This window comes from Nocardioides sp. NPDC006273, assembly GCF_040613495.1.
GTDB lineage: Bacteria > Actinomycetota > Actinomycetes > Propionibacteriales > Nocardioidaceae > Nocardioides.
The window spans coordinates 1-57,671 of record NZ_JBEXSD010000004.1 but is presented as its reverse complement, the minus strand read 5'-3'; the positions used below and the strand labels follow the sequence as shown (position 1 = coordinate 57,671).

The window sequence follows — 57,671 nt, the reverse complement described above, 5'->3', positions numbered from 1 at the left end:
AGGTCGCCGTGAAGGAGGAGAAGAAGCCGCTCTCGGCCTCCGCCAAGCTCGCGCTGGTCGGCACCGGTGCGCTCGCGCTCTTCCTCCTCAACGCGGTCGCCCCGGCCGAGATCACCCGGCACTTCACGGTCCTGACGCTCTCGATCGTGATCGGGTTCTACGTGATCGGCCACGTGCACCACGCGCTGCACACGCCGCTCATGTCGGTGACCAACGCGATCTCCGGCATCGTCGTCGTGGGTGCTCTGCTCCAGCTCACCGTCGCTGACAACGTCGTACTCGTGCTCGCGGGCGTCGCCACGCTGCTGGCGAGCATCAACATCTTCGGCGGCTTCGCCGTGACCCGTCGCATGCTCTCGATGTTCCGGAAGGCCTGAGGCAAACACGTCATGGATATCTTCTCGATCGCAGGCGCGGCCTACCTCGTCGCCGCCCTTCTCTTCATCCTGTCCCTGGCAGGTCTGTCCAAGCACGAGACCGCCTCACAGGGCTGGCTCTACGGCGTCGCCGGCATGACGCTCGCGCTGGTCGCGACCGTGATCCAGGTCGTCGACGGCGGCACCACCACCGCGGTGATCGTCCTCATCGCCGCTGTCGCCGTCGGCGCGGTCATCGGCCTGTGGCGCGCCAAGGTCGTCGAGATGACCGGCATGCCCGAGCTGATCGCGCTGCTGCACTCCTTCGTGGGTCTGGCCGCCGTCCTGATCGGCTGGAACGGCCACCTCGAGGCGGCTGCCGGTCACATCCACGGTGGCGCCATCCACTCGGCCGAGGTCTTCATCGGCGTCTTCATCGGTGCGGTCACCTTCACCGGCTCGATCGTCGCCTTCCTCAAGCTCTCCGCGCGGATGAAGTCGGCCCCGCTGATGCTCCCGGGCAAGAACCTGATCAACATCGGCGCCCTGGTCGTCTTCGTGATCCTGACGGTCGTCTACGTCATCGATCCGACGCTCCCGCTGCTGATCGCCGTCACGGTCGTGGCCCTGGCCCTCGGCTGGCACCTGGTCGCCTCCATCGGCGGCGGCGACATGCCGGTCGTGGTCTCGATGCTCAACAGCTACTCCGGCTGGGCCGCGGCCGCCTCCGGCTTCCTCCTGAGCAACGACCTGCTGATCGTCACCGGCGCCCTGGTCGGGTCCTCGGGTGCGTACCTCTCCTACATCATGTGCAAGGCGATGAACCGCTCGTTCATCTCGGTCATCGCCGGTGGCTTCGGCATCGAGGCCGGCCCGGGCGGCGACGTCGACTACGGCGAGCACCGCGAGATCAACGCCGAGGACACCGCCGAGCTCCTCGCCGGCGCCTCGAGCGTCGTGATCACCCCCGGCTACGGCATGGCCGTCGCCCAGGCGCAGTACCCCGTCGCCGAGCTCACCCGCATCCTGCGGGAGAAGGGCGTGGACGTACGTTTCGGCATCCACCCGGTCGCCGGCCGTCTCCCCGGCCACATGAACGTGCTCCTGGCCGAGGCCAAGCTGCCCTACGACATCGTCCTGGAGATGGACGAGGTCAACGACGACCTGGCCGAGACCGACGTCGTCCTGGTCATCGGCGCCAACGACACCGTGAACCCGGCCGCCGCGGAGGACCCCAGCAGCCCGATCGCCGGGATGCCCGTCCTGCGGGTCTGGGAGGCGAAGAACGTGGTCGTCTTCAAGCGGTCGATGGCCGCGGGCTATGCCGGCGTGCAGAACCCGCTCTTCTTCCGGGAGAACACGCAGATGCTCTTCGGTGACGCCAAGACCAAGGTCGACGAGATCGTGGGTGCGCTCGCGCGCGTCAACGCCTGACCTGCTCGAGGGGCTGGTGGCGTACGGGATCCTGTACGCCACCAGCCCCTCTCCGGCTCACTGGTAGAGCCGGACGGTGTGCTTGTCGTTGACGACCAGGCGCTCGTCGTCGACCTGCATGTAGATGTCGCGTTGGTTCTCCTTGTCGCCGACCGACTCGACGTCGGGCACGGTCAGCGACCATGAGTCCTCGGTGCTGCGCCACTCCCGGAACGAGATGGTGGCGCGGTCGAGCCGGTAGACGCCGTCGTCGAGCGCCTGGAAGGCGTCCTCGTAGCGATCCTCGCCCATCGGCTTCCCGGCAGCGTCGAAGAGCGCGCCGTCGTCGGTCCCGAAGTTGACCTGCTCGCCCTTGCCGTCGACCTTGACCATCTGCACCGCGGCGTAGGGCCTGCCGGTCGAGAACGGGAGCGAGCCGACCTTGCCCGTGGTGTCGTAGATCGGGTACGGCCCGGTCGACGGCATCGTGACGCCCTGGTCCTCGTCGTACGTGCCTGGCTCGATCACCGCCAGCCGGTTGCCGGCGGTCGCGACGACATCACCGCTCCCGGACACATCCCACAACGGCTTCCCGCTCTTGGCGGAGTAGCCGAAGGTGCGGTCGGCAGCCAGGATGACCAGGTCGTCGTTGGCCTGGTGCTCGATCTCGTAGGACTGCTTGATGCCCTTCCAGCCGGGCTGGAGATCGGTCTTCCAGACGAGCTCGCCATTCGTGCGCGCGTAGCGAGCGAGGGTGTCACCGTCGAGGGCGTAGACCGCGTCGTCGAAGACCGTGAACTCCTCGCCCTCGATCTTCCACTCGCCCGGATCGGTGGGCTCGCGGACCTTCGCGAGCGTCTCGGCCTTGGCGTCCCAGAGCAGGAAGCGACCGTCGCTCTCGACGCCGTACAGGTAGTGGTTCTCGCCGGTGTCCTTCCACAGGACGTTGCCGTCGTAGTCCCAGACGATGTTGCCGCTGTCGCTGCTGCTGCCCTTCGCAGTGGTCGCGACCGGGCCGTACCAGCTCGCCTCGATCGTCTTGGTCTCCTCATCCACCCAGGCGCCGCTGTAGTCGTGCTTCTCCGGGCGCCACTTCTCCTTTCCCTGATCGTCGAGCACGACGAAACCGGCCTTGCCCTCGAGGAGAACGATCGTGAAGTCGGGACCGGGCACCGCCCAGCGGACCGTGTCCGTGGTCTTCCAGGCCCAGCTCTGTCCGGGCTCTGAGGTCAGGGCGCCGAGATCGCTGTTGGTCCCCGCCGTCTCGGCCACGTCGTCCCCGGAGCTGCCCTTGTCGTCGGGACCGAGGACCAGGAAGGCCCCGACCCCGGCGACGACGAGCAGGACGAGCGCGGTGAGTCCGCCGCCGACGAGGAGCCAGAGGCCGGTCTTGGACCGCTTCTTCTGAGGAGTGGCGGCGTAGGCGGCACCTGGCGGCGGCGGTGGGATCCACACGTTTCCGGTCGGAGGTGGCGGCGGAACCCACGCCCCAGGCGGTGGCGGTGGCGGTGGCGGCGGGTCGTCCCGAGGCGACTGAGTCATGGGGACATCATGCTTTGAGGAACGCATCCCTGACCAGCGGAAACGTGATGGAGGTCTCGCCCTGGTGAATTCTGCGCGGCTCGGCCATGACACCCAGAATGAGTGTCGTGTCCGAGCCATACGCAGACTCCCTCGAGTCGATCCGCGTCCCCCACACCTTGGTGGAGGACGCGCTCGGCTACGTGACCAGCATCGTGGTGTCCTCGCTGGGTCTCTACCTGATCCAGACGGTCGGCGCCGTGACCGGCGGGACCGCGGGACTGAGCCTGCTGGTCAGCTACTGGACGGGGTTGCCGTTCGAGGTGCTGTTCGTGCTGGTGAACCTGCCGTTCTTCGGGCTCGCGCTCTCCAAGAAGGGTGTCTGGTTCACGGTCCGGTCGCTGGGCTGCGTCATCGCGGTCTCGGCGATGACGCGGGTCCACGCCGACCTGCTCCCGCTCGAAGGCCTCGACACCATCTACGGCGTCGTGGCCGGCAACCTGCTCGTCGGCCTCGGACTCCTGGTGATCTTCCGCCACGGTGCCTCGCTGGGCGGATTCAACGTGCTCGCTCTGGTTCTGCAGGAGCGGCTCGACCTGCGGGCCGGGTACGTCCAGATGGGCCTCGACCTCAGCGTCATCCTGCTCGCGCTCGCCGTCGTCTCGCCCGCGACCGTCCTGCTCTCCGCGCTCGGCGCGGTGATCCTCAACATCATCCTGGCCTTCAACCACCGCCCGGGCCGCTACCTCGCCTGACGCGTCCTGAGACTGGCGGTCTGCCCAGTTGGTAGACATCGCAGAATGGGCGCATGACTGCCGCGAAGCGAGCCCCACAGCCCGGCGCCGAGGATCTCACCGAGCACCTGCGTGACCGTTGGTCGGTGAGCGTCTTCGATCCGACCCACGAGCTCGCCGACGCCGAGATCAGGCTGCTCATCGAGGCAGCCCGATGGGCGCCGAGCGCGGGCAACAGCCAGCCGTGGTCGTTCCTGGTGCTGCCTCGGGGGTCGGCCAGGCACGACACGTTCGTGGGCCACCTCTCCCGCGGCAACTCCGGCTGGGTGCCGCGGGCCTCGGCTGTCTTCGTCGCGATCGCGCAGGACGGCGTCGGACCGGACGGAGACGGCCCGAAGTGGTCGGACTATGCCCACTACGACCTCGGCCAGGCGGCCGCGCACCTGACGGTCCAGGCCGCATCCCTGGGTCTCTCCTCGCACCAGTTCGCCGGGTTCGACCATGATGCCGTGGCAGCGGCCTTCGGCGTACCGGCCTGGTGGAAGGTCATGATCGGGATCGCGGTCGGCCGCCACGGTGACCCGGCACAGGCTGACCCGGGCGATGCCGAGCGCGAGCAGCGCGAGCGCGTCCGGCGGCCGCTCGAGGAGATCGCGTTCGGCGACAAGTGGGGAACGCCCTGGGCGTGATGCCGGTGGCGGATGTCTCGGAAGTACCGAAAACGGTGTACCCGAAGGGGCATCGGTCTAAGGTGCCTGGGTGAAAGGCGGTCGAGGAACAGGTCTACTCCGGCGGGTGGCGGCAGCTCTGATCGTGCTGGGCGCACTGGGCGCCGGGCTGATGACGACCGCGCCTGCCGCGGTGGCGGCGCCTGATGACGGTGTCGGTGAGTCCTCGCGCACCCGCTACGTGCTCGACGAGAAGGCCAAGACCGTCAAGGTGAAGGCCGAGATCACCGTCACCAACCGGCAGCCGAGCACCGCGACGTCCTACTACTTCCTGACCGGCCATGCCATCCCGATCCCGGCCGGCGCTAAGAAAGTCACGGCGACCAGCAACGGCTCCAGGCTCTCGGTGAGCACCGAGAAGATCAAGGGCACCGGGCTGGAGGTGGTCTCGGCGTCGTTCCCGAACCTCTACTACGGCAAGTCACGCACCATCACCTGGACCTACGAGCTGCGGGGCGCTCCGATCCGCGCCAAGGGGAACCACATCCGGATCGGTGAGGGGTACGCCGTCTTCCCCGTGCTCGGCGTCGGCGACGACGACTCGGTCACCGTCGAGGTCGTGCTGCCGAAGTCGATGGAGTTCTCCAGCTCGGCACCGGGTTTCAAGAAGAAGACCAAGGGCGGCACCACGACGTGGAAGGCGACGGGGGGCTTCATCGAGGGAGGCGTCTCCGCGCGCGATCCGAAGGCCTTCGACGAGGCGAAGGTCGCGGTCGGCGACACCGACGTCTCGCTGCAGAGCTTCCCGGGTGACGAGGAGTGGCTCGAGTTCGCCGACAAGAAGGTGACGTCGGGACTGCCTGTGCTCGAGAAGCTGATCGGATCAGAGTGGCCGGGTGGTCTGGACACGATCCGTGAGGACGTCTCCTCCGAGGCGCTCGGTTATGCATGGTTCGACGAGAACGCCAAGGAGATCGTCGTCTCCGAGGACCTCGACGCAGTCGTCCTCTACCACGAGATGACCCACGCCTGGATCAACCCGAACACCGTCCGAGGCCGCTGGCTGAGCGAGGGACTGACCGAGGTCCTCGCCCAGCGGGCGGCGAAGCAGGTCGGCGCCAAGGGACAGAAATACCCGAAGGTGAAGCGCCGGAGCAAGGACTCTTTCCCACTGCTGACCTGGGACGACGCCAGTCGCGACGTCACTGCCGAGGTCGACTCCTACGGCTATCCCGCCGCCTACACCGCGGTCTCCGCCTTGGTCGCGGACCTGTCCGACGAGGAGTTCACGGCGGTGGTGAACGACGCCTACGAGGGTCGCAACGCCTACGACCGTCCGGGCGACAACCTGATCCAGGGCTCGACCAACTGGCGTACGTTCCTCGACCTCGTGCAGAAGTACGACACCGATGCCTCGGCCGAGAAGGCGCTGCGCACCTGGGTCCTTCCGCGCGCGGAGGCGAAGGAGCTCGGGCAGCGGGCCGAGGCCCGCAAGACGTACGCCGCCCTCGACCGCGCCAACGGTGACTGGGTGCCTCCCGAGGGACTGCGCAACTCCATGGCGTCGTGGGCCTTCGACGATGCGGCGACCGTGACCGGGTTGCTCGAGGGTGCCAACGCCGGCGCCGTGAAGATCCAGGAGGCAGCCGAGGCGGCGGATCTGCCGGTGTCGTCGGCCGCGAAGGAAGCCTACGAGAGCGCCAACCTCGCCGCCGAGTACGAGTCACTGGCCACCACCCTGCCCAAGGCCGCGAAGGTGACCACCGAGGTCGGTGCGGCCACGGCAGCCGTCGAGGGCATCCAGAACCCGGCCACCGAGCTCGGCGAGCTGGTGCTGCTCCTCGACGCCGGGGCGGCCAGCGCCCGTGCCGACCTGGACGACGGCCAGCTGGACGACGCATCGGCCACTGCTGCCGGGGTGAGCGCCCGGGCCGACTGGGCACTGATGGTCGGACTGGTCGCGCTGCTGGTGCTCGCCGCCGCGGCGTACGCAACGTTCCGGGTGCTTCGCAGCCCGTGGGCCCGACGCCGGCGGGAGGGTCGCCGGCTGCGACGGGCGAATCGCAAGGCCTTCCTCGCGCAGGTCAAGAAGACGAAGAGGGCCGGTGCTCCGTGGGATCGACCGGCTCCGCCCCGCCCATCAGACGGTCCGCCGCCTTCAGTCGGTGGCGAGCTCTTCGGCGTACAGCGCCGCCCCGACGGCCCCCGCGGTGTTGAGGAGCTTCGCCGGGATGATCTCGGTGTCGAGGTCGAGCAGCGGGAGGAATTCCGCCGCTTCCTTCGAGACCCCTCCGCCGACCAGGAATAGGTCGGGCGAGAAGAGCATCTCCAGGTGCTGGTAGTACTGCCGCAGGCGCTTGGCCCAGTGCTTCCAGGAGAGGTCCTCGCGCTTGCGGGCGATGTTGGAGGCGCGGGTCTCGGCGTCGTGGCCGTCGAGCTCGAGGTGGCCGAGCTCGGAGTTGGGCACGAGCACGCCGTCGTAGAGGAGCGCCGAGCCGATGCCGGTGCCGAGCGTGGTCATGATGACCAGGCCGCGACGGCCCTTCGCCGCGCCGTAGCGGACCTCGGCCAGGCCGGCGGCGTCGGCGTCGTTGACCACGTGGACGTCCCGGCCGGTGGCTGCGGTGAAGATCGCGTCCGCGTCGGTGCCGATCCACGACTTGTCGATGTTGGCTGCGGAGTGGACCACCCCGTGGCGTACGACGCCGGGGACGGTCACGCCGACCTTCCCGTCGCACTCCGGGAAGTGTGAGAGCAGCTCGACGAAGATCTCGGCGATGGCTTCCGGGGTGGAGTGTTCGGGGGTCGGTATGCGCACGCGCTCGGCGGCGAACTCGCCGGTCGAGAGGTCGATCGGGGCACCCTTGATGCCGGTGCCGCCGAAGTCGATGCCGAAGGGCAGGCTCGTCGTCATGGACCCATCCTATTTATGAGGCAACTGGTGGCGCGGCCGCGTTGGGGTAACACGCTGTTCGTAGGTCTATCCGGTCGTTATAACGGGCGAGTAGTCCTACGAACGACGTGTTACCCCCGCCTGCGACGGCGAAACAGCCCCCGATCTCGTACGAGGTCGGGGGCTGTTTCGCTGTGGCGCGACGGTCAGCTCTTGACGAGCTCCGCGTCACGGGGGTCATCGGCGTAGTGGTCGGCGAGATAGTGCCGCTCCAGGCCCTCGCCCTCGACGTCGACGTTCGGGAGGATCCGGTCGAGCCACTTCGGCAGCCACCAGGCCTTCTCCTTCATCAGGTACATCAGGGTCGGGATCAGCAGCATCCGCACGATGAAGGCATCGAAGATGACCGCCGCGGCGAGCGCGAAGCCCATCGACTTGATGATCGGGTCGTCCATCATGATGAAGCCCGCGAAGACCGCGGTCATGATCAGCGCGGCGGCGGTGACCACCCGGGCCGAGTTGCGGAACCCGTCGACCACGGCCTCCTTGTAGGAGGCACCGTGGACGTGGGCCTCGCGGATCCGGGTCACCAGGAAGACCTGGTAGTCCATCGCCAGACCGAAGACCAGACCGATCAGGAAGATCGGCATGAAGCTGACGATCGGCTGGCCGTCGAAGATCCCGAAGGCACCCTCCTGGAACACCGCCACGGTGACGCCGAGGGTGGCCAGGACGGAGAGCAGGAAGCCGAGCGTCGCCGTCAGCGGCACCAGGATCGAGCGGAAGACCAGCATCAGCAGGATGAACGCCAGCCCGATCACGATGGCGAGGTAGGGCAGCAGCGCGTCGTTGAGCTTCTCGGAGATGTCGGACATGATCGCCGACGTACCGGTGACGGCGAGGTCGGCGCCGGTCTCCTCCTCGAGTGTGCCTTCGCCCTCACGCAGCTCCGCGAGCAGCTCGTCGGTCGCCTCGTCCTCCGGGGCCGTCTCGGGCTCGATCAGGATCACCGCACCGTTCTCGTTGCCCGAGGGCGGCACCACCTTGGCGACCCCGTCAATGGAGTCGGCCCACTCGGCGACCTGTGCGTACGCGGCCTGCTTCTCGGCCGGGTCGCCCGGCATCTCTCGGGCGTCGACGACCAGCATCATCGGGTCGAGACGTCCCGGGCCGAAGCCCTCGACGACCAGCTCGACCGCCTGGCGGCGCGAGCTGTCCTCCGGTGCGGTGCTGTCGCCCGGCATGCCCAGGTGCAGGTCCTTGAAGGGGATCGCCAGCGCGCCGAGGCCGATGATCACGATGAGCGCCCAGGCGATGGGGGCCTTGCCGATGAACCGAGCCCAACGGACACCGTTGTTGAGCAAGCGGCCGTTGGCCTCGCGCTTGGGCCGGTAGTGGCGTACGGACAGGCCGAAGGCCTTCGACTTGAACAGGCCGAGCAGGGCGGGGACCAGGGTCAGCGCCACCAGGACGGCGACCACGACGGTCGCTGCGGCCCCGATGCCCATCGCGGTCAGGAACGGGATGCCGACGACGCTGAGCGCGGTGAGCGCGATGACAACGGTCAGGCCGGCGAAGACGACTGCCGAGCCCGCGGTGCCGACGGCGATGCCGATGGCCTCCGTCCGGTCGTCGGTGTGGTCGAGCTCGCTGCGGTAGCGAGCGAGGATGAACAGCGCATAGTCGATCCCGACGGCGAGGCCGATCATCGTGGCCAGCATCGGGGTGGTCGAAGAGACCTCGGTGAAGGCAGTCAGCGCGGTGATGCCGAGGGTGCCGATGGCGACGCCGATGCCGGCGGTGAGGATCGGGAGCCCGGCTGCCACGAAGGAGCCGAAGGTCAGCAGCAGGATGAGCAGGGCGAGCGCGATGCCGATCAGCTCGGCGCTGGCGCTGCCCATCTCCATCACCTGCATGCCCTGGCCGCGCACCTCGACCTGAAGGCCGGAGTCATCGGCGGCCTGCTCGACGACGTCGGTGACCTCCTGCTGCATCGCGGGCGTCACCTCGCTGACCTCGACATCCTCGAACTCGGTCGAGATCAAGCCGATCCGGCCGTCCTCCGAAAGGGTCGGCTGAGCCTCGAGCTGGCCGAGCAGCATCTGCAGGGCCTGCTCGGTCGGCACCTTCTGCCCGCTCTCGGCGGACATCGCCTCGGCGTACGCAGGAGCGGCCGCCTCGGCCTGCTCCGGGGTCCAGATGTAGGAGATCTGGTCGGGGACGTCGTCGAGCGCGGCGAGGTCCGCGACGACATCGGCCACGGCCTTCTGGTTCTCTGAGGTCGTGAGCGCCTCACCCTCAGGAGCTGCGACGACGACCTCGATCGAGGCGGCGTCGAGCACCGAGCCGCCTTCGGTGCCCATGATCTCGGGCAGCTCCTCGGCCGCCTCGACCGACTCGAGGCCGGGCATGCTGAACGTGGTGGACATCGGCTTGGACATCGTGGTCGCCACCGCGCCGACGCCGATGATGACGATCAACCAGACGGCGACGAAGATCGGCCACCGCCGGTAGGCGGTCTTTCCGAGCCGATAGAGCAGCTTGGCCATGACAGGGTTCCCCTTGGTCAGTTGTCAGAACAGATCGACGAGGTCGTCGAAGATCCGGGTGAACTGGTCGGCGACAGTGCCGTCCGATGGGCTCTCGATGGCCCGGTTGAGCGCGGCGTCGAAGACGACGATCACGAGTTTGAGGAGGACTCCGGCGAGTTCCGGAGACATGCGGTTGCTCTCGCGTTGCGAGATCACGTCGGAGAAGTGGTTGGTCGCCTTCTCGAAGCGACCATGCGCGGCCTGGAGCACCTGGTGATTGCTGACGAAGACGTGCCGGATCAGTCGGAGCTGCTCGTTGTCGATGTCATCGACCTCGAGCTGCGTACGGATCAGGGTGCAGAGGTCGGCACACAGCTCGCCTGAGGGTCCGCCGTTGACGAAGGTCTCGACCAGCGCCGGGTCCGGCTCGTGGTCGGGGCCGAGGACGGCGTCCATCTTGCTCGGGACGTGGTTGAACAACGTACGCCGCGAGACACCGACGCGGTCGGCGAGATGATCCATCGTCCAGCCGTCGAAGCCGAACTCGTCGGTCATCTCGAGGGCTGCCCGGTGGATAGCCGCCGCGGCGACATTGGCCTGCCGCATCAGAAGGTTGCACTTTCTCTCACAGAGTGCATTTTTGCACTCCGGGGGTATCGAGTGCAAAAAATGTGGCCAGGTTCACCTGGTCGACCGATGCTCGGCAGAGATAGGTCCTAGACTTTGCCCCCATGGGGCCCGGCGTACCTGAAACCACCCGACAGCGGATCCTCGATGCCGCTGTCGAGATGACCACCGAGGCAGGGTGGGCGAGCGTGACGATGTCGCGCATCGCCGAGCGATGCGGGGTCAGCCGGCAGACGGTCTACAACGACATCGGCGCCAAGCCGGCGCTGGCGAAGTCGCTGATCCTGCGTGAGCTGGAGCAGTTCCTGGCCGTGGTGAGCTCGGCCTTCGACGAGGAGGACGACTTCCTCCGAGCGATCCGCCAGGCGACGTACGCCGTCCTCGACCGTGCCCAGGACAACAAGCTCCTGCACGCGGTGGTCTCGGCGACCCACGGCGCCGACACCGAGCTGCTGCCCTATCTGACCAGCCACAGCGAGGGGCTGCTCGGCTACGCGACCGAGATCATCCACGAGCACATCAGGAAGTTCGAGCACAGCCTGAGCGACGAACAGGCCGACGCCACCATCGAGATGACGGTGCGCGTGGTGCTCAGCCATGTCATGCAGCCCACCAAGTCGCCCGACGAGACCGCCGACGACATCGCCTGGCTGGTTTCGCGGGTGCTGCGTGCCTGACCCGGGCGCCTGAGTTACCGGCGAGTTGGGCGGTCACCAGGCCTCGCCTAATCTTCCTGCGGGGAGGTGGACGGATGCGATTGGTCTCGTTGAGAGCGACCGCCGCGATCGGGGCGGTCCTCGTGGTGACCCTGGCCGCCTGTGCGGGCGAGCCGTCGAAGCCGGGTTCCCCGAGCAGCAGCCCGAGCGCGGAGGTCAGCGAGTCCGCCGCGGATGAGAGCCCTGTCGCCGACCCGTCGCACGCAGTCGACATGCCCGGCAAGCGCGAGGGGACGCTCCACTCCACCGACCTGCTGATCCTCTCCGAGGAGACCCTCTCGGCCGGTGACGTCAAGAAGGTCCGCGGCCTCGACGGAGTCTCCGGCGTCGAGCAGATCTCGCTGGCCCAGGTCAGCGTGCAGGGGCGGCTGGTCAAGGTGGTCGCGGTCGACCCGTCGAGCTACCGCAACTTCGCCCCCTTCCAGAGCGCCGACTCCGACGAGGTCTGGCAGCGCGTCGCCGGCGGCGAGGTCGCGATCGACCCCGAGCGCCAGGACGATCTCCCGGTAGACAAGGACGGCTTCGTGACCCTCGGGTCCAGCAAGGACGCGACCTCGGTCCACGTCGGTGCGTACGCGCCGCAGCCGCCGGGCCTCGCGTCGGCCGTCGTCAACCACAAGTGGGGCGAGGAGATGGGCATGGAGAAGGGCAACGCGCTCATCGTCTCCACCGCCGCCATCGCCCCCAACCGGGTCGTCAAGCCGATCCAGGAGATCGTCGGCGAGGACACCTCCGTCCAGCGCCTCGACGTCGTCGCGCGCGCCGGCCTGGACCCGAACGCTCCTCAGCAGGCTCACGTCGTCGGCACCGTCGCCGAGGCCGTCGGCAACTACACCTACCGGGCCAACGGCGACGGCACCATCACCCCCGCCGCGAGCTGGGTGAGCTCCCACATCGTGACCGCACAGGTCCCGATCCTCGGCTCGGTCACCTGCAACAAGGTGATGGTCCCGCAGCTGCGCGCGGCGCTGCAGGAGATCGTCGACCGGGGCCTGGCCAAGACGATCGACCCGAAGCAGTACGCCGGCTGCTACTACCCCCGCTTCATCGCCAACAGCACCCAGCTCTCCAACCACGCCTTCGGCACCGCCGTCGACCTCAACACCGCCGGCAACCAGCGCGGGACCGTCGGTGAGATGGACCGCACCGTGGTGTCGATCTTCGAGCGTTGGGGCTTCACCTGGGGCGGCAACTGGAGGTGGACCGACCCCATGCACTTCGAGATGAACCGGATCGTCAAACCCGGCTAACCCCGGGTTACTGCCCAGCCGCTTGGGTGGTCGGCTCTACGCTGGGGCACGTGACGATCCTCGATGACGCCCGCCCGGGCATGGACGACAGCATCCGACCCCAGGACGACCTGTTCGGGTTCGTGAACGGCACCTGGCTCCGGGAGGTCGAGATTCCTTCCGACCGGTCCAGCTGGGGGCCCTTCGTGATGCTCGCCGACCAGGCTGAGAAGCACGTGCGCGAGATCATCGAGGAGCTCGCGGCATCGGGCGGTGAGCCCGGCAGCGACGCCCAGAAGATAGGTGACCTCTTCGCGAGCTTCATGGACGAGGCGGCGGTCGCCGAGCGCGGCGTACGACCTCTTGATGGGCTGAGGGCTGCCGTCGACGGGCTCCGCGACGCCGACGACCTGGCGGCGTTCCTGGGCGAGGTCGAGCGGATCGGCGGGCACGGGCTGTTCGGGTCCTACGTCGACAACGACGACAAGCAGTCCGACCGCTACATCTTCAACCTGCTCCAGGGCGGCCTCGGCCTGCCCGACAAGGACTACTACTTCGACGAGAAGTTCGCCGAGGTGCTGGGGAAGTACGCCGACTACCTGACCCGCCTCTACGAGCTCGCCGAGCACCCCGACCCGCGCGCGGCCGCCGAGACGATCATCCGGATCGACACCCGCCTGGCCGAGGGCCACTGGGCGCGCGAGGAGACCCGGGACAAGCAGAAGACCTACAACCTGCTGACCTTCGCCGAGCTGCGCGAGCTGGCCCCCAACTTCAACTGGGATGCGTACGTCCGCAACCTCTCCGGCTCGAAGCTGGACACCGCTGCCGTGCTCGGCGAGGTCGTCGTCCGGCAGCCGTCCTACTTCGCCCACCTCTCCGCCGTGCTCGGCGACGTCGACATCGACGACTGGAAGCTGTGGCTCTACTTCCACGTGCTCCGCTGGGCGGCGCCCTACCTGACCGACGACTTCGTCGAGACCAACTTCGACTTCTACGGCCGCACCCTCAACGGCACCCCTGAGCTGCGCGAACGCTGGAAGCGCGGGGTCGCGATCGTCGAGGGTGCGATCGGGGAGGCGGTCGGCAAGGAGTACGCCGCGCGCCACTTCCCGCCCGAGGCGAAGGCGGAGATGGACGAGCTCGTGGCGAACCTGCTGGCCGCCTACCGCAAGTCGATCTCCGAGCTCGACTGGATGGGCGAGGAGACGAAGCAGAAGGCTTACGAGAAGCTCGACAAGTTCACGCCGAAGATCGGCTACCCCTCGAAGTGGCGCGACTACTCGGGGCTGACCATCTCCAAGGACGACCTGATCGGCAACGTCTCGGCGGCATCGGTCTTCGAGACCGACCGGCAGCTCGGCAAGCTCGGCCAGCCGGTGGACCGCGACGAGTGGTTCATGCTCCCGCAGACGGTCAACGCCTACTACAACCCCGGCACCAACGAGATCTGCTTCCCGGCCGGCATCCTGCAGCGTCCGTTCTTCGCGCTGGACGCCCATCCGGCGGAGAACTACGGCGGCATCGGCGCGGTGATCGGCCACGAGATCGGGCACGGGTTCGACGACCAGGGTGCGCAGTTCGACGGCGACGGCAACATGCAGGACTGGTGGTCGCCGGAGGACAAGGCGGCGTTCGAGGTGAAGACCAAGGCGCTCATCGCGCAGTACTCGGCGCTGTCACCCCGGGACCTGCCCGGCGAGTTCGTCAACGGTGCGCTGACCGTCGGCGAGAACATCGGCGACCTGGGCGGCCTGACGATCGCGCACACCGCCTACATGCTCGCGACCGACGGCGCCGCCAGCGCCGGCGACCGGCAGCGGCTCTTCCTCAACTGGGCCTACGTGTGGCGCACGGTGCGACGCAAGGAGCAGGCTCGGCAGTACCTCACGATCGACCCGCACAGCCCGCCGGAGCACCGTGCCAACATCGCGCGGAACCTGGACGAGTTCCACGAGGTCTTCGGCACCGTCCCGGGTGACGGCCTCTGGCTCGATCCCGAGGAGCGCGTGCGGATCTGGTGACATGCCCCCGGGCGTGTTTGGTTAATTCTTGATAACAAGGTAAACGAGTTACGCGGGACAGCCGGTTCATGGACCTGCATTGCAGGAACTTGTTCGGCCGCAGGCCCGATTTGGATGGAAGGATCCCGTCCAATCCTGGTCCTGATCTCGAGGAGAACCCCCATGCGTAGAATCGTTCGAGCGGCCGGTGCAACCACCGCTGCCGCTGTTGCAGGAACTGCCCTCATCGCCTCCTTCGGAAGCCCGGCCGGCGCCGCTCCGGCCGAATCCGCCTCCACCATCACGCCGGTCACTCTGGCGGCCCAGAAGGTGATCGACGACGAGTCGGTCGCGGACCGGGCCGTCAAGGCTCTGGCGAGCAAGCCGTCGACCTGGAAGGTCGGCGCCGGCCAGGAGCTCGAGCCCGTGGTGACCCTGAAGGACACCAACGGCGCCACCCACGTGCGGATGAACCGGACGTACGAGGGGCTCGAGGTCGTCGGCGGCGACCTGGTCGCCCACCAGACCAGGTCCGGCGCCGTCACCTCCGTCTCCCAGGGGCTGACCGAGGTGCTCGACCTCGAGGTGTTGCCCGCCGTCACCGGTGCCGCGGCGACCAAGGCCGCCCTGACCCTGGACAAGATCACCAGGGCGATCGCGGGTCTCAAGGCCGACAAGAAGCACGCGCCCGAGCTCGTCGTCGACGCGGTCGAGGGCTCGCCGACCCTGGCGTGGCGGGTGACCACCACCGGGAAGCACGACGACGGCACTCCTTCTCGCCTCGCGACCTACGTCGACGCGGCCAGCGGCAAGGTGCTGCGCCGGGTCGAGGGCATCCACACGATCGACGGCGAGGGCAACACCCTCTACTCCGGGACCGTCCCGCTGCAGGTGAAGCAGAACGGCTCGACGTACGAGCTGCGCGACGAGACCCGTGGCGGCACCTACACGACCGACATGAAGAACGCCGAGGACAGCATCTTCTGCACCATCTTCGGGTTCGGGTGCTCGGCGGGGACCGTGGTCACCAGCCCGACCACGACCTTCGGCAACGGCTCCAACGCCGACCGGGCGACCGCCGCGGCCGACGCGCAGTACGGCACCAACGTCACCTGGGACTACTTCAAGAACGTCCACGCCCGCGACGGCATCTTCGGTGACGGCTCCGGCTCGTTCAACCGGGTCCACTACGGCAAGAACTACGTCAACGCCTTCTGGGACGGCGAGAAGATGACGTACGGCGACGGCGACGGCGTCGGCTACGGGCCGCTGGTCTCGCTCGACGTCGCGGGCCACGAGATGACGCACGGGGTCACCGAGAACACCTCGGGCCTGGAGTACTCCGGTGAGTCCGGTGGACTCAACGAGTCGACCTCGGACATCTTCGGGACGATGGTCGAGTTCTACGCCGACAACGCCGAGGACCAGGGCGACTACCTGATCGGTGAGTCCTTCATCCTCGACGGTGGCGACCCGCTGCGCCGGATGGACAACCCGTCCTCCGACGGCAACTCGGTGAACTGCTGGTCGTCCTCGACCGGTGACCTCGACGTCCACTACTCCAGCGGTGTCGGCAACCACTTCTTCTACCTGCTCTCCGAGGGCTCGGGCACGAAGACGATCGGTGGGGTCGAGCACTCGAGCACGACCTGTGACGGCTCGACGATCGCCGGGATCGGGCGGGAGAAGGCGGAGCAGATCTGGTTCCGCGCCAACTCGACCTACTTCACCTCGACCACCGACTACGCCGGTGCGCGCGCCGCGACGGTGCAGGCGGCGTCCGACCTCTATGGGGCTTCCAGCGCCGAGGTCGCAGCGGTCGAGGCGGCGTGGAACGCGGTCTCGGTGAGCTGACCACATACAGGCCACGACAGGTCGGACCGAAAGTGACGTCCCCACGACAGACGTCGCTTTCGTCCGCAGTGGGTAACTAAAGTACGAATTCGGGCGTGTGGTTATGCCGGTGTGGCGATAGGACGCATACTGGAGATGCCGGGCCGGTTCTGCGGGTCCCCGTGGGGGAGGACCAACAGCGCCGGCTCGGCGTTGCTTTTGGAGTCGTCGTCGGACTACCCCGACGCTCTCGACAATCGGTTCGCTTCGGGGCACGGCCGTCGCCTATCCTGGAGGCATGCACACGGCTTTCGCATACATGCGCCCGCGCCTCGTCGCCTGACGGCGGCGCTGCGAGGCACACTCACGTCGCTGTCCGGCCATCTGCCGGGTAGCTGATCTCGCTTTCCCGGCTCCCGTATGCGAGCTGGAAGTTCTTCTTCGTGTCTGTTCAGACCCATCACACCTCTGCCCATCTTCGCGCTGAGGACATCTCGGTCACCCTCGGTGGTCGCCCCGTCCTACGCGGCGTCTCGCTGAGCGTCTCCGCGGCCAACCGGTCGCGGCTCGCCATCGTCGGCGAGAACGGCCGGGGCAAGACCACGCTGCTCCATGTCCTCGCCGGGCTGATCGAACCCGACTCCGGCCGTGTCCAACGGCACGGCAGCCTCGGTATCGCACAGCAAGCCCTGGACGTACGCCCCGGTGACACCGTCGGCACCCTGACCTCTGCCGTGCTCGCCGAGTCGCACGACGCACTCCTGGCCCTCGACGAGGCCGCTGCCGAGCTGTCGGGCGACCCGACGGACGCCGACGGGACGTACCCCGCTGCGCTCGAGCGTGCGACCGCACTGGACGCCTGGGACGCCGACCGCCGGGTGCAGATCGCGCTGGAGGCGCTCGGTGCGTGCACCGATCACGACCGAGCGCTGGCGACGCTGTCGGTCGGCCAGCGTTATCGGGTGCGGCTGGCCTGTCTGCTCGGCGCGCACCACGATCTGCTCGTGCTCGACGAGCCGACCAACCACCTGGACGCGTCGGGGCTGGCGTTCTTGACCGACCGGGTGCGGGCGCATGCCGGCGGGGTCGTGGTGGTCTCCCACGACCGGATGCTGCTGCGCGAGATCGCCGCGGACTTCCTCGACCTGGACCCGAGCGAGGACGGCCGGCCCAGGACGTACGCCGGCGGGTACGCAGGCTGGCAGGAGGGCCGTCGCCGCGACCGGGAGCGCTGGGAGCAGGACCATGCGGCCCAGCAGGAGGAACATCGGCGCCTGCAGGACTCGGTGTCGGCGGCACGCGACCGGCTGAGCACCGGTTGGGGCCCGCCGAAGGGCTCCGGGAAGCACCAGCGGCAGACGCGAGCGCCCGGTCTGGTGCGCTCCTTCAACCGCGACCTCGCCGCCCTCGAGGCTCATCGCATCTCCGTGCCGGAGCCGCCGATGTCGTTGCGGTTCCCGTCGCTGCCCGCGGACGTCGGCGGCACGCTGCTGCGGTGCGACTCTGTGCGCGTGCCGGGTCGGTTGTCAGGACCGGTCTCATTCAGCATCGACGGTGGCGAGCGCCTCCTCGTCACCGGTCCGAACGGGGCGGGCAAGTCGACGTTGCTGCAGGTGCTGGGCGGCGTACTTCCACCTTCGGAAGGGGCGGTGTGGGCCTCGTCCGGGGTGCGGATCGCGCTGGTCGGTCAGGAGGAGCAGGTGTGGGACCCGGGCCTGACGGCGGCGGAGGTCTACGAACGGCACTGTGGGCAACTGGTGGCCGCCGGGGTGGTGCCGGAACGGGCGATCCCGTCGCTGCGGTCGAGCGGTCTGGTGGACGCCGAGGCGCGGCGTACGCCTGCCACGCTGCTCTCCCAGGGGCAGCAGCGACGGCTCGAGCTAGCGCTGCGGCTGGCATCGCTTCCGCACCTGGTGATCCTGGACGAGCCGACCAACCACCTCTCCGCAGTGTTGGTGGACGAGCTGACGGCCGCGCTGCGGGCGACGCCCGCGGCGGTCGTGGTGGCCACGCATGATCGGCAGATGCTGGATGATCTGGCCGACTGGCCGAGGTTGGCACTGGGAAGGTAGTCGGTGGTCCCTGATAGACCTGTGGTCATGACTGATCCGGCCACTGACGTACGTGCCCGCGCTGAGGCGCATCTGCAGGCCCTGGTGGGTCGCGATGACGCCTCGCTGCGTGAGGACCAGTGGTCGGCGATCTCGGCGCTCGCCGTCGAGCGTCGCCGGGCACTGGTCGTGCAGAAGACCGGCTGGGGGAAGTCGGCGGTCTATTTCGTGGCGACCCTGCTGCTGCGTGAGGCCGGCCTCGGTCCGACCGTGATCGTCTCGCCGCTGCTCGCGCTGATGCGCAACCAGATCGCCGCGGCGCAGCGGGCCGGGATCAGGGCGGTGACGATCAACTCGACCAACCCTGAGGACTGGGTCTCGATCGAGGCGGCCATCCACGCGGGTGAGGTGGACGTCCTGCTGGTCTCCCCCGAGCGGCTCAACAACCCGAAGTTCCGCGACGCCGTGCTGCCTCGGCTGGCGGCCGAGTGTGGTCTGCTGGTGGTCGACGAGGCCCACTGCATCTCCGACTGGGGCCACGACTTCCGGCCCGACTACCGCCGGATCCGTACGCTGCTCTCCGATCTGCCCACCGGGATCCCGGTGCTCGCGACGACGGCGACCGCCAACGAGCGGGTGACCTCGGACGTCGCGGAGCAGATGGGTTCGGATGTTCTCGTCCTACGTGGCTCGCTGGATCGGGAGTCGCTGCGGCTCGGGGTGGTCTCGTTGAAGACCCCCGAGCAGCGGTTGGCCTGGCTCTCCGACCACCTCGCCGAGCAGCCCGGGTCGGGCATCGTCTACTGCCTGACCGTGGCCGCGACCGAGGAGATCGCCGACTACCTGCGCTCACGTGGGCACGATGTGGCGGCGTACTCGGGGCGTACGGAGGCCGCGGAGCGGGCCGAGTTGGAGGAGTCGCTGGCGGCCGGCAAGGTGAAGGCGCTGGTGGCGACCTCTGCGCTCGGGATGGGCTTCGACGCGACCCTCGGGTTCGTGGTCAACATGGGAGCCCCGTCCTCCCCGGTCTCCTACTATCAGCAGGTCGGCCGCGCCGGCCGTGGCACCTCGGACGCCTCCGTCGTGCTCCTTCCGGGCGTCGAGGACCGCGACATCTGGGCCTACTTCGCGTCGCTGGCCTTTCCTCGCGAGGAGCAGGTGCGCCAGACCCTGGGGGTCCTGTCCGAGGCCGGACGGGCCCTGTCGACCCAGGCGCTGGAGACCTACGTCGACCTGTCGCGCTCCCGTCTGGAGCAGATGCTCAAGGTGCTCGATGTCGACGGCGCCGCGCGCCGGGTCGGCGGTGGCTGGGAGGCGACCGGTGTCCCGTGGGAGTACGACGCGGAGCGGTACGAGCGGGTCGCCGAGGCCCGGCGCCGGGAGCAGGCCGCGATGCTCGCTTACATCTCGACCGACCAGTGCCGGATGCGGTTCCTGCGCGAGCAGCTCGACGACCCCGGCGCCGTCGACTGCGGCCGGTGTGACAACTGCGGCGGCTTCGCGGTGACGTCGGCGGTGTCGGAGGGAGCGGTCGAGGAGGCCTCGGCGCGGCTGGCGCGGCCCGGGGTCGTCGTGGATCCCAAGAAGATGTGGCCCACCGGACTCGACCGGCTCGGCATCGCGCTCAAGGGCAAGATCAAGCAGGGCCCGCTCGAGGGGCGCGCCGTCGCGCGGCTGACCGATCTCGGCTACGGCCAAGCGCTGCGTGACCTCTTCCGGGAGCCCGCCCAGGACGGCGCGGTTCCGGCGCCGCTGGTGAAGGCGGTCGTCGAGGTCCTCGGCGACTGGCGTCCCGTGGTGAGCGGCATCGTCTACGTCGAGTCCGCGACCCGCCCGACCCTGACCCGAGACTTCGCCGAAGGCCTCGCGCGCTACCTCCGCGTCCCCGTCCTCGGGTCGTGGGCCATCGTCGACCCCGACGTCGGCCCCGGCCAAGGCGCCGCCAACTCCGCTCAGCGCGTCGCCGCCGTCGGCCGCCGCTTCTCCCTTCACGCCGAGGTCCCACCCGGTGCCGACGTACTCCTCGTCGACGACCGCGTCGCCACCGGCTGGACCGTCACCCTCGCCGCCCGCGCCCTCCTCGACGCCGGCGCTGCCACCGTCCACCCCCTCGTGCTCGCCACGACGACGTAGCGTGCGCCGGCTTGTTCCTTCGTCAAGGTATGCAGGCCAACGGCCACATCCCTAGCGGACCTCCGCGTGGGATGTGTTCCCCCGTCTGCATACCTTGACGAAGGAGCACCCCTCAGGTCGCCGGCCGGACGATGCCGTGGTCATACGCGAAGACGATGGCGGCGGCGCGGTCGCGGAGGTCGAGCTTGGCGAAGATGCGGCCGATGTGGGACTTCACGGTCAGCTCGGAGATGACCAGGCGTTCGGCGATCTCGGAGTTGGTCCAGCCGGAGGCGAGGCCACGGAGGACCTCGAGCTCGCGGTCGGTGAGCTCGGAGACCTCGACCGTGCTCGTCGGCGACGGCGCGACCGCTGATCGATAGGTGGCCAGGACGCGACCGGTGATGGCCGGGTCGAGCCAGGCGTCACCGAGCGCGACGGAGCGTACGGCCATGACCAGCTCCTCGGCGGGTGAGTCCTTGAGGATGAAGCCGGCGGCCCCGGCGCGAAGGGCGCCGGAGACGAGCTCGTCCTCATCGAACGTGGTCAGCACCAGTACGGGCGGCGCCGACGGCAGCGTGCGCACCAGACCCGTGGCAGTGATCCCGTCGACCTGCCGCATCCGCAGGTCCATGACCACGACGTCGGCGGGGTTGGCCTCGAGAGCCGCGACGACCTCGGAGCCGTCCGCGCACTCGGCGACGATCTCGAGCCCGTCGCGCCGGCGCAGGATGCGGCGCAGGCCGCTGCGTACGAGCTCTTGGTCGTCGACCACGAGCACCCGGATCGGCGCGGCTGCGTTGCTGGCGGAGGGGTTGACCGGCGTCATCCGAGGACCTTGCGTACGAGACAGTGCGGCGGGATCACCAGGTCAACCTTCCACATCGTTTCCTCGGCTCCGGCCGACAACCGGCCGCGAAGCTGTTCGGCGCGGGCGGCCATGCCGGCCAGCCCGGACCCCTCGCCGACACTCACACCGGCCCCGCGCCGGGCGCCGACGAGCGGGTTCTGCACGGAGAGGCGTACGCCGTCCGCCACCGCCAACGAGACCGAGACCGGTGCACCGGGAGCATGCCGGATGGCGTTGGCGAGAGATTCCTGCAGGATCCGGTAGATGCCCAGCCCGACGCCGGCATCGATGCGGGAGAGGTCGCCGGCCGACGAGAACGTGATCGTCTGGCCGGCGCTGCGACCCTCCTCCACGAGCCGGACGACGTCCGCGGCTCCAGGAAGAGGGGCCGTCCCGGCGCCGTCGGCCGACAGCACCCCGATCGTCCGGCGGATCTCGGTCATCGCTCGGCGCCCGATCGTCTCCGCCTCGGTGAGCGCGGAGACCGCCTCGTCCGGGTCGTCTCCTTCGGCGACAGCGCGCCGAGCGGCGGTCAGGTGGAGCAGGGTGATCGAGAGCGAATGCCCCACCAGGTCATGGATCTCGCGGGCGATCCGGGTGCGCTCGGCCTCGGTGGCACGTGCATGCTCTTGGGACCGGGCGAGCCGTTCGGCTCGCAGCGCCCGCATCTGGGCGAGGATCAGCAGACCGAGGATCCAGCCGACGAACAGCAGCAGGAAGTGGACGCCGACGCCGCTGGGGGTGTCCGTGGCGAAGACCCCCATCACCACGGCCGAGGCGACCGCGTAGAGGGTGCCGGTCCGGAAGCCCTCACGGACGACCATCTCGAGGGTGAGCGGAACGAGCACGGCCGGCGCGAAGTCGTGTTGCGGCCAGAACCCCGTCGCGGGTTGCGACATCAGCCAGGCCGAACCGGCCAGCGTCGGCACCACGTCGACGACCCACACGTGGTGCTTGAGCCATTCGCCGGTGTTGGGGATGAAGAAGAGGCTCAGCGACGGCACGGTGATGACCAGCCCCGCGAGGACCATCTCGCCGGAAGCCTCGCGCTGGAGCACCGCGACGGTGACCATCGCGACGAGCCCGGCGGCCGACAACAGCGGCGCCCACCAGGGGATGTCGAGATCCTTGCTGCGTACGCGTCCTTCCAGGAATTCGCGCACGTCGCGAGCAAGGCTCTGGACACTCATACCGTCCAGTCTAGGAACGCGTGACCTGGGTCGCATCCGACCGTGGCAGGCGGACGTCCTGCTACCAGGGTAGGAGCTCAGGTGCCTGCCAGCGTCCGATGCGTGGAGCCGATCCCGGCAATAGCGTCGGGATCACCCCGGCGCCCGGAGGTCGAGCTTGTCGAGACCCCTGGCCCAGGACAGACCCAGCAAGAGGACGGTGAACACAATGACGTGGACGCAGACCCATGAGCGGTTTCGCTTGCTCAACGAGGCGGAGGCCGAGCTGCGGGCCGGCTTCTCGCGCCGGCTGCCCTGGTCGGCGGAGTATGCCGATGCCTTCGGCACCCCCGAACGCCTGACCCAAGCCCTCCGCCATCGTTGGCGGATCCGCTTCCAGGCGCAGCTGGACCCGGTGCTGTCGCAGGAGGAGTACGAGGAGACCTTCGCCGATCTCCTCGCCGACCTGGCTCCGTTGATGGGCCGGATCGGCACCCACGAGTTCAGGGAGGAGCTGGCCGATGCCTCGGCCTGAGACCCCCTCGCCCGAGAGATCGTCGAACTGTGAGCATCCAGGTCGCGCACCCGACTGATCTGCGGTGTACTACTCCTACTGAGGCACCCGCCGGGGGTGCGTACGGAAGCCTCGGGAGGGCGGACCATGGGTGACAACGGTCAGGTCAGCGTCGACGCCATGCGGCTCGACGCAGCACGGCAGAACCTGAACGACCAACGCGAACGCGTGTTGGAGGCGCGGAAACAGCTCGCTGATCCCGTTGGCGGCATGTTCGGTGGTTCCTCGCGAGGCGAGTGGCTAGGAGCTGTGGTCCGGAAGGGGCACCAGAACATCGACAGTTCCCTCGGGGACACCGCTAAGGGTCTCCATGAGACCAGCGAAGCGATCCACGACGCCATGGTCGCGATCGAAGGGGCTGACGTCGACGCTGCGGTCAATGCGCAGAAGTTCGCCAATGCTGTTGCGCTGATGAGCAACCCATTGGTCATCTTCAACAAGAACCAAGGCCCCGGTAAGTACTTCGCGATCTGACTCTGACCACGGAGTCAGAGCAGTTGGAACGTCGGCAGGACCTTGGCGATCAGGGTGTCCGCTTCCTTCCGGTCGAGGCTGATCTTGGAAAAGTCCCAGTTGATCTCGATGAGCGTTTCGCCGTCCTTGGTGCCGTAGCTGTCGTTCCAGGTGCGACCGGTTTCGTACTGGAAGTGATAGAACACTGACCCGTCGACGGTGACATCGGGGAGGCGCTTGAGGTTCTCGGCGCCGTCCTCGACGAGGATGTCTTTCTCGTACTCGGCGGCCTTCTCGAGGTCTCCCGGTCCGAGGGCGCCCGATAGGAAGGTCCCGAATCCAGCGGACGACCCGAGGTCATCTTTCGGGGCGACCAGGGAGACGGTCCACTTCCCCGCCTGCTCGGTCGTCCAATCGGGCGGGATCTGGACCTGGGCTTCCTCGATCGTTGCGACCTTCCAATCCGCAGGAACAGACGACTCGCTGGGTGAAGCCGACGGTGTGGTCTTCGGGTCCGTGGTTTCGGGGGAGTTGTCGCTGTCGCCTGATGATGCGCAGCTTGCACCGGCGAGTGCAACGGACAGGATCAATGCGGCCATGGCGCTCGCCCGGGACATCGTCATGGGGCAGACTCTAGAACAAACCATCGCGGAGGCCGGGTGTGATGCCCAGCCAGTCGTACACATGCATTCGGGATCGAGCGGTCCCTCAACCAAGCCCTCGGGAGGGACAATGGCAGTCAAGGGTCAGTGGATGCTTCGGCTAAGCGACTACGTGCGGGGTGGCGACATCGCTGCTATCGAAGCGATGCTCAGAAGCTGGGAGGGGGCCCGGGACAACTTCAACGGCGCTGGCAAGACGATGCTTGACAACGCTGGACGTGTCGAAGACGGCTTCTCGGAGACCTCGCTGTCCGGCCAAGCAGCTCGGCGCGACATGGAGACCTCGGGCAAAGAGACCAACAAGAAGCGCGATGTGCTCAAGGACGCGATCGACGCGCTGTGGATCGTCCACGCCAAGTTGTACGAGGCGATGGAGGCGCACAAGCGCCTCGAGGCGACGCTGCCCGACTCCCACAACCCGGTGCCGCCAGAGTCGTCCTTCAACACGAAACCTGGTGGTGGCACGTCGACCGCCGAAGCGACGGCGAACCAGCAGAAGTACGCCGACGCCAAGCAGGACTACGCCAAGGACGAGGCGGCGATCGCCGATGCCGAGCGTGAAGCTGCGCAGAGGGTTCAGGCCGTCGATGTCTCCGTCGAGGAGGCCGAGCCAAAGGTACGCGCGTTGTACGACGACGGCAGCGACTCCAACGCGCTGCCTCCTGGCACCTCGACGCAGCCGGGTTCCGCCAGCCAGGTCGCGGCGGCGCAGGCGCGCATCGGGAAGTACAACTCCGGCACCCTTTACCCCGGTGGCGTGGGCCACGAGCTGATCGCTCAGGAGAAGGCCAACATCGAGGCGCACAAGGCCGAGAACAAGCCGGAGTGGAATGGCACCGATTGGGTCAACGCCGACGGGACTCGTGCCCCCGCCACCTCGTACGCGATGGTCGAGACAGCTGATGGCCTCGCTCCGCTGGGCGGCGGTGCCGGCGGTGCGGGGGGAATGGCCGCCCTTGCGATCGCTGGCGGCGGTGCACTCCTCACTGCCGGCGTGGCCAAGGCGATGGCCAGCAGGTTCGGCGGGGGCGCCGCAAAGGCCGCCACTGCCGGCACCGCCTCGCGTTCAGCCGCCGCCAGGTCCACAGCTGCCAAAGCGGGCACCGCCGGCGCCCGCGCGGGATCAGGCGCTGGTGCTGGTGCCCGTGCTGCGGGCGCTCGTGGCGCCGGAGCGGCGGGCGGTCGTGGCGCGGGAGCAGGCGCACGCGGCGGTGCTGCTGGAGGTCGCGGCGGTGCCCGCGGCGGTGCTGCCGGCCGTGGAGCGGCCGGCGCAGGTGGTGGCCGCGGTGGCAAGAAGCGGGACCAGAACGGCAGCCAGAGCCAAGAGTGGGAAGCCGACTACACCGACGACTGGACCGAGACCGCAAGCGACGTCCTGGACCCCAACGCATCCCGCGGCTGGGTCCCGAACGCATCACAGGACGAGAACCTCGAGAATGACAAGAGGGGCCGCAACTAGTACGCCTAGATCAGGTCAACGGAGTGCCGGTGGGACCTTATCCGGCTCTTCACAATCCAGGGTGTAGTTGTGGTCTGAACCCGCCGGACTCGAGCAGGGATCGGGCGATGTAGTTGGTCAGGTTGCGGAACCCGAGGGCTGAGCCGCGTAGGTGTTCGAGCCTTCCGATGATGGCCTCGGTCGGGCCGTTGGACGTGCCTGGCCGGTCGAAGTGGGCCAGCACGTCGGTGGCTCGTTTCTTCAGGGTGCGGCCCAGGGTGATGATCTCGTCAAGCCCGGCTGGGACGCCGGTGCTGATCGAGTCGATCAGGCAGGTCATGAGTTCACGGCCGCGGCGGCGGTCGGGCTCACGGTAGGCCGCGACCATGCGCTGGTAGATGCCCCAGGTGGCCTCGACCGCGACGTGATTGTCGCTGACGAACAGCTCCCACAGCCTGGCGGCCTGCTTGTCGGTGAGCAAGTCAGCACCGGTGTGAAGGGTCCGCCGTGCCGCATGCAGCGGGTCAACCTTGCGGCCGCGATGACCATGGATGGTCTGCTGGATCCGGCGCCGGCACAGGTCCAGGGCTTCACCGGCCAAGTGCACGACGTGGAAGGGATCCATGACCGCGATCGCGTCGGGAAGTTCCTCAGCAGCGGTCTTGAAGCCAGTGAACCCGTCCATCGCGACCACTTCAACCCGGTCACGCCAGGTCTTCGACCGGCCGGCGAGCCAGGTCTTGAAGACCTGCTTCGAGCGTCCTTCGACCATGTCCAGCAGCCTGGCCGGCCCGGTGCCATCACGGACCGGGGTGAGGTCAATGACCACGGTGACGAACTTGTCGCCACGGCGGGTGTGGCGCCAGCAATGCTCATCAACCCCGACGACTCTGACGCCGTCGAACCGGCCCGGGTCATCGATCAGAACCCGTCTGCCTTCGGCGAGGACGGCGTCGTTGGCGGTGTTCCACGCGACGCCGAGCCCAGCCGCGACACGAGCCACGGTGAGGTGGGCCAAGACGAGTCCTTCCAATCCCCATCGCAGCCCGCGGCGGGAGATCTTCGCCCGCGGTTCCGCGGCCCTGGTGGTGTCTTGGCGCCACACATGGCGGCACTCGCGGCACTGGTAGCGACGGACTCGGATCAACAGCGTGGTGGGACGCCACCCGAATGGCTCGTGCGCCAAGCGACGGACCACACTGTCACGCACGACGCCCTCGGCACCGCAGCGCCGGCACCACTGGTCAGGCTCGGCCACTTAGCACAGCAGCACCGCCCGATCCGGGTCGAGTTGCTGACCGATCACGACGAGTCCGAGCTCGTCCAGGCGCGTGAAGGTCGTCAGGTCAGGGGTCGCGAAGGTAGCGTCAAGCACGTCGAGGTCTTCCCGATGCGGTGTGTAGGAAACCTCATCTTCGGAAGACCTCGACACCTACCCCAGGACCGACGCGCCGGCCAGCGACCCCGGAACTACACCGTCAACTGTGAAGAGCCCCTTATCCATCGCGCCGGCACGGATGTCGCCTGGTTATCGCGTGGCTACGACGACCAGTTCCTGCCGCGATCTGAGGCCCGCCTACTGCTCATCGACCTGAATGTCGAACTTCACGTCGGTTCCGTCGACCTCTGTCACCTGCACGTCCACACCGAGGTCGTCCGACCCTGCGGTGAGAGTGCACTTCATGGTCTCGCCAACCTTGGCTGAAAGATCGCCTGGGCACTCGATCTTGTCAGGCTTCTGTCCGACCTGAGCCTCGAGTCGCTCGGAAACCGTCTTCTCCACCGTCTCCTGCGACACCGTGACGCCACCGCAACCGGAGAGGCCAAGCGCGAGGATCGCAGCGAAGGTACTGGTAGCGGCCGTGCGTCGGAGCATAGATGGGGCCTTTCGATCCGAGATGGTGGGCATGCATCACCCTACAATCGTCTTCGTGAGTGTGTCTCGGTTGGCTCACCGAGGGTGGCGTCATCCCCGAGATTCTCGTGCTTTGACTGTTTGAAGTTCAGAAATCCGGGTAGGAGACAGGTATCAACCTGATCGGAGGGCGCCGTGACCGGCTACGAAGTAACCGTCGATGACTTGCGACGGACTGCAGGCAAGTACGAGACGCTGAAGAGCGACCTGGGGTCGTCGCGCGTCCCGGAGTCCCAGCTCTCACCGGACGCCCTTGGCCACGTGGAGCTGGCCGGTTGGCTTACTGCCGTTATGGAACAGGTTGGGAACGCGCACGGCGCGCTCGGCGACGGCCTCGATGCTCTGGCGACGTTCTTGACGGGCAAAGCAACTGACTATGAGGAGGCCGATGAGCGAAGTGCCCAGCGTATGACGCCCGGGCCATGGGGACCTCATCCGTTTACTCCCGGGCAAAGCTCGTCGGTCCCGTACGGGACAGGCACTCCTCTGCAGCCACAACCATTACCCACCTTTCCTTTGCCTGGCTCCGGAGAAAGCTTTCACTCATCTGAGGAGAACTGATGAGTCTTCCAGACGGCGCAGAGCTCGGTAGCACCACCGACGCGACCGACCTGATCAAGGGTGACAAGCGTTCAACCAGTGAGCGGGCTGCCGTGCTCCACGCGGAGCGGAGGCGTGTCGTTGGGATTCTTCAGAGTATCGAGGGTATGGCGATTCCGACTTGGCAGGGCGGAGACGGCAAGGCGACCTATCTTCAGGGTCGATCTGCCGAGGTCAAGAAGTGGGAAGCCTATCGTGACTTGCTCAAGGCCGCTGGAGACAGTCTGAATTCATATGCGGACGCGCTTGGAATCGCGCAGGAGCGTGCACAAACTTCGATCGACAAGTGGGAAGAAGGTGAGAAAGCGACCAGAGATGCGACGGCCGCTTATAACGATCAGGTCGCTTCTTACAACCAGTGGGTCGAGCAGCAAAGATGCAACCCGTCCACTGCTCCGTCATTCGGGCCCGCGCGTCCTGAACAGTTTGTTGACCCCGGGGAGAAGATTCGCGAAGAGGCCCGGGAGGTGCTCAAGGATGCCCGTGAATCACTTGACAAGGCCGGCTCATCGTGTGTCGGCGAGCTAGGGGGACTGCCCGGAGCCAAGACGGAACACGGCCAGATGGGCCATACAGAGTTCGAGGCCAAAGGTCCCAAGGTCAAGTGGGGGGCATGGACCGATACGTTCGGGCAGGGCATGAGCAAGGACGATCTCCTCGGACGAGAAGGTTCGAAAAAGCCGCCGTTTGAAATCAGTCTTGGGTCGGTCGAAGGGAAACTTCGCGCGTGGGGCTACGAGGGTAAGGTTGAAGACTACTGGGGTGACGTCAAGGTCAACGCCGAAGGCAAGGTCATCGTCGGTGAATTAGCAGGCAAAGCATCGGCCAAGATCGTTAGCGACGGGATTGAAGCCGAGTTGGGCGCAAAGGCCACCGTCGTTCGGGTGGAAGGGAAAGCTGGTGCCGAATATGGTTACGCGGAGGTCAAAGCGGAAGCCTCCGCAGAGGTCGCAGCTGAAGCCAAGGGCACGGCCAGCGCAACCCTATCCGAGGGCGTGCATGTTGGTGGCGAGGCGTTCGCGGGGGCAAAGGCCGATGCAAAGGTAAGCGGAGACGTCGCTGGCGTTGGGGGAACGGCCGGTGTCGAAGGCTGGGCGGGTGTCGGTGCGGCAGCAGATGCAGAGGTCGGCTGGGACGACGGCAAGATCACAATCGGCGGCGAGTTGGGTGTTGGTCTCGGGCTCGGCGGCAGGGTTGACCTAGACATCACGATCGACCCCGGAGAGGTAGCAGATGCTGGTGGAGACTTGGTTGACGCGATTGGAGGGCTTTTCTGATGCTTGACGCATTCCCGATCCCAATACAATTCAGCATGCCGAACGACGAGTGGATCCAAGCCGATCCATCCGAACTCGGACTAACAAATGCTGCATTCGCGGCCGTTCGACGCGGTTTCCACGACGGTTATGCGCCTGTGCTGACTGTCTCCGGCGGATGGCGAACCGATGCCGCCTCGCTCCAGCAGATCGCGGATGAGTCGCTAGAAGTGCTGGAAGAGGATGCGACCGATGTGGAGCTTGTTAAACGAACAGAGGTAGGCACAGCGCACGCACCCGCTATTGCACAGTCTCTTGCCGGGACTGCGATGTACGAAAGCCGGCGATTCGACCTCCGCCGATTCCAAGCCATTACCGGGATTGTGGACGTCAACGATCCGATCAAGCGATTTGTCATCATCTACTCCTTAACGTGCCTCTATAGGCAGTCGGAACAGATGAAGGACGAATTCCAAGAGCTTATGGGCACCGTTCAGGTCCTTGCCTCGAACGAGGATGGCGAAAGTGATTGAGGGCGTTAACGGGTCAACATCACGGCGCCGATGACGATGCCCATCAAGACGAGAAGCGCCAGAGTCCCTAGGCCGACAAAGAGACCTACCTTCTCGATCGATCCCCGCACTTGCCGGTAACCGAGATCCGTGGCGTTGGAATCAATTAGGGCGCGGCCTTCCTCGGAATTGAACGTAAAGTCGACGACCTTGCCGAACTCGCCCTTTTCGTTGAACGCATACGTTCGATTGAATGACACCTTCTTGATGCGCCCCACCTCTCTACTGGCCTCGTAAGAGATTCTGGGCGTGCCTGCGATCCATTCGACTGTTCTCGCATCGTCCGTCACCGAGTAGGTGCCAGTCTCTGGAATGGAAACATGATGGATAAAGGCGTGCTTTAGTCCTGCCTTGTTGAAGAGGCCGAACCAGGTCGCATCAGCTACGTCTAGCTCCACGTCGAATCCCTTTGCGGTGGGGACGACTTTGTACGGTGTGTCGACCGCTGCTTGCTGGACACGCGCGAACAGCTCGTACGCGATGGGAGGCATGTTCTGATCGGTCACAAGGACCAGCAAACCACATCGGAGCGGGCGGCGACGAGCAGTGCCACGCCCCGCGAATGCACCCTGTCAACAGGCTTCATGGAGGTACGCAGGATCGTCCTGTCCCACGAGGTCACGGTCTCGGAGGATGGTGAGCGGAGCGCGTTCGGGATCGATGCAGACGTCGGCGAAGGCGATGTCGGCGTCCGTCAGAGAGTCGGGGTATTCGATCTGGAGCACGTGGTCGCCGTAGACGTCGGTATAGGCGGCGCATTCGGAGTAGGCGCCGCACTCCTCGACGACGGCGAAGTCGAAGCCGAGGTCGTCGTGGGCGGGGCGGGCGGCTTCGGCGGCGTTCTTCTGGGCGATCGCGAGCCCGAGGTCGTGGGCGGCGGTGACATATGCCGAGGCCAGGGCGAAGGCGCCCTCCTGCGAGATGTCGTCGAAGCGAGTCCAGGTGTCGAGGTTGTCGATCTCGACGGCGTCGAAGCCCGCTTCAACACACCCGTCGATCACAGGGGTGATCACGTCGAGGATCGAATCGCGAGCACCGGCCGTGGAGGGATCGAGGATGAGCTCGTCGGGCCAGTCGGGATCGCGTACGGGACTGCCGGAGCCATCGCGAAGGATTGCCTCGGGGCGATCCGACCAGTCGGAGCCGGGCTGGGTCTGGAAACCGTTGACGTAGCAGACGTTGTAGGCGCCCTCGAGCGGGTCGGCGGCGGCATCGCGAACGACGACGTCGATCGGGGTGCCGTCGGAGAGCTGGTCGGAGGTGCCGCCGAGCTGGTAGTCGAAGACGCCGTCGGTCGGTGGGAGCGCGATATCCGCTGCAGGGTCATCAGCTGCAGGGGAGCTACAACCCACGAGGGCGAACAGAGCCACGCACAGCACGAAGACCGGGCTGCCAACGGCAGCCCGGCCCTGCGTACGTGCGCGGATCAGTGGAGAACCGTCGGCGCGGCAGCTCCGTGCTCGGCCTTGGTCTTGGGGAGGAACCAGGCGGGGATGAGCGTGGCCAGCACCAGGATCGCGGCGACCACGAAGGTGGCGGAGAAGGCCTCGGCCATCTCGACCGGGATCGCTTTGAAGATCTCCGGGAGCTTGGTCGGGTCGAGGCCCAGCGCGGCGGCCGCCTCGCCGACCTTCTGCTGGTTGGCCGGGTCGGTCATGAACTTCTCCAGGCCATCGGCCGGGACTCCGAGCTTGTCGGCGAGGTCACCTGCCGCGGAGACCGATTCCTTGCCGGCCAGGGCGTTGGTGAGCAGCACCGAGAAGAGCGCGGTGCCGGCGGAGGCGGCGACCTGCTGGACGATGTTCACCAGCGTCGTGCCTCGGGCGATGGTGTGCTCGCGCAGCGTCGCTTGTGCAGCAGCGAAGGTCGGCATCATCGTGGCGCCCATACCGAGGCCCATGATGAACAGGGACCCGAGGAGATACCAGTACGGCGTGGTGTCGTCGAGCTGCGAGAACATGAACATGCCCACCGCGATCGTGGTGAGACCGCTGAGGACGATCTTGCCCGGGCCCATCTTGTCGGCGAGCATGCCGGCGAGTGGCATCGTGACCATCGCGCCCAGACCCTGCGGAGCCAGCAGCAGCCCGGCGTGGAGGGCGTCCTCGCCGCGTACCTGCTGGTAGTAGAGCGGGAAGAGCAGCGAGGCACCGAAGAACGCCATCGCGAAGATCGCCAGGGTGATCACCGCGACGGTGAGCTCCTTGTTGCCGAAGAGGCGTACGTCGATCAGCGGGTGGTCGTTGCGGGACGACAGCGCCCACGGTACGAAGGCAGCGATCAGCAGCAGGCCGACGATCATGAACGAGAGCACCTTGGTGTCCAGCACGGTGCCGGCCTCGGGGATCGAGGAGACCCCGTAGAGGAACAGCGCCAGACCCGGCGACAGCAGGATCATGCCGAGGAAATCGAACGACTGCGACGGCTCGACGTGGTCCTTGGGCAGTGCCCGCCAGGCGTACACCAGAGCGATGGCGCCGATCGGGACGTTGATCAGGAAGATCCAGTGCCACGAGGCGGAGTCGATCAGCGCGCCACCGATGATGGGCCCGAGGATCGGGCCGAGGAGCATGGGCACACCCAGGATCGCCATCACGCGACCGACCCGCTCGGGTCCGGCGGCACGGGTCAGGATGGTCATGCCGAGCGGCATCAGCATGCCGCCGCCGAGGCCCTGGATCACTCGGAAGGCGACCAGCATCGGCAGCGTGGTGGCCAGTGCACACAGCACCGAGCCGAGCACGAAGAGCACGATCGCGGTCATGTAGAGGCGTTTGGTGCCGAACCGGTCGGCGGCCCAACCGGTCAGCGGGATCACCGTCGCCAGGGCGAGGGTGTAGCCGGTCATCGTCCAGGCGACCTCGGCAGAGGTGGCGTCGAACTCGCGCTGGAAGGTCTCCAGCGCGACCGAGACTACGGTGATGTCGAGGATCGACATGATCGATCCGAGCACGACGACGCCCGCGACGATGAGCACGCTCTTGTCGAGGTGGTCGTCCGGCGCCTTCTCAGGCTTGGCAGAAGTTTCGGTCACGGGTTGACAGCCTACGTGTGAGTTGTTAATGGGGCCTAGTTGTTATTCGCACCTGAGCGGTGACTCGGATCACGGTGGCGGCGAGCGGCCCCGGCGAGCATGACGACCTTGATCACCCGGTAGATCGGACGGATCAGCCAACCGGGCAACGTGCCGTGACGCTCCTCCTCCCAGACCCGCGCTCGCGGGTGGGACTCCAGCAGCCGGTCGACCAGCGGCGGAGAGCCGGCCGGCGGCGCGCCCGCGAGCACGTCGATGCGGCAGACATGCTTGATGTTGGCGTACCCGTACTGCGCCGGGTTGACCAGTCGCAGCGGCGCGCCGTGGTCACCGTCGAGTGGCCGGCCATCAAGCCGATCGACGAGGAGGACGTCGTCGGCCAGGAGATCCTCCAGCTCGGCCACGAAGTGCTCCCCGTCGAGGCCGCGCACCCTGACGTGGGTGACGATCGTGCCAGGCACGACGGCCGGTGCGACGTACCGCCGATAGACCTCCGCGAAGGCGGCGCCCTCCCAGTGCAGGCCGGTCACGGACCAGCCCGCGACGCAATGGAAGTCGGCATCGAGGTCGTGACGGTCAGCGCTGACGAGCTCGTCCACGGCGATCTCGACCGGCGCCGTGAGCGCTCCGCCGAAGACCACCGTCGGATGTTCGCCGAACGCCGGTGGGGGCTGGTCTATACGTCGGCCGAAGCGTGGGAAGAAGTCGATCCGCTTCTGGCCGGGCGGGAGGGCGCATGGGTGAGTCGTCTCGGTCATGTCAGCCACCGTGGCAGTGCCAGGGCGCGGTGGGCGTCAACCTTTGGGGGCGGCTCTCTCATCCTCGAGGATGAGAAACCCCTCGGGCTGGAGGTTCCGCGAAGCGGGTCTCGACCCGCTTCGCGGGTTCGCAAGCTCACCCGCTGCGCTCGCTCGACCTCCTCGCGTTGCGACCGCGCTCGTTCCTCGCGCGGTCGCAGGCTCGGACGTCGGTGGTGGCGGATACGGTCGTGTCCATGTCCTTCGTACCCGTGACCGGCCGTGCCGTCTTCCGGCCCGCGCAACCGCCGCGGGACTCGGCCGTGGAGTTCGTGGACTCCCGGCGGTCGGTGTCGTTGCCGATGCGGGCCGCGCTGCCGGTCCTGAAGAAGGCGTACGCCGCCTCCGACCTGCATCCATCGGTCGCTCTGGTCGCATCGGCAGCTCATCTCGGGCTCCGGTTCGTGGCCGCCGGGCAGCTGGAGCCCGACGGTGGCTCGTGGGCGGTCCGCTACCAGCCCGAGGACGAGGAGCGGGTGCGGCTGCTGGCCGCGTCGCGCGCCTATGACGACCTGGGCGGCGACGCGGCCGAGCTGCTGGTGCGGGAGATCGTGGCCGCAGTGGCGGACGCGGTGCCGACCTCGGCGCCGAAGGCCTCCGGCTCGGGGACATTCCGGGAGTCTCTGCAGACCCGGTTGGCGCGCTATCGGGCCGATGAGGGGCCGGTGACGGCCAAGCTGCCCTCCTTGGTGCGGCTCTCGCTCCGGGTCGAGGCGCCGGAGGAGGATCTGCTCGCGGGGTCGCTGACGTTGGTGCCGCAGGTGCACGACGAGGCCGACCCGCTGCACGTGGCCGATGCCGCGCGGTTGTGGGACGAGGAGGACGATCACGGCTTCGGCCCGCGGGCGCGTACGCATGCGCAGGTCGCCCTCCGCGGGGCTGCGGAGGCCTGGCCGGTCCTCGATCGACTGCTGGACTTGCCGGTGCCTTCCTCGGTGACCCTGACCACCGACGAGGTCGTCGGGCTGCTCGAGGACGGCGTCGGGTGGCTCAAGGAGCGTGGCGTCGACGTCCTCTGGCCGCGGTCCCTGTCACGGGACCTGACCACCTCGGTCGCGGTCGACCGGGCGCCGTCGTCCTCGACCGCCGCGCGCGAGGACCTGATGCGGGAGTCGCCGCTGGGTGAGAAGGGCCTCTTCGCCTTCCAGTGGCAGATGGCGCTCGGTGGCGAGCCGCTCGATGCCGCCGAGATGGACGCCCTGGCGACGGCCGCGGGTCCGATTCTGCGGCTGAGAGGGGCCTGGGCGGTCGTCCATCCTTCGGTTCTGCGGCGGGCGCGCAAGCGGCTGCTCAAGCGGATCAGCGGCGTCGAGGCGCTGGCCGTCGCCCTGACCGGTCAGGTGCCGGAGGAGGTCACCCAGGCTGCGCCTGGCGAGAAGGTGATCATCGGAGCCTCGATCGCGCGTCTCCGCGACGAGGTGATCGCGGCGACCTCGGGGCCTGCCGTCGAGGTGCCCGCCGGTCTCCAGGCCACGCTGCGGGGCTATCAGGTCGACGGGCTGACCTGGCTGGCCGGCATCACCTCGCTCGGGCTCGGTGGCTGCCTGGCCGACGACATGGGGCTGGGCAAGACGCTGATGACCATCGCGCTCCACCTCCACCGTCAGAAGGAGCACGCCGGGCCCACCCTGGTGGTCTGCCCGGCGAGCCTGCTGGGCAACTGGGAGGCCGAGATCGCCCGGTTCGCGCCCGAGGTGGAGGTGCGCCGCCACCACGGCGCCGAGCGCGAGGCCGAGGGTGCGAGCGGGGTGGTGCTGACGACGTACGGGACGATGCGGCGTGACGTCGAGCTGCTCTCGGCGGTGCCGTGGGGGCTCGTCGTCGCCGACGAGGCGCAGCACGTGAAGAACGCCGCCTCGGCGACCGCGAAGGCGCTCCGCGAGATCCCCTCGCACGCCCGGGTGGCGCTGACCGGCACTCCGGTGGAGAACAACCTGACCGAGCTGTGGGCGCTGCTCGACTGGTGCGTGCCGGGGCTGCTGGGCAGCCGGCTGGCGTTCCGTCGCGCCTGGGCGAGCCAGATCGAGGCGGGCGCCGACGTCGGGAAGGCGAAGGAGTTCTCCGCGCTGGTCAGCCCGTTCCTGCTGCGGCGGCGCAAGTCCGACCCCGGAGTGGCTCCCGAGCTGCCACCCAAGACCGAGACGGACCACCTGCTGACGCTGACGCGGGAGCAGACGGTGCTCTACGAGGCCTACGTGCGCGACGCGATGGCACGGATCGAGCGACTCGACGCCGACGACCCGCAGCGACGCGGACTGGTGCTGAGCCTGCTCACCGGGCTCAAGCAGATCTGCAACCATCCGGCGCAGTTCTTGAAACAGGAGGGTGGCCGGATCGCGGGACGGTCGCAGAAGATCGACCTCCTCGACGAGCTGGTCTCGACGGTGCTCGCGGAGTCGGGGGCGGTGCTGGTCTTCACGCAGTACGTCGCGATGGCCCGTCTCCTCGAGGCCCACTGGGCCTCGTTGGGCGTCGCCCATCAGTTCCTGCACGGCGGCACCCCGGTGAAAGAGCGCTCCCGGATGGTCGAGCGTTTCCAGGATGGCGAGGTGCCGGTCTTCCTGCTCTCCCTCAAGGCAGGCGGGGTCGGGCTCAACCTGACCCGCGCCGACCACGTGATCCATGTCGACCGCTGGTGGAACCCGGCGGTCGAGGACCAGGCCACCGACCGGGCGCACCGCATCGGCCAGACGCGTACGGTCCAGGTGCATCGGCTCATCACCCAGGGCACCGTCGAGGAGCGCGTCGCGGAGCTGCTGCAGCGCAAACGGGTCCTGGCCGACGCGGTCCTCGGAGGCGGCGAGGCCGCGTTCACCGAACTGTCCAACGCCGAGCTCCGTGAGCTGGTCAAGCTCGGTCCTCAAAAGCGCCAGAAGCGCCGCCGGATCGCCTCATGAGCCCGCGATGAGCATGCGATGAGTGCGGCGCTGACCTTTGCCCGCGAGCCGCACCGGCGCGGTGGGGTGCGGGTCGATTCGTGGTGGGGGCGGGCGTTCCTGCGGGCGATCGAGGAGCTGGCGTACGACGACACTCAGCTCTCCGGCGCCCGGTCGCTCGCCCGCTCGGGGCGAATCGGCGGGCTGGTCATCGAGGCCGGGAGGTTTGCGGCGGCGGTCGAGGACGAGCGCGGGCTGTGGACAGTGACCGGCACGGTGCCGGTGCTGCCCGGAGACGCCGTCACCGCGCTGTCGGAGGTCGTCGGTGCCACGGTCGAGAGGACCGAGGCGCTCCTGGCCGGCGAGCTACCGCTCGACGTGGCCGAGCACGCCGAGGAGGCGGGAGTCGAGCTGGTCCCCTATGGCGAGGAGCTCACCGTGGCCTGCACCTGCGGCTACTGGCACGCGGTCTGCGGCCACTCGCTCGCGGTGATGCACCAGCTCTGCTGGACCGTCGACCGCGACGCGTCCGTCCTGCTTCATCTGCGTGGCGCAGAGCGTGCCGAGCTCCTCGATCAGCTGCGTGACGGGATGCGCCGGCACCGGTCGGCGGGGCCGGCCGCCGGCGATGCCGCCGTGACCGGCGAGTCGGCCCGGGACCAGGTCGACGACGTCGAGATCGCGCTCGACGCGGTGCTCCGGGCACGTCACCTGCTCGAGGAGTGAGATGGCTGTGGAGCGCACGCGATAACCTCAGCCAATGACCCTTCGGCAGGCTCAGGACATCGCCTCGGCCCCGACAAAGACCAGGCGCGAGCAGATCCTGGACACCGCCGCCGAGCTCTTCGCAGCCCGCGGGTTCCACGGAGTGTCCGTCTCCGAGCTCGGCGCGGCCTGTGGCATCTCCGGTCCGGCGCTCTACAAGCACTTCCCGAGCAAGGACGCGATGCTCGCCGAGATGCTCGTCTCGATCTCCCAGGACCTGCTTCGCGAAGGGCGCGCCCGGGTGAAGGCCGCCTCGGGCACCGACGCGGCCATCGAGGCGCTGATCGACTGGCACGTCGACTTCGCCCTGCGCGACCGCGCCCTGATCGTCGTCCAGGAGCGTGACTGGCAGTCGCTCCCGCACGAGGCGCGGGAGCAGGTGCGCACCCTGCAGCGCAAGTACGTCGACCTCTGGGCCGACCAGCTCCGCGACCGCAACCCCTCGCTGACCCCCGACGCCGCCAGGGCCATGGCCCACGCCGTCTTCGGGCTGATCAACTCCACCCCGCACAACCGGGTCCTCCCCGAGGAGGCCACTCGCGACGTACTCGTCAGGATGGCCCGCGCCGCCCTGGCCTGACCGCTGCGTCAGCTCATCGTGGTCTCGCCGCGCTGGTGGATTGATTGCTACCTCGAGGGGCCGAACGCGGTGCCGGGTAGAGCGATGTCGCGGCGGAGTGCTTGGAGGACCTCGAGCTCGCGGTCGAGTTCGCGTTGCTTGCAAGCGATTCGTTCGGCCTCTTGGGCGAGCAACTGCTCCATGACGCCGTTGCGCTCCTCGAGAGGAGCCTCGAGGCATGGCAGAAGTTCGTCGATGGTGCTGCTGGCGAGGCCAGCTGCGAAAAGATGCTGGATCATCACCACTCGTTCGATCATCTCCGGGTCGAAGTCACGCCACCCGCCGGCGGTTCGTTCGGAACGGATCAGGCCCAGTCCTTCGTAGTAGCGCAATGAACGGGGGCTGACGCCGCTGGCTTCGGCCAGCTCACCGATCCGCATGGAACCTCCTGATGTGGCCGTGATTCGGGGGCTTCGGGCTGTCGCAATTGTTGCAGTTGACACCAATGTGAAGACACACGATCTACCTGTCGCGCTCACCAGGGGCGCCCCGTGGAACAGGAGATCGCCTTGAGCGCTCAGACCCACCGGATCCATATTCAGACACTGATGGCCAACGCGGTCGATCTTGCCGTGCGCCACGTCGAGTCCGGCGGGCTCCCGTTCGTCGGCGTGCTTGTCGGCGACGATGGCTGGGTCTCCGAGGCCGGCGTCAACCTGGTGCGTGAGACTGGCGATCCCACCGCGCACGCCGAGATCGTCGCCATCCGCCAAGCCGTCTGTGAACGTCCCAGCGGGGCGGCAGGCGCCGCGCTACTGGCTACGGGGGAGCCATGTGCAACGTGCTATCGCGTAGCCGCAGCCCACGGCGTCTCGGCTGTCTACTACGCCGTCGACCGCCACACCGCGGCCGAATCGGGCTTCGACTACCGAGCCGGATACAGCAGCGCCGACCGAACACACCTCCAGGAGACGGCCCAGCAGCTTGGCGTATCGCGCCGCCTGGCGCCGTTCACCCGATACCTCGAACTCCATTCCACCCGCTCCACTCCTTCAACCCAGCTCCGCTGAACCCTCAGCATCCCGAAAGGACATCACCATGCACTGGCTCTTCCTCGGTATCGCCGTCGTCTTCGAGATCATCGTCGCCCTTTCCGCCGGGAAGGCACAGGGCTTCACCAAGCCCGGCTGGACCGTCGTCACCCTGCTCAGCGGCGGCACCGCCACCTACTTCCTGAGCCTGGCGCTGCTCACCTTCGACGTCGGCGTCGGGTACGCCGTGTGGACCTCGGCCGCCGGCGTCGGGATCGTCGTTCTCGGCGTACTCCTCTTCGACCAGCGCCTCGACTGGCGCAAGCTCCTGGGCATCGCCGCGGTCGTGGGTGGCGTCGTCGGCCTCCAACTCACCGGAGTCGCCTGACCACCACGACATCTCGACGTCGTCCCCTCGTACATGCACGACCGGGCCACGCGCTCGGAAGACAGGAGAGATCACTCATGACCACCACCACCGCACCCACCGCTGAGACGATCCAGTCGAGCACCGCCGATCGACGCGATCAGACCAATGCCCGCGCCTGGCTCATGCTGCTGCTTGCCGGAGCCTTCGAGGTCGGCTACGCACTAGCAGTCGGCGGCAGCCAAGGATTCACCATTCTGACCTGGTCGATCGTCGCGATCGTCTTCTTCCTGCTGACCCTGTTCGCCCTCAGCGTCGCGCTGCGCACCATCGACGTCGGCATCGGTTACGCCGTGTGGGCCGGCATCGGCGCCGTCGGTGCAGCACTGCTCGGCCCGCTCTTCTTCGACGAGACGCTCACCCTGGCCAAGGCATCCTGGCTCGCCGTGATCATCGGCGGAGTCGTCTGGCTCAAGCTCGCCGACCGCACTGCCTGATCTCGGAAACCTCAGTCCTACTGAATTGGCCGGAGGGGTTGCCACCCGTGACAGGTGGCAACCCCTCCGACGGGTCGCCGCGGCACGGCGGGCTCTTGTCACCGGAGGTTAATAACCGTTAACCTCGACCTCATGGCGGCAAACCTGCGGGAGCTCACCGACGAGCTGCGTGAACGGCTCGAGCGCGTACGGCAAGGCGGGAGCGAACGCTCCCGGCAACGGCACACCGACCGGGGCAAGCTGCTCCCGCGCGACCGGGTCGACGGGCTCCTCGACCCCGGGTCACCGTTCCTCGAGGTCGCTCCGCTGGCGGCGTACGGGATGTACGACGACACCGACGAGTGGGCGGTGCCGTCGGCGGGGGTCGTCGCCGGGATCGGGCTCGTGAACGGCCGCAAGTGCATGGTCGTCGCCAACGACGCGACCGTGAAGGGTGGCACCTACTACCCGCTGACCGTCAAGAAGCACCTACGGGCACAGACGATCGCGGCCGAGAACAACCTCCCTTGCATCTACCTCGTCGACTCCGGCGGCGCGTTCCTGCCGAAGCAGGACGAGGTCTTCCCCGACCGCGAGCACTTCGGGCGGATCTTCTTCAACCAGGCCAACATGTCCGCGCGCGGCATCCCGCAGATCGCCTCCGTGATGGGGTCGTGCACCGCCGGCGGCGCCTACGTGCCGGCGATGAGCGACGAGACCGTGATCGTGCGCGACCAGGGCACGATCTTCCTCGGCGGGCCGCCGCTGGTGAAGGCGGCCACGGGCGAGGAGGTCACCGCCGAGGAGCTCGGTGGCGGGCTCGTCCATGCCAGCAAGTCCGGCGTCGTCGACCATCTCGCCGACGACGACAAGCACGCGCTCGAGATCGTCCGTGGCATCGTCTCGACCCTCCCCGCCCAGGAGGCGAGGCCGATCGAGCCCTACGACGAGCCGCTCGAGTCCCCCGAGACGCTCACCGACGTGGTGCCCGCCGACACCAGGACCCCCTATGACGTACGCGAGGTGATCCGCCGCATCGTCGACGGGTCGAAGCTGCAGGAGTTCAAGGCGCTCTACGGCGAGACGCTGGTCTGCGGGTTCGCCCACATCGAGGGGCAGCCGGTCGGCATCGTCGCCAACAACGGCATCCTCTTCTCCGAGTCGGCGCTCAAGGGCGCCCACTTCGTGGAGCTGTGCAACCAGCGCGGCATCCCGTTGGTGTTCCTGCAGAACATCACCGGGTTCATGGTCGGCAAGGAGTACGAGAACCGCGGGATCGCGCGGGACGGCGCCAAGCTCGTCACCGCCGTCGCCTGCTCGGTTGTCCCGAAGTTCACCGTCGTCATCGGCGGCTCCTACGGGGCCGGCAACTACGGCATGTGCGGGCGCGCCTACGACCCCCGCTTCCTGTGGATGTGGCCCAACGCGCGGATCTCGGTCATGGGCGGCGAGCAGGCCGCCTCGGTGCTCGCGACGGTCGCCGGCAAGCCGGACGACGAGGAGTTCAAGGCGCCGATCCGGGACCAGTACGAGACCCAGGGCTCGCCCTACTACGCCACCGCGCGACTGTGGGACGACGGCATCATCGACCCCGCCGACACCCGCCGGGTGCTGGCGATGGGGCTCGCGGTGGCCGCGAACGCGCCCACCCCCGAACCCCGCTACGGAATCTTCAGGATGTGACCCCCTCCATGCCGAGTCGGCTCATCCTGACCACAATCCACGCCGAGTCGGCGCGTCATGACGCGCCGACTCGGCAACCACTGTGCCTGAAGGGGCTGGAGTGATGTTCGAGAGTGTTCTGGTCGCCAACCGAGGCGAGATCGCGCGGCGGGTCTTCCGCACCTGTCGTGACCTGGGGATCCGGACGGTCGCGATCTACACCGCGCTCGACGCCGACGCTCCCCACGTACGCGACGCCGACGAGGCCGTCGAGGTCTCGTCCTACCTCGATTCCGACGCGGTGGTGAGCGCTGCCGTCGAGGCAGGTGCCGCGGCGATCCACCCGGGCTACGGTTTCCTCTCCGAGCGGGCCGAGTTCGCCCGGGCAGTGACGAAGGCGGGGCTGACCTGGGTCGGCCCGACGCCCGAGGTCATCGAGCAGATGGGCCGTAAGGACGCGGCCCGGGAGATCGCGGTCGCCGCCGGCGTACCTGTGGTTCCGAGGGGCGAGGACAGCCCCTACCCGCTGCTGGTCAAGGCCGCCGCCGGCGGCGGTGGCAAGGGCATGCGCATCGTCCGCGCGCCCGAGGAGCTCGACGAGGCCCGCGCGGCTGCCGCCCGCGAGGCGCTCAGCGCGTTCGGCGACGAGACCCTCCTGATCGAGAAGTACGTCGAGCGGGGCCGCCACATCGAGGTGCAGGTCTTCGGCGACACCCACGGCAACGTCATCCACCTCTTCGAGCGTGACTGCTCCGTCCAACGCCGTCACCAGAAGGTGATCGAGGAGGCGCCCGCCCCGACGCTGACCGACGAGCAGCGAGACCTGGTCCTGACCAGCGCCGTCGCGCTCGCGAAGCAGGTCGGCTACACCGGTGCCGGGACCGTCGAGTTCCTGCTCGACGACGCCACCGGGGAGGCGTACTTCCTGGAGATGAACACGCGCCTCCAGGTCGAGCACCCGGTCACGGAGGAGATCACCGGAGTCGACCTCGTGGCCCTCCAGCTTCGCGTTGCGGCGGGTGGGTCGCTCGGTATCACCCAGGACGACGTACGCGTCGAGGGCCACGCCATCGAGGTCCGGGTATACGCGGAGGACGCCTTCGAGGGCTTCCTGCCACAGGCCGGCCGGACCTCGCTCGTCCGGTGGCCGTCCGGTGCCCGCGTCGAGCACGCCCTGGAGAGCGAGCAGGTCGTCTCGACCGCCTACGACCCGATGCTCGCCAAGATCATCGTCCGCGGCTCCGACCGCGAGGAGGCCCGGGCGGCGATGGTCAAGGCGCTCGACACGACCGCCGTCCTCGGCCTGACCACCAACACCGGTTTCCTGCGTGTGCTGGCGGCCTCCGACGCCTTCCGCGACGCGGAGATCGACACTGCCTGGCTCGACCGCAACGAGGTGCCCGCCCCTGACGCCGACGTGCCGCGCACGCTCGTCGCCTGGATCAGCGCGATGCTCTCGGCGGTCTCGGACACCGCGACTCCGTTCCGCGCCGACGGCTGGCGCCTGGCCGGCTCCCCGGCGCCGACCATCGTCGACCTCGACCGCAGCGTCACCGTCGACCGCCCCTCCGGCCGCGTCGCAAGCGATGGCGTCAGCCACCTCGTCCGGCAGATCAGCGCGGCCGACCACGTCCTCGTGGCAGTCGTCGACGGCGTACGCCACTGGGCGGCGGTCAACGTCCAGCCAGGCCTCGCCGAGATCGTCCACCAGGGCCAGCGCTTCGACCTCTCCCCGCCCGACCGCGTCGCCGGCGCCGCCGCCCACCACAGCGACGGGGCCGTCGAGGCCAAGATGCCGGGCACCGTCATCGACGTACGCGTCCAGGTCGGCGACCAGGTCGAGGAGGGCCAGGTCCTCGGTGTCATGGAGGCGATGAAGATGGAGGTCTCCCTCAAGGCCCCCTTTGCCGGCACGGTCACCGTCGTCGGCGCCTCCGCGGGCTCGCAGGTCCCGCTCGGCGCGGAGCTGTTCGTGGTGGAGACAGAATCAGCCTGATTGTTACCTGCGGGGGTAAATCTCTTTACTCCGGCTTGTCGCGGCCTATCTCATAGTGGGGGTTGCTCTCGGGGGCATTGTTCGACGTGGGGCCCTTACAAGGAGTTTCGTTGCACGGATGGGGTAGGCCTGCGACCATCGTTGCCGCCATGCCGCTGTTGCTGTTGGCCGCCGGGTGTTCTGGTGACGAGTCGACGCGCACCGGAGCCGCTTCGAGCGTTTCGAGCGGAGCCGGTGATCCTTCCGGATCGGCCGCGCCGGAGAAGTCCGGTTCGGTGGAGCAGGCTCCGACCAAGCACCCGAAGATGGTGGCCACCACCCCGGCTCAGGCGAGGTCCCGGCCCGAGACGGCCGCGGTGAACGCGTGGGCCGAGGCGTTCGGCAAGGTGGTCAACACCGGCGACGTCGACGCGGCCCGCGGTGCGATGACACCGGGTGGGCTCGACCGGATGGACCACTACGCCGGTCTCGATCGTGGCCGCTGGTTCCCCGGACCGCTGCCGGTGACAGTGACCTCGGTCGCTGCGCCGAAGGAGGACGGGATGCGCCTGGTGCAGGCCTGCATCTGGAAGAGCGGCTGGTCGCAGGCGTCCGAGACGGACCCGTCCATCGAGCCCCGCGAGATCGCACCTGTCGTCATCGGGATCGTCGAGCACGACAGCACATGGCTGGTCGACGGCATGGCCGACGACCCGGATTCGACGTGCGCCGGGGTCGAGATCCCGACCCGTCACTGGTGAAGAGAGAAGACATTGAAGACACTGAGAGCACTGGCCGCCGCGCTGGCCGTGTTGCTCGCCGCCGGCATGGCGACGGTCATCGGCGGGGCCTCTCCGGCCGCCGCGTTGGAGGGACCGGGCATCACCGGGCGAGTCTTGGATGCGGACACGGGTGCCCCGATCGTGGGCGCTGTGGTGGATGCATTCTGCTACGAGGAGGATGACTGGGGTGAAGGTCCGTACGGCTACTGGACCTTGTGCTACACCGATCCGGCTGAGAGCGATTGGATCACGACCACGACAGCCGAGGACGGCACCTACGAGCTCTCGATGGGTCCTGGCACCTATCGACTCCGGGTCCGGCCGGTCGGATCTGACTACCCCACGGTCGTCTACGGCTCGACCAGCGATCGCGCGGAGGACGGCACCGACATCGTCGTCACCGACGGGCCGGTGACCACCGATCTGGAGATCGTCCGCAACAGCATCGTCTCCGGCACCGTGACCGGCGCCGGGGAAGGACCGCTGTCGGGGATCCGCCTGGAGGCGCTGGCCTATGATCCGGACTACGGCTGGGACAACCCTGTCGGGTTCGCGAAGACGGGCGCTGACGGCAGCTACCGGATGCACGTCCCCGCCGGGACCTACCGCGTCTTGTTCAACTCCGGCGACCGCAGTGGAGGAGAGGGAACGCCGCCCGTCGACAGCGACGACCGCTGGGAACGGGTCTATTACGGTGGCGCCACCGTGGAGGAGGCGACCGATGTCGTCGTCACGCGAGGCGCCACCGTTCCCGGGATCGACCGGGAGCTCGCCGAGGCGCCCAACGGCATCATCTCCGGGCATGTCGCCAGCACCACAGGTGAGGCGATCGCCGGCTTGGTCGTCACCTCCTACAAGTTCTACGAGGAGGACTGGGGAGACGGACAGGTCCACGGATACTGGGAGAGCCACCGTGAGGTGAGCACTGACGCCGACGGCAACTACCGCCTCTACCTGCCCGCTGGGGACTACCGCGTCGGGTTCCGGCAGGACCATGCAGCTGGACGCTCCTAAGCTGTGGCAGCCGTCCTACTACCGCGACGCCGTCTCGGTCGAGACTGCCGAGACCGTCTCCGTAGCACTCGGAGAGACCACCTCAGGCATCGACGGAGCGATCAAGGCGAACGGGCAGATCACTGGGCATGTGACAGACGCGTCGGGTGCTCCAATCGGCGATGTCTACATCAGTGCCAGGCGCTTCGAGGCTCAGGGCGATGAGGAATGGTGGTCGAGGGCCGCGTACGTCCGGAGCGGCGAGGACGGGAGCTACCAGCTCGCCGTCCCGGACGGGACCTACCGTGTCGAGTTCAGCAGCGATCGCGGTCTCATCTCGGAGTTCTATGAAAACGCCGCGAGCCTCGAGCAGGCGACCGACATCGCGATCGTCGACTCCGGGGTCGTCTCGGGGATCGACGCCACCCTCGAGCAGGGCGGCGTCATCGAGGGCGCCGTGACTGTCGACGGGGCGACCGCCGACGGAGTCGACGTCGCCCTCTACGCCCAGGACGGAACGGGCTGGTCACGTCAGACCGAGGTCAGTGTCGATGCGAACGGCAGTTACGCGTTCGACGGCCTCGCCGCTGGAACCTATCGGGTCGGCTTCTTCCCCTACGGCTCGAACGCTCTCCGGGAGTACTACGACGACGCCCCGACGCTCGAGCAGGCGACAGACCTGGTCGTAGCGGGAGCCAACACGCTCACGGCTGACGCGGATCTGGCGGTCGGCGCCTCGATCGCGGGCACCGTGACCGACGAGTCCGGTACGCCCCTGCGCGGCATCGACGTGACGCTCTACCAGGCCCAGGACGACGGCAGCGGGGCCTGGTGGGACTCGGTCGCCTGGGACACGACGACCAGCACCGGGAACTACGGCTTCGACGGCCTGACCGGCGGCGCGGCGTATCGAATCCGGTTCGTCGACCACAGCGGGAGCGTCGCCCAGGAGTACTACCGCGATGCAGCCACCGTCGAGCAGGCCGCGGACGTGATCGCCGGCGAGTCGGGTCCGATCGACGTCGCGCTCGCCAGCAACGCCGGCGCCGAGGCCATCACCGGCACCGTCACCGACGATGCCGGTAACCCGGCCGCCGGAGTCACCGTCGAGGCCCAACGCACCGACACCTGGGACTGGGCCGGTTCTGCCGTCACCGGTGCCGATGGCACCTACCGTCTCGACGGCCTTCGGGCCGGCGAGCACTACCTGAGCTTCTCGTTCGACGACGACTACCTCTACGCCGAGAACACCTCTCGATACGTCGATGTCGTGGCGGGCGCCGCCGCCGTCGAGGACCTCCAGGTACGTGTCGGCGGCCTCATCACCGGAACCCTCCGCGACAGCGACGGGCAGCCGATCCGAGATGCCTACGTCACGGCCTACACGGCGGACGGATTCGAGTGGTCCGGCCAGGGATACGTCGACGTCGAGGGGAACTACACGGTCAGAGGACTTCCGGCCGGTAGTTACCGCCTGGAGTTCACCAGCAGTGCCGGACATCGAACCGAGTGGTTCAGCGACAAGGCATCCTTCGACGAGGCCGACAAGGTGACGGTCAACGTTCGCGAGACGACCCCTGCGGACGCCCAGCTCGCCCTGGGCGCTCGCGCCACGGGTGTGGTGACGCACCACGACGGCACCCCGCACGCCTGGGAGTACGTCGTGATCGAGCGCGACGCCAGCTGGGGCTGGGACTACGCAGGGGAGGCCTGGACCGACGAGTCCGGCCGCTACGCGACCGGTGCTCTGGATCCCGGGACCTACCGCATCCGGGTCGAGGCCTATGACGGCATCCACGTCACCACCTTCTCCAAGGAGTTCACGGTGACCGACGCCGAGCAGGTCGTCCGCGACATCCAGATGCTGCGTCCGGTCGTGACCAACACCACGGCTCCCACCATCGAGGGCACCGGGATCGTCGGGGAGAAGCTCACCGCGACCAGCGGCGAGTGGGACACCGAGGGCGTGACCTACGCCTACGAGTGGCTCCGTGACGGTCAGGCGATCGACGGCGCGGTGGCGGAGACGTACGTCCTCGCGGATGCCGACGCGGGTCACCAGGTCGGAGTCCGGGTGACCGCGACCAAGGAGGGGTATGTCGCGGGGAATGCAGACTCGCAGACCATCGCCGTGTCGCACGGCCCGCTCCTCAGCTCCCAGCCCCCGGTCGTGACCGGTGTGCCGAAGGTGGGTGAGACGCTCGGCGTCGACCCCGGCACCTGGAGCACCGACGGCGTGACGTACGGCTACCAGTGGCTGCGCGACGGCGAGGTTGTTGCCGGCGCCACCGGGGAGACCTACCTGCTCGGCCCGAACGACCACGGCCACACCTTCTCCGTAGAGGTCTCGGCCACCAAGAAGACGTGGGAGCCGGGCACGGCGGTCTCGAAGCCGACAGGCTCGGTCGAGCTCGGCGACCTCGTCCTCGAGCCGAAGGTCGCTGGCGATGTACGTGTCGGGAGCACGCTCACCGCGGCGACGGATGATCCGGAGGGTGCGACCGTGACCTACTCGTGGCAGGTTCGCTCTCCCGCTGCGGAGCCGAGCTCTGACACGTTCAAGGAGGTCGGCACCGATGCGTCATTCGAGGTGCGTGATCGCTACAAGAACTACGCGTTGCGGTTGATGGTGACCGTCGCTGCGGACGGCTACAACACCGCGACCGTTGCGGTCGACGTCAGCGACCGGCTGCGGTAGCACTCATCATTGATGCCCGGGGCCCGGTGCCCCGGGCATCAATCCGTTGTGCTTGTCACGGGCAGTTTCGCGAAGTCAGGCCTTGCCCGAGTCGACCTCGGCCCCCAGGATGCGCCCGGCGTGCTCGTGGTCGACGGTGAGGTTCTCGCCGGTCGAAGGGTCGAAGAGGTGGATGCGGCGACCGTCGACCCAGATCTCGGCGTCCTGGCCCTCCGCGATCCGGCTGGAACCGTCGAGCGAGACGACGAGCTGGGTGCGCAGGCCCTCTCCGTCGAGGTCCTTCTCGAGCTGCTGGAGCTGGGCCCTGACCTCGTCCGGAGCCTCGAAGGGGATGTAGGCGTAGGTCTCGTTGCCCAGCCACTCGACGGCGTCGACCTTGGTCGAGAAGGTCGAGCCGGGGCGTCCGGAGTTCGAGGCCAGGGAGGCGTCCTCGAAGTGCTCGGGACGGATACCGGCGATGAGCAGACTGTGCCCGGAGGCGGCCTCGGCCTTCTCGGCCGGGATCTCCACGCTGCCGAACGGCAGCTCCACCGTGGAGCCCTTGACCGTGGCCGGCAGGAAGTTCATCGGCGGCGAGCCGATGAAGCCGGCCACGAACAGGTTGCCCGGGTTTTCGTAGAGCTCGCGCGGGGTGGCCAGCTGCTGCAGGACGCCGCGCTTGAGCACGGCGACCCGGTCGCCGAGAGTCATGGCCTCGGTCTGGTCGTGGGTGACGTAGACGGTGGTGATGCCGAGCCGCTTCTGCAGCCGGGCGATCTCGGTGCGCATCTGGCCACGCAGCTTGGCGTCGAGGTTCGACAGCGGCTCGTCGAAGAGGAAGGCATCGGACTGCCGGACGATCGCGCGCCCCATGGCGACCCGCTGCCGCTGGCCGCCGGACAGGTTGCCGGGCTTGCGGTCGAGGTGCTCGTCGAGCTCGAGCGTCGCTGAGGCGTCCCGCACCAGCTTGTCGAGCTCGGCCTCGGGCGTCTTGGCCAACCGCAGCGGGAAGGCGATGTTCTCGTAGACGGTGAGGTGCGGGTAGAGGGCATAGTTCTGGAAGACCATCGCGAGGTTGCGATCCCGTGGGGCGAGGTCGTTGACCCGGCGGTCGCCGATCATCATGTCGCCCGAGGTGATGTCCTCGAGACCGACGATCATGCGCAGCAGGGTGGACTTACCGCACCCCGAAGGTCCGACGAGGATCATGAACTCCCCGTCGGCCACGTCGATGGAGATGTCGTTCACGGCCGGGAAGCCGTCGCCGTACTTCTTGACGATGTGGTTCATGGTGATAGCGGCCATGGCAGCAGCACCTATCCCTTCACTGCGCCGGAGGTGAGACCGGCGACGATCTTGCGCTGGAAAATCAGGACGATGACGATGATCGGGATCGTGGCGATGACCGCTCCCGCGGCCAGCAGGGAGGCCGGCCGGTTGAACGGGTCGGCGCCGACGAAGAAGGACAGCGATGCCGGGATCGGTCGGGCGTTCTCGGTCGAGGTGAGCGAGATGCCGAAGACGAAGTCGTTCCACGCGAAGAAGAACGTCAGGATCGCCGCGGTGAAGACGCCCGGGGCGGCCAGCGGCACGATCACCTTGCGGAAGGCCTGCCACGACGTGGCGCCATCGACCTGGGCGGCCTGCTCCAGCTCCCACGGGATCTCGCGGAAGAAGGCGGACAGGGTCCAGATCGCCAGCGGCAGCGTGAAGGACATGTAGGGGATGATCAGTCCCGGCCAGGTGTCGTAGAGGCCGATGGCCCGCCACATGTCGAACAGCGGGCCTACGAGCGAGACCACCGGGAACATCGCGATCGCCAACGCGATGGTCAGCACCGCCTTCTTGCCGCGGAACTCCAGCCGAGCGATCGCGTACGCCGCCAACGTGGCCACGATGACCGACAGCAGCGTCGCGATGAGGCTGATCCCGATCGAGTTGAAGATCGCGCGCCGGAACTGCTCGTTGTCCCACACCGCCACGTAGTTGTCCCAGCCTGCGCCGCCGCCGGCGGACGGGAAGAAGCCGGGGCTGCCGTTGGTGATCGCGGCCTCGGACTTGAAGGACAGCGAGATGATCCAGGCCACCGGGAGGAGGCACCAGACGAGGATCAGGAGGCAGCCGATGATGATGCCGATTCGGTTCTTCATCCCGATCACCCCTGTCGAGCCTGCGCCAGGTCGACGCGGAAGAGCCTGACGATCAAGAAGGCGACCACCAGGACGGATAGGAAAAGGAGCACCGACAGCGCCGAGCCCATACCGAGCTGGAACTGCTCGATGGTCTGGCGATAGGTGAGGAAGCTGATCGACTCGGTCCGCACCGCTCCGGATGTCATCACGAAGATGTTGTCGAAGATCCGGTACGCGTCGAGAGCACGGAACAGGACGGCGACCATGATCGCTGCGCGCATGTTCGGCAGGATCACCTTGGTCAGCCGTTGGGTCCACGTCGCCCCGTCGACCTTCGCCGCCTCGATCATGTCGTCGCTGACCTGAGCCAGACCGGCGAGCAGCAGCAGCGACATGAAGGGGGTGGTCTTCCAGATCTCGGAGACCATGATCGCGACGATGGCCGACCCGGTCTGGCCGAACCAGTTGAAGTCGTCACCCACGAACGGCAGCCACCCGTTGATGAACCCGTTCTGGAAAGAGAACGCGAACTGCCAGGCGAAGCCGGATACGACGGTGATGATGCCGTAGGGCACCAGGATCGAGGTCCGGATCACGCCGCGGGCGAAGATCACCCGGTGCATCACCATGGCGAAGATGAAGCCGATGACCAGCTCGACCGCCACCGTGACCACCATGTAGAGCACGGTGACACCGGTGGTCTGCCAGAACAGCGGGTCGGTGAGCGCTGTGACGTAGTTGCTCAGGCCGATGAACGCACGCTCTTCGGGTGCGGTCAGGGCGTAGTCGAAGGTCGACAGGTAGATGGCCCGGAGCATCGGGAACGCCGTCACGAGCAGCATCAGCACGATGGCCGGGGCCACCAGCTTCTGCCCGAGCCGGCTCTCGGCGCGGGCACGGTCGCTCACGACCGGCTTGCCCTTGTTCGGGGCGACAACGGTGCTCATAGCAGCGACTTCCCTTCGAGCACGTCCTCCAGGTAGGTCGCGGACTCCTCGGGTGTGGTGTCAGGGCCGACCGACCTCGGCGAGTGCCAGGTCGACTGGATCGCGCCGGAGATCATCGAGTAGTAGGCGCTCTTGGGCCGAGGACCACCCTCGTCGACGCTGGTCCGGTAGAGCTCGATCAGGTCCTCCGGGTAGTCGCCGCTGGCGGAGACCACGTCGTACGCAGCGTTGGTCGAGGGCATCAGTCCCGCCTCGAGCGCGAGATCGACCTGCGCCTGCTCCGAGGTGATGCACTGGGCCGCCTCGGTGGCCCGGTCCGGGTGCTTCGAGAAGGCGCCGACGCCGATGTCGATCCCGCCGACCGGCGGCTTGGACACCTCGCCCTCCACCGTCGCGGGGTAGCGCGCCCAGCCGAGGTCTTCGAACTGCTCCTTGGTCGGTCCGCCCGCTTGGTCGATCAAGCCCTCATAGTTCTTGTAGACGAAGGTCCAGTTGGCCATGAACTCACCCGGGCCCTCCTTCGGGAACATCTGGCCCAGGCTGGTCCCTTCGCGCGAGACGCTGAGATCGGGTTGGGCCGCGCTCGACTCGGCGAGCATCTCGATGACGGTCGCGGCCTGGCGACCTGCGTCGGAGTCGATCTTGACCTTGGCGTCCCGGCCGGCTTCGGTGTCGGAGACGATCGCGCCGCCGGCGCCCTGGACGAGAGCGTTGATCCAGACGACGTACGCCTCGTACTTGTCGGCCTGGACACCGACGGACCCGCCGTTGTCGGCGGCCGCCTTGATCACCTGCTCCCAGGTGACCGGCTGGGACATGTCCAGGCCGGCGGCCTCGGCGAGGGACTCGCGGTACCAGAGGACCTGCGTGTTCGCCCACAACGGGATCGCGTAGGCCTTGTCCTCCCAGACCACCGTGTCGGCGGCACCGGAGAGGTAGTCGCCCTCGCCCTCGGCGCTGCCGATGATCCGGTCGCCGAGGTCACCCTCGACCTCCTTCAGCCAGCCGGCGTTGGCGAACTCCGGCACGAAGACCGGATCGAGGTTCATCAGATCGGTGGAGGAGTCCTCGGCGGCAAGCCGTCGGGCGAGCTGGGTGCGCTGATCGGTGGCGCCCGTCGGCAGCAGCTGGACCTCGATGTCGTAGTCGGCCGTGCTGCACTCGTCGGCGTACTTCTCGAACACCTCGACCCCGTCGGGGTTGACGTACCAGTTGAGGACAGCATCGCTGGACCCACCGCATGCGGCGAGGCCGCTGGCGGCCAGTGCAGCCACCGCGACCTGCGTAATCATTCGTGGGCCCGGAGGTCGGCGCTTTCGGCCTGGCGCGTTCGTAGATCCACGCCGCTTCGCGTACTTCAAACCACGACCCCCGCTCTGTGATGCTTGTCACGCCGTTTTACCGTTGAAAACGGTTGGTGTCCATGCATGGCCCTCTGGCCAGTCTGTTGCCGCGGGCCCCGGATCGAGCGCATTTGCGGTCGTGTTGTGTGCGGTTGTGTCGGTGCTGCCCGAGGCCTGCCCAACCCGTCACGGCTGGACTAGGGTTGAGTGGTGAGTGCTCTCCCTGCTGTCGTGCCCCAGCCCGATCTGCCGCAGAAGGTGACGATCTACGAGGTCGGTGCACGTGACGGCCTCCAGAACGAGAAGACGGCGATCGACACCGGCGTCAAGGCAGACCTGATCACCCGGCTGCTCGATGCCGGGCTGAGCCCGGTGGAGGCGACGAGCTTCGTGCACCCGAAGTGGGTGCCGCAGCTGGCCGACGCCAAGGAGCTGATGACCGAGCTGGTCGACAGGCTGGGGGACCGGGCGCGGGAGCTCCCGGTGCTCGTGCCCAACGAGAAGGGGCTCGATCGCGCCCTCGAGCTGGAGCTTCGTCACATCGCGATCTTCGGCAGCTCGACCGAGACGTTCGCCAACAAGAACCTCAACCAGACCTTTGACGGTCAGTGGGCGATGTTCGAGCCGACGATGAGCCGCGCAAAGGCGGCAGGCATGACCGTCCGCGGATACCTGTCGATGTGCTTCGGCGACCCCTGGGAAGGTGAGGTCGAGATCGCGAAGGTGGTCGAGGCGGGCAAGCGACTCTTCGACCTCGGTGCCGACGAGCTCAGCCTCGGGGACACGATCGGCGTCGCGACCGCCGGGCACGTGAAGGCCCTGATCCAGGCGTTCGGAGACGCCGGTGTCACGACCGACCGCCTCGCGCTGCACTTCCACGACACGTACGGTCAGGCGCTGGCCAACACCCTCGCCGGGCTGCAGTCCGGCGTGACCACCTACGACGCCAGCGCGGGTGGCCTGGGTGGTTGCCCCTACGCCAAGAGCGCGACCGGCAACCTCGCGACCGAGGACCTGCTCTGGATGCTCGACGGCCTCGGGATCGAGCACGGCGTCGATCTGGGCAAGGTCGTCGACACGAGCCGTTGGCTCGCCGACCACCTCGGCAGGCCGAGCCCCTCGGCTGTCGTACGTGCTCTGCCTTAAGTAGGTCGGAACAACCCCTAGACTGCCCCCAAGAGTGACGGCCGGGTGACAATCGACGGACCGCCGCGACAATCTCTACTAACTTGGTGCAGAATAGCGGGATCATGGCGCGCAAAGTCTTTCTCCACGTCGGCGCTCCGAAGACGGGCACGACATACCTCCAGGACAGGTTGTTCCACAACCGGGTGTCCCTGGAGAAGCATGGCGTCTTCTACCCGGTCGGCGGCCAGCCCGACTTCTTCCGGCCGGCGCTCGATCTGATCGACCGTCCGTGGGGCGGGATGCGGAAGACCGTCCACGGTGAGTGGGACACGCTGGTCAGGCGCGTGCGCCGCAGCGAGTCCGAGACGATCCTGATCAGCCACCACCTCTTCGCAGGGGCGAGGCCCGACCGGGTCGAGAAGGCGATGACCGACCTCGGCGAGGGCGGGCGCACCGAGGTGCACATCGTCTACACCGCCCGCGACATCGCGCGGGTGCTGGCGGCGGAGTGGCAGGACCAGGTGCAGCGCGAGCGCAAGGTCACCTTCGCGCGCTACCTCGAGCGGATGCAGATGGCGAAGCAGTCGCGCTCGGCCGCCTGGTTCTGGCGTACGCACGGCCTGCCCGACGTCCTCAGCCGGTGGGGTCGCAACCTGCCTCCGGAGCGCGTGCACCTGGTGACCGTGCCGACCGACGGGGCGCCGAGTGAGGTGCTCTGGCGCCGGTTCTGCGAGGTCGTCGGGATCGAGGAGTCCTGGACCCCGATCGACAGCGACCGGCACAACCAGTCGCTCGGCCGCGCCGAGGCGACGCTGCTGCGCCGGCTGAACGCGCGGCTGGAGTCGCAGGAGCTGCCGCGCGAGGACTACCGCCACATGGTCACCGAGGTGATCGCCAAGCGCACCCTCGCCCACCGCGAGGGTCGCGAGCGGGTCACCATCCCGCCCTCCGCCCTCGACTGGGCCGACCAGGTCGCCGAGTCCTGGATCGAATGGGCCGAGCTGGCCAAGGTCGACATCTCCGGTGACCTCGAAGACCTCCGCCCGCAACGACCCGAGCCCGATGCCGCGTGGGTCGACCCGGACACGCCGCGCACCAAGGATGTCGCCGACGCGGCGATCGACGCCCTGGTCGCGGTCGTCGTCGAGGCTGCCCGCACCACCCCGCCCCCGCGGTCGGTCGCGTCCCGCGCTGCCGGTGTGATGCGGCGGGTCAAGGGGCGACGCTCCTGATGCCAGCGTCCCGCGGTTGGGGGTGGGCCGCGCACCTGCGCGACGGCGGTACGAAGCCGTGGACGTCCTGGTCCGAGCCCGCCGCACCTTTCATGGCCGCTCACCTTCCGGGTGCCGAGGTGCTCGAGCTGCTGCGGCGGCTCAACGAGACGGGTCCGTTGGAACCCTCGCGGGTCGAGGCCCTGCTGCGTACGAGCCCTCCCGGCCGTGGCCGTCGAGACCTCCCGCTGCTCGGGGACACCGAGACCAGGACGTACGGTCCGCCGCCGGTCGATCCGGCGACGCTGTCGTCGCGGGAGCTGCTGCGGGCGGCGAGCGTGCTGCTCGCCGAGGACCTGCTCGAGACCGTGGAGGAGGTTTCGGCTCCGCGCTGGCGATGGTGGTCGCGTCGGCCCGGGAAGTCAGCGGACGACCGGCCGCAGCTCCCCTACCGTCTGGTCGGGTCGCCGTGGCTCACGCTGCCCATCCGCGAGGAGCTGGAGCGGCAGGGCAGGCTGCCCAACGGCGATGGCTACACCGTCTACGTCCTCGGTGGCCCGCTGGACGAGATCGCCGCCGGGGCGTGGAAGTTCCGCACCTTCACCAACCGGGTCAACCCGTGGAGCATCTGGATCCGCGACGCCCAGTGGCGCGGCTGGTTCGGTCCCCGTGCCGACCTGCCCCGGACCGCCAGTTGGTGGGCCGATCGGGTCGGGAAGGATCGCGTCGAGATCGTCACCGACCCTGCCCTGCTACCTCGCCTTCTCGGCGTCGACAGTGTTCCGGGCCCCTGGGCGATCTCGGCCGAGGCGAACGAGGTCGCTCGGGTGATCGGGCAGGTGCTCTGCGTACGAACCGATCTCGAGGCCCAGCGGAAGCTGCTCATCGACCAGTTGCGACCGCGGTTGGAGAAGCTCGAACCGCTCGTCCCGGGAGCCCGGGAGGTCGGGGTCCCCCCAGAAAGTTTTGATTGGGTCGAAACACAGGCGCGGGCCCAACGCGATGCGCTGGTGCAAGCCGGATACGCTCTCCACGGAGACCCTGACCGGCTGCTCCCCTCCGGGACGGCGACGCAGGGTCCCGACGAGCGCCGGGCGCTGGCGCTCGCGTTGTCATTGCTGGCGGGGCGTCCTTAGAGGAGTGGAACGTTGGAGACTGGGCGGCGCGTGCTGCTTCACGTCGGCACCCCGAAGACGGGCACGTCCTATCTTCAGGATGTTCTCTTCCACAACCGTGAGTCCCTTGCCGCGCAGGGAGTCCACTACTTCGCCGACCGATTCGACGCCCATTTCCTGGCGGCCCTCGACCTGATGGACCTGCCCTGGGGCGGCATCGAGGAGGAGGCGACCGGCGCCTGGGACGCGCTCGCCGAGAAGGTGCGTGCCGTCGAGAACGGCACCGTGATCATCTCCCACGAGATCCTGGCGAGCGCCTCCTGGCAGCAGGCCAAGCACGCCCTGGACTCGCTGGGTGACTCCGAGATCCACATCATGCTCTCCGCGCGCGACCTGGCCCGGCAGATCCCGGCCGAGTGGCAGGAGAACGTCAAGCACCGCTCCGTGGTGACCTACTCCGAGTTCCTCGAGGAGATCCGCGACCCAGACCGCGAGGGACGGATCGGGTCCTGGTTCTGGGGCGTCCAGGAGCTGCCCGACATCCTCGACCGATGGACCCAGGGCATCGCGCCCGAGCGCGTCCATCTGATCACCGTCCCGCCGCCGGGCTCGTCCTCCTCGCTGCTGTGGGAGCGGTTCTCGGCTGCCTTCGGTCTCGACGACCTGACCATCGACTTCGAAGGGATCGACCGCGGCAACCCGTCCCTCGGGGTGCCCGAGGCAGCTCTGCTGCGCGAGATCAACCTGGCGGTCGTGCCGGTCATCGAGCCGGCCGACTACCGGCCTTTCGTACGCGAGTTCCTGGCCCACCGCACGCTGGCCAAGCGCCGCGACTCCGCGCGCCTGGCGCTCTCCCCCTCGATCCTGCCGTGGGTCGAGGCGTTGTCCCAGAGCTGGGTCGACGCGCTGACGGGACGTGGCTACGACGTGGTCGGCGGGCTGGAGGAGCTGCTGGTCCCCGCCGACCTCGCTGGCAAGCCGTTCATCGATCCGGACACGATCTCCTCGCGCGAGGTGCTCGACGCCGGTGTCGCCACCATCGACGCGCTGCTCCACGAGGCCATCAGACTGCGCAAGTCAGAGGCCCGGCTGGAGGACGAGGTCGCCGAGCTTCGCGCCGAGCTCGACCACACCCGGTCGCTGGTGCCGAAGCAGCGTGCCCGCGAGGGGCTCGAGCGGCGCTGGTGGGGTCGGGCGGTGCTGAGGCTCTACCGGTTGGTTCGGCGCCCTGCCAGCTGATCTCGGTCTGGGTGTCCGTCTCGAAGGGCCTCGCGGTCCGCTGGCCGCCTGCGTATGGGGCGGGTGGACGTGTGTCCGTTTGGTCGCGTGTCGGGTTCCAGCACGGGTGGGGCCAATACGTTGTCTGGGTTGGGAGATTTAGAAGCAGGGTGTCTGGGCTGGGTGCCATTTGGGTGCCATTTGGGTGCCTTGCGGGCTTCCAGCAGCGGTCTGGGTTGGTCTGGGATATCTGTCCCTGATTGGGTTTTCGATCCTTTTCCTTTGGGTTCCCGCGTGCCTCCGGCCACATATTATGTTATGGTGGGGGTAGGCGTGAACGTGAAGGCCGACCACCTCGACAGAGGCGTGCCTCTCAGCCCCGGAGACAACGGGCGTGGGGTATTCCA

47 protein-coding genes and 1 pseudogene (1 of these 48 running past the window's edge) are annotated in these 57,671 nt (G+C 67.9%); 30 read left to right on the top strand and 18 right to left on the bottom strand.

Features of this window, described 5'->3' with window-relative positions:
- Positions 1-377, top strand: partial view of a Re/Si-specific NAD(P)(+) transhydrogenase subunit alpha gene (locus tag ABZZ22_RS03135; RefSeq protein WP_354926721.1) — the end only. The gene continues 1,153 nt to the left of window position 1, outside the view; 377 of the gene's 1,530 nt are visible here — the last part of the coding sequence; its start codon lies off the left edge, out of view; its stop codon occupies positions 375-377.
- 12 nt (positions 378-389) lie between these two features.
- A complete protein-coding gene (gene pntB, locus ABZZ22_RS03130; protein WP_354926719.1) occupies positions 390-1,790 on the top strand; it encodes a Re/Si-specific NAD(P)(+) transhydrogenase subunit beta in 1,401 nt (466 codons plus the stop codon).
- Between the two features lie 57 nt (positions 1,791-1,847).
- Here the strand turns inward: pntB and ABZZ22_RS03125 are convergent, their stop codons facing one another.
- Entirely contained in the window at positions 1,848-3,224 is a 1,377-nt protein-coding gene (locus ABZZ22_RS03125; protein WP_354926717.1) for a hypothetical protein, read from the bottom strand.
- A gap of 185 nt (positions 3,225-3,409) precedes the next feature.
- Here ABZZ22_RS03125 and ABZZ22_RS03120 point away from each other — a divergent pair, with 185 nt between their 5' ends.
- Positions 3,410-4,045, top strand: coding sequence for a YitT family protein (locus ABZZ22_RS03120; protein WP_354926715.1), 636 nt, complete (start codon positions 3,410-3,412; stop codon positions 4,043-4,045).
- Between the two features lie 53 nt (positions 4,046-4,098).
- Positions 4,099-4,713, top strand: a complete 615-nt coding sequence (locus tag ABZZ22_RS03115; protein ID WP_354926713.1) for a nitroreductase family protein — start codon at positions 4,099-4,101, stop codon at positions 4,711-4,713.
- Between the two features lie 2,137 nt (positions 4,714-6,850).
- Here the strand turns inward: ABZZ22_RS03115 and ppgK are convergent.
- From ppgK to ABZZ22_RS03100, 3 genes are all read right to left on the bottom strand, one after another.
- Positions 6,851-7,606, bottom strand: a complete 756-nt coding sequence (gene ppgK, locus ABZZ22_RS03110; RefSeq protein ID WP_354926711.1) for a polyphosphate--glucose phosphotransferase — start codon at positions 7,604-7,606, stop codon at positions 6,851-6,853.
- A 185-nt stretch (positions 7,607-7,791) separates the two neighbouring features.
- A complete protein-coding gene (locus ABZZ22_RS03105) occupies positions 7,792-10,134 on the bottom strand; it encodes an MMPL family transporter (RefSeq protein ID WP_354926709.1) in 2,343 nt (780 codons plus the stop codon).
- Between the two features lie 24 nt (positions 10,135-10,158).
- Positions 10,159-10,722 (bottom strand): TetR/AcrR family transcriptional regulator, encoded by a 564-nt coding sequence (locus ABZZ22_RS03100; protein ID WP_354926707.1) that lies wholly within the window; start codon positions 10,720-10,722, stop codon positions 10,159-10,161.
- Between the two features lie 125 nt (positions 10,723-10,847).
- Here ABZZ22_RS03100 and ABZZ22_RS03095 point away from each other — a divergent pair, with 125 nt between their 5' ends.
- The 6 genes from ABZZ22_RS03095 (at position 10,848) to ABZZ22_RS03070 (ending at position 20,708) form a co-directional block, all read left to right on the top strand.
- Positions 10,848-11,420 carry a TetR family transcriptional regulator gene (locus ABZZ22_RS03095; RefSeq protein WP_354926705.1) on the top strand — a complete coding sequence of 191 codons (573 nt, stop codon included), beginning with the start codon at positions 10,848-10,850 and terminating at the stop codon, positions 11,418-11,420.
- Positions 11,421-11,494: 74 nt separating this feature from the next.
- Positions 11,495-12,709: a M15 family metallopeptidase gene (locus ABZZ22_RS03090; RefSeq protein WP_354926703.1), complete on the top strand. Its 1,215-nt coding sequence runs from the start codon at positions 11,495-11,497 to the stop codon at positions 12,707-12,709.
- A gap of 50 nt (positions 12,710-12,759) precedes the next feature.
- The gene (locus ABZZ22_RS03085) at positions 12,760-14,712 is read left to right on the top strand and encodes a M13-type metalloendopeptidase (RefSeq protein WP_354926701.1); all 1,953 of its coding nucleotides are present in this window, start codon (positions 12,760-12,762) and stop codon (positions 14,710-14,712) included.
- 162 nt (positions 14,713-14,874) lie between these two features.
- Positions 14,875-16,545 (top strand): M4 family metallopeptidase, encoded by a 1,671-nt coding sequence (locus tag ABZZ22_RS03080; protein WP_354926699.1) that lies wholly within the window; start codon positions 14,875-14,877, stop codon positions 16,543-16,545.
- A gap of 422 nt (positions 16,546-16,967) precedes the next feature.
- On the top strand, positions 16,968-18,596 hold the full coding sequence (locus ABZZ22_RS03075; RefSeq protein ID WP_354926697.1) for an ABC-F family ATP-binding cassette domain-containing protein: 1,629 nt from the start codon (positions 16,968-16,970) through the stop codon (positions 18,594-18,596).
- Between the two features lie 27 nt (positions 18,597-18,623).
- The gene (locus tag ABZZ22_RS03070; RefSeq protein ID WP_354926695.1) at positions 18,624-20,708 is read left to right on the top strand and encodes a RecQ family ATP-dependent DNA helicase; all 2,085 of its coding nucleotides are present in this window, start codon (positions 18,624-18,626) and stop codon (positions 20,706-20,708) included.
- A 112-nt stretch (positions 20,709-20,820) separates the two neighbouring features.
- On the opposite strand, the gene ABZZ22_RS03065 is transcribed toward ABZZ22_RS03070, so the two are convergent.
- Positions 20,821-21,516, bottom strand: a complete 696-nt coding sequence (locus tag ABZZ22_RS03065; RefSeq protein ID WP_354926693.1) for a response regulator transcription factor — start codon at positions 21,514-21,516, stop codon at positions 20,821-20,823.
- On the bottom strand, positions 21,513-22,727 hold the full coding sequence (locus ABZZ22_RS03060; RefSeq protein ID WP_354926691.1) for a histidine kinase: 1,215 nt from the start codon (positions 22,725-22,727) through the stop codon (positions 21,513-21,515). The genes ABZZ22_RS03065 and ABZZ22_RS03060 overlap by 4 nt, the downstream gene beginning before the upstream one ends.
- Before the next feature lie 208 nt (positions 22,728-22,935).
- Between ABZZ22_RS03060 and ABZZ22_RS03055 the strand changes: the two genes are divergently transcribed.
- Entirely contained in the window at positions 22,936-23,241 is a 306-nt protein-coding gene (locus ABZZ22_RS03055; protein WP_354926689.1) for a hypothetical protein, read from the top strand.
- Positions 23,242-23,367: 126 nt separating this feature from the next.
- Positions 23,368-23,754, top strand: coding sequence for a hypothetical protein (locus ABZZ22_RS03050; protein ID WP_354926687.1), 387 nt, complete (start codon positions 23,368-23,370; stop codon positions 23,752-23,754).
- A 14-nt stretch (positions 23,755-23,768) separates the two neighbouring features.
- Here ABZZ22_RS03050 and ABZZ22_RS03045 read toward each other — a convergent pair whose 3' ends face one another.
- The gene (locus ABZZ22_RS03045) at positions 23,769-24,476 is read right to left on the bottom strand and encodes a hypothetical protein (RefSeq protein WP_354926685.1); all 708 of its coding nucleotides are present in this window, start codon (positions 24,474-24,476) and stop codon (positions 23,769-23,771) included.
- A gap of 118 nt (positions 24,477-24,594) precedes the next feature.
- Between ABZZ22_RS03045 and ABZZ22_RS03040 the strand changes: the two genes are divergently transcribed.
- Complete coding sequence (locus ABZZ22_RS03040; protein WP_354926683.1) at positions 24,595-25,854, top strand: hypothetical protein; 1,260 nt, start codon at positions 24,595-24,597, stop codon at positions 25,852-25,854.
- A gap of 49 nt (positions 25,855-25,903) precedes the next feature.
- Here the strand turns inward: ABZZ22_RS03040 and ABZZ22_RS03035 are convergent.
- Positions 25,904-27,208: pseudogene (locus ABZZ22_RS03035) on the bottom strand (ISL3 family transposase).
- A gap of 201 nt (positions 27,209-27,409) precedes the next feature.
- Positions 27,410-27,742: a DUF4333 domain-containing protein gene (locus ABZZ22_RS03030; RefSeq protein WP_354926681.1), complete on the bottom strand. Its 333-nt coding sequence runs from the start codon at positions 27,740-27,742 to the stop codon at positions 27,410-27,412.
- 566 nt (positions 27,743-28,308) lie between these two features.
- Between ABZZ22_RS03030 and ABZZ22_RS03025 the strand changes: the two genes are divergently transcribed.
- Positions 28,309-29,625: a putative T7SS-secreted protein gene (locus tag ABZZ22_RS03025; protein WP_354926679.1), complete on the top strand. Its 1,317-nt coding sequence runs from the start codon at positions 28,309-28,311 to the stop codon at positions 29,623-29,625.
- 35 nt (positions 29,626-29,660) lie between these two features.
- Positions 29,661-30,137 (top strand): hypothetical protein, encoded by a 477-nt coding sequence (locus ABZZ22_RS03020; RefSeq protein ID WP_354926677.1) that lies wholly within the window; start codon positions 29,661-29,663, stop codon positions 30,135-30,137.
- A gap of 5 nt (positions 30,138-30,142) precedes the next feature.
- Here the strand turns inward: ABZZ22_RS03020 and ABZZ22_RS03015 are convergent, their stop codons facing one another.
- The 4 genes from ABZZ22_RS03015 to ABZZ22_RS03000 form a co-directional block, all read right to left on the bottom strand.
- Positions 30,143-30,682, bottom strand: coding sequence for a hypothetical protein (locus tag ABZZ22_RS03015; RefSeq protein ID WP_354926675.1), 540 nt, complete (start codon positions 30,680-30,682; stop codon positions 30,143-30,145).
- Between the two features lie 66 nt (positions 30,683-30,748).
- A complete protein-coding gene (locus ABZZ22_RS03010; RefSeq protein ID WP_354926673.1) occupies positions 30,749-31,528 on the bottom strand; it encodes an endo alpha-1,4 polygalactosaminidase in 780 nt (259 codons plus the stop codon).
- A gap of 74 nt (positions 31,529-31,602) precedes the next feature.
- Complete coding sequence (locus ABZZ22_RS03005; RefSeq protein WP_354926671.1) at positions 31,603-33,210, bottom strand: DHA2 family efflux MFS transporter permease subunit; 1,608 nt, start codon at positions 33,208-33,210, stop codon at positions 31,603-31,605.
- A gap of 35 nt (positions 33,211-33,245) precedes the next feature.
- Positions 33,246-33,968 carry a molybdopterin-dependent oxidoreductase gene (locus ABZZ22_RS03000; RefSeq protein ID WP_354926669.1) on the bottom strand — a complete coding sequence of 241 codons (723 nt, stop codon included), beginning with the start codon at positions 33,966-33,968 and terminating at the stop codon, positions 33,246-33,248.
- A gap of 236 nt (positions 33,969-34,204) precedes the next feature.
- Here ABZZ22_RS03000 and ABZZ22_RS02995 point away from each other — a divergent pair, with 236 nt between their 5' ends.
- Genes ABZZ22_RS02995 through ABZZ22_RS02985 form a run of 3 tightly spaced genes read left to right on the top strand, consistent with a single transcriptional unit; the run spans position 34,205 to position 38,228 of the window.
- Positions 34,205-36,904, top strand: coding sequence for a DEAD/DEAH box helicase (locus ABZZ22_RS02995; protein WP_354926667.1), 2,700 nt, complete (start codon positions 34,205-34,207; stop codon positions 36,902-36,904).
- Positions 36,905-36,922: 18 nt separating this feature from the next.
- Complete coding sequence (locus tag ABZZ22_RS02990) at positions 36,923-37,609, top strand: hypothetical protein (RefSeq protein ID WP_354926665.1); 687 nt, start codon at positions 36,923-36,925, stop codon at positions 37,607-37,609.
- A 34-nt stretch (positions 37,610-37,643) separates the two neighbouring features.
- Positions 37,644-38,228, top strand: a complete 585-nt coding sequence (locus tag ABZZ22_RS02985) for a TetR/AcrR family transcriptional regulator (protein WP_354926663.1) — start codon at positions 37,644-37,646, stop codon at positions 38,226-38,228.
- 47 nt (positions 38,229-38,275) lie between these two features.
- On the opposite strand, the gene ABZZ22_RS02980 is transcribed toward ABZZ22_RS02985, so the two are convergent.
- Entirely contained in the window at positions 38,276-38,647 is a 372-nt protein-coding gene (locus tag ABZZ22_RS02980; protein WP_354926661.1) for a MerR family transcriptional regulator, read from the bottom strand.
- Positions 38,648-38,758: 111 nt separating this feature from the next.
- Between ABZZ22_RS02980 and ABZZ22_RS02975 the strand changes: the two genes are divergently transcribed.
- The 8 genes from ABZZ22_RS02975 to ABZZ22_RS02940 all read left to right on the top strand — a co-directional run bounded on the left by ABZZ22_RS02975 (position 38,759) and on the right by ABZZ22_RS02940 (position 48,191).
- A complete protein-coding gene (locus tag ABZZ22_RS02975) occupies positions 38,759-39,277 on the top strand; it encodes a nucleoside deaminase (RefSeq protein ID WP_354926659.1) in 519 nt (172 codons plus the stop codon).
- A 28-nt stretch (positions 39,278-39,305) separates the two neighbouring features.
- A complete protein-coding gene (locus tag ABZZ22_RS02970) occupies positions 39,306-39,626 on the top strand; it encodes a multidrug efflux SMR transporter (RefSeq protein ID WP_354926657.1) in 321 nt (106 codons plus the stop codon).
- 77 nt (positions 39,627-39,703) lie between these two features.
- On the top strand, positions 39,704-40,102 hold the full coding sequence (locus ABZZ22_RS02965; RefSeq protein ID WP_354926655.1) for a multidrug efflux SMR transporter: 399 nt from the start codon (positions 39,704-39,706) through the stop codon (positions 40,100-40,102).
- A gap of 132 nt (positions 40,103-40,234) precedes the next feature.
- A complete protein-coding gene (locus tag ABZZ22_RS02960) occupies positions 40,235-41,764 on the top strand; it encodes a carboxyl transferase domain-containing protein (RefSeq protein WP_354926653.1) in 1,530 nt (509 codons plus the stop codon).
- 103 nt (positions 41,765-41,867) lie between these two features.
- Entirely contained in the window at positions 41,868-43,739 is a 1,872-nt protein-coding gene (locus tag ABZZ22_RS02955; RefSeq protein WP_354926651.1) for a biotin carboxylase N-terminal domain-containing protein, read from the top strand.
- A 149-nt stretch (positions 43,740-43,888) separates the two neighbouring features.
- Positions 43,889-44,479: a hypothetical protein gene (locus ABZZ22_RS02950; protein WP_354926649.1), complete on the top strand. Its 591-nt coding sequence runs from the start codon at positions 43,889-43,891 to the stop codon at positions 44,477-44,479.
- A gap of 12 nt (positions 44,480-44,491) precedes the next feature.
- On the top strand, positions 44,492-45,514 hold the full coding sequence (locus tag ABZZ22_RS02945; protein ID WP_354926647.1) for a carboxypeptidase-like regulatory domain-containing protein: 1,023 nt from the start codon (positions 44,492-44,494) through the stop codon (positions 45,512-45,514).
- Complete coding sequence (locus tag ABZZ22_RS02940) at positions 45,495-48,191, top strand: carboxypeptidase regulatory-like domain-containing protein (protein WP_354926645.1); 2,697 nt, start codon at positions 45,495-45,497, stop codon at positions 48,189-48,191. Before ABZZ22_RS02945 ends, ABZZ22_RS02940 begins: the two co-directional genes overlap by 20 nt.
- 75 nt (positions 48,192-48,266) lie before the next feature.
- Here the strand turns inward: ABZZ22_RS02940 and ugpC are convergent, their stop codons facing one another.
- From ugpC to ABZZ22_RS02920, 4 genes are read right to left on the bottom strand one after another with little or no spacing between them, the layout of a single operon-like run.
- A complete protein-coding gene (ugpC, locus tag ABZZ22_RS02935; RefSeq protein ID WP_354926643.1) occupies positions 48,267-49,475 on the bottom strand; it encodes a sn-glycerol-3-phosphate ABC transporter ATP-binding protein UgpC in 1,209 nt (402 codons plus the stop codon).
- Between the two features lie 11 nt (positions 49,476-49,486).
- Positions 49,487-50,320 (bottom strand): carbohydrate ABC transporter permease, encoded by an 834-nt coding sequence (locus ABZZ22_RS02930; RefSeq protein ID WP_354926641.1) that lies wholly within the window; start codon positions 50,318-50,320, stop codon positions 49,487-49,489.
- A 5-nt stretch (positions 50,321-50,325) separates the two neighbouring features.
- Complete coding sequence (locus ABZZ22_RS02925; protein ID WP_354926639.1) at positions 50,326-51,249, bottom strand: sugar ABC transporter permease; 924 nt, start codon at positions 51,247-51,249, stop codon at positions 50,326-50,328.
- On the bottom strand, positions 51,246-52,523 hold the full coding sequence (locus ABZZ22_RS02920) for an extracellular solute-binding protein (protein WP_354926637.1): 1,278 nt from the start codon (positions 52,521-52,523) through the stop codon (positions 51,246-51,248). The genes ABZZ22_RS02925 and ABZZ22_RS02920 overlap by 4 nt, the downstream gene beginning before the upstream one ends.
- 279 nt (positions 52,524-52,802) lie before the next feature.
- Between ABZZ22_RS02920 and ABZZ22_RS02915 the strand changes: the two genes are divergently transcribed.
- The 4 genes from ABZZ22_RS02915 to ABZZ22_RS02900 all read left to right on the top strand — a co-directional run bounded on the left by ABZZ22_RS02915 (position 52,803) and on the right by ABZZ22_RS02900 (position 57,285).
- A complete protein-coding gene (locus ABZZ22_RS02915) occupies positions 52,803-53,738 on the top strand; it encodes a hydroxymethylglutaryl-CoA lyase (protein WP_354926635.1) in 936 nt (311 codons plus the stop codon).
- Between the two features lie 104 nt (positions 53,739-53,842).
- Complete coding sequence (locus ABZZ22_RS02910) at positions 53,843-54,952, top strand: hypothetical protein (RefSeq protein ID WP_354926633.1); 1,110 nt, start codon at positions 53,843-53,845, stop codon at positions 54,950-54,952.
- Positions 54,952-56,067 (top strand): hypothetical protein, encoded by a 1,116-nt coding sequence (locus tag ABZZ22_RS02905; protein WP_354926631.1) that lies wholly within the window; start codon positions 54,952-54,954, stop codon positions 56,065-56,067. Before ABZZ22_RS02910 ends, ABZZ22_RS02905 begins: the two co-directional genes overlap by 1 nt.
- Positions 56,068-56,097: 30 nt before the next feature.
- Entirely contained in the window at positions 56,098-57,285 is a 1,188-nt protein-coding gene (locus ABZZ22_RS02900) for a hypothetical protein (protein ID WP_354926629.1), read from the top strand.
- The last annotated feature ends 386 nt before the right edge of the window (positions 57,286-57,671 follow it).

Coding starts and splice junctions, on each gene's coding strand:
- ABZZ22_RS02950 (WP_354926649.1), top strand. CDS start 43,889: ATGCCGCTGTTGCTGTTGGCCGCCGGGTGTTCTGGTGACGAGTCGACG.
- ABZZ22_RS03080 (WP_354926699.1), top strand. CDS start 14,875: ATGCGTAGAATCGTTCGAGCGGCCGGTGCAACCACCGCTGCCGCTGTT.
- ABZZ22_RS03030 (WP_354926681.1), bottom strand. CDS start 27,742: ATGCCCACCATCTCGGATCGAAAGGCCCCATCTATGCTCCGACGCACG.
- ABZZ22_RS02960 (WP_354926653.1), top strand. CDS start 40,235: ATGGCGGCAAACCTGCGGGAGCTCACCGACGAGCTGCGTGAACGGCTC.
- ABZZ22_RS02985 (WP_354926663.1), top strand. CDS start 37,644: ATGACCCTTCGGCAGGCTCAGGACATCGCCTCGGCCCCGACAAAGACC.
- ABZZ22_RS03100 (WP_354926707.1), bottom strand. CDS start 10,722: ATGCGGCAGGCCAATGTCGCCGCGGCGGCTATCCACCGGGCAGCCCTC.
- ABZZ22_RS03070 (WP_354926695.1), top strand. CDS start 18,624: ATGACTGATCCGGCCACTGACGTACGTGCCCGCGCTGAGGCGCATCTG.
- ABZZ22_RS02990 (WP_354926665.1), top strand. CDS start 36,923: ATGAGTGCGGCGCTGACCTTTGCCCGCGAGCCGCACCGGCGCGGTGGG.
- ABZZ22_RS03000 (WP_354926669.1), bottom strand. CDS start 33,968: ATGACCGAGACGACTCACCCATGCGCCCTCCCGCCCGGCCAGAAGCGG.
- ABZZ22_RS03025 (WP_354926679.1), top strand. CDS start 28,309: ATGAGTCTTCCAGACGGCGCAGAGCTCGGTAGCACCACCGACGCGACC.
- ABZZ22_RS03060 (WP_354926691.1), bottom strand. CDS start 22,727: ATGAGTGTCCAGAGCCTTGCTCGCGACGTGCGCGAATTCCTGGAAGGA.
- ABZZ22_RS02980 (WP_354926661.1), bottom strand. CDS start 38,647: ATGCGGATCGGTGAGCTGGCCGAAGCCAGCGGCGTCAGCCCCCGTTCA.
- ABZZ22_RS03090 (WP_354926703.1), top strand. CDS start 11,495: ATGCGATTGGTCTCGTTGAGAGCGACCGCCGCGATCGGGGCGGTCCTC.
- ABZZ22_RS03020 (WP_354926677.1), top strand. CDS start 29,661: ATGCCGAACGACGAGTGGATCCAAGCCGATCCATCCGAACTCGGACTA.
- ABZZ22_RS02995 (WP_354926667.1), top strand. CDS start 34,205: ATGTCCTTCGTACCCGTGACCGGCCGTGCCGTCTTCCGGCCCGCGCAA.
- ABZZ22_RS02930 (WP_354926641.1), bottom strand. CDS start 50,320: ATGAAGAACCGAATCGGCATCATCATCGGCTGCCTCCTGATCCTCGTC.
- ABZZ22_RS03055 (WP_354926689.1), top strand. CDS start 22,936: ATGACGTGGACGCAGACCCATGAGCGGTTTCGCTTGCTCAACGAGGCG.
- ABZZ22_RS03115 (WP_354926713.1), top strand. CDS start 4,099: ATGACTGCCGCGAAGCGAGCCCCACAGCCCGGCGCCGAGGATCTCACC.
- ABZZ22_RS03105 (WP_354926709.1), bottom strand. CDS start 10,134: ATGGCCAAGCTGCTCTATCGGCTCGGAAAGACCGCCTACCGGCGGTGG.
- ABZZ22_RS02925 (WP_354926639.1), bottom strand. CDS start 51,249: ATGAGCACCGTTGTCGCCCCGAACAAGGGCAAGCCGGTCGTGAGCGAC.
- ABZZ22_RS03050 (WP_354926687.1), top strand. CDS start 23,368: ATGGGTGACAACGGTCAGGTCAGCGTCGACGCCATGCGGCTCGACGCA.
- ABZZ22_RS02965 (WP_354926655.1), top strand. CDS start 39,704: ATGACCACCACCACCGCACCCACCGCTGAGACGATCCAGTCGAGCACC.
- ABZZ22_RS03065 (WP_354926693.1), bottom strand. CDS start 21,516: ATGACGCCGGTCAACCCCTCCGCCAGCAACGCAGCCGCGCCGATCCGG.
- ABZZ22_RS03095 (WP_354926705.1), top strand. CDS start 10,848: ATGGGGCCCGGCGTACCTGAAACCACCCGACAGCGGATCCTCGATGCC.
- pntB (WP_354926719.1), top strand. CDS start 390: ATGGATATCTTCTCGATCGCAGGCGCGGCCTACCTCGTCGCCGCCCTT.
- ABZZ22_RS02905 (WP_354926631.1), top strand. CDS start 54,952: ATGCCAGCGTCCCGCGGTTGGGGGTGGGCCGCGCACCTGCGCGACGGC.
- ABZZ22_RS03120 (WP_354926715.1), top strand. CDS start 3,410: ATGAGTGTCGTGTCCGAGCCATACGCAGACTCCCTCGAGTCGATCCGC.
- ugpC (WP_354926643.1), bottom strand. CDS start 49,475: ATGGCCGCTATCACCATGAACCACATCGTCAAGAAGTACGGCGACGGC.
- ABZZ22_RS02910 (WP_354926633.1), top strand. CDS start 53,843: ATGGCGCGCAAAGTCTTTCTCCACGTCGGCGCTCCGAAGACGGGCACG.
- ABZZ22_RS02970 (WP_354926657.1), top strand. CDS start 39,306: ATGCACTGGCTCTTCCTCGGTATCGCCGTCGTCTTCGAGATCATCGTC.
- ABZZ22_RS02955 (WP_354926651.1), top strand. CDS start 41,868: ATGTTCGAGAGTGTTCTGGTCGCCAACCGAGGCGAGATCGCGCGGCGG.
- ABZZ22_RS02940 (WP_354926645.1), top strand. CDS start 45,495: ATGCAGCTGGACGCTCCTAAGCTGTGGCAGCCGTCCTACTACCGCGAC.
- ppgK (WP_354926711.1), bottom strand. CDS start 7,606: ATGACGACGAGCCTGCCCTTCGGCATCGACTTCGGCGGCACCGGCATC.
- ABZZ22_RS03040 (WP_354926683.1), top strand. CDS start 24,595: ATGCTTGACAACGCTGGACGTGTCGAAGACGGCTTCTCGGAGACCTCG.